This window comes from Streptomyces xiamenensis, from assembly GCF_000993785.3.
Taxonomy (GTDB): Bacteria; Actinomycetota; Actinomycetes; order Streptomycetales; family Streptomycetaceae; genus Streptomyces; species Streptomyces xiamenensis.
This window is the reverse complement of the sequence record NZ_CP009922.3, coordinates 5,496,678-5,554,348: the sequence shown is the minus strand read 5'-3', so window position 1 is coordinate 5,554,348 and position 57,671 is coordinate 5,496,678. Positions and strand designations below refer to the sequence as shown.

Below are 57,671 nucleotides of genomic sequence, written 5' to 3'. Positions count from 1 at the left end.
TGACACCCTCCTCCAGCAGCTGACCGACGACCGTGTCCACGTGCTTGAGGAACAGCGCGTGCGAGGACCAGTCCTTCTCGTCCTCGATCCGCTCGTTGATGCGGCAGCGGGTCTCGGTGATCCGGTTGGGCACCCCGGTGTTCACCTCGCCGACGAACACCGTGCGGCGCTCGTCGAACTCGGCGCAGTTGGGCGCGGGGACGCCACCGCCGCGGGCGACGGTGAAGACGACCTCCCCGGCCTGCGAGGTGTTGCCCGCGGCATCGGTGGCCCGGTAGGAGACGGTGTGCCGTCCGACGCCGTCCACGATCACCGGACGCCCGTACTCCAGGTAGGGACCGCCGTCCAGCGAGTACTCCACCAGTTCGACGCCCGACTCCTCGTCGGTGGCCTCGATCGTCACCTGGGCGTACCCGATGTACGAGCCCGAGGAGTTGATGTTGCCGGACACCGAGGCCGAGACCTCGGGCGCGGTCACGTCCTCCTCCACGACCTCCACGACGGTGAACTCGACACTCTGCTCCTGCGAGACGTTGCCGGCCCGGTCGGTGGCGCGGTAGCGCAGCACGTGGCTGCCGAGGTCGTGGACCATCACCGGCCCGGTGTACTCCTGCCACGCGCCGTCGGCGCCCCGGGCGTACTCGATGGAGTTGACGCCGGAGCCGGCGTCGGAGGCGGTCACCGTGACGGTGGCCATGCCGAGGTAGTCGCCGTCCTCGTTCTGGTCACCGCTCACCGTCGCCGAGGTCTCCGGCGGCTCGGTGTCGTCGGTCGGCGGCTCGACCACGGTGAACTCCACCGTGCCCGGCTCCGACACGTTGCCGGCCACGTCGGTGGCGCGGTAGCGCAGCACGTGGTCACCGACCCGGTCCACCACGACCGGGTCGGCGTACGGCTGCCACTCCCCGTCGGCGCCCTCGGCGAACTCCACGCTCGCCACGCCGGAACCGGCGTCGGTGGCCTCCAGGGTCACGGTGGCCGAGCCGAAGAACGCGCCGTCGTCGTTGCGCACGCCGTCCACCGAGGCGGTGACCTCGGGTGCGGTGACGTCCTCGCCGTCGTCCTCGGTCACCACCAGGGTGCCCTGCATGGCGCCGTGGCCCGGGATCGCGCAGTAGTAGCGGTAGACGCCCGGGGTGAGGACCACCTCGGCGGTGTGCAGACCGCCGTTGTTGTCGGTCGGGTTGGCCAGGATGTTGAGGTCGACGTCGTTGTTGAACTCGGGGTTGCTGGTGTCGAAGGTGAGCGTGTGCGGCATCGCGATGTCGTTGCCGGTGGCCACGCTGTTCTCGAAGACGATGGTCGCCGGCCCGGCCACCGCGGTCTGCGGCGCCGAGGTGAAGGCGTCCATCCCGCCGTCCGCCGTCCAGCGCAGCGTCTGCTCCGCCGCCACCGCCCGCTCCTCCCCCGGTCCGCCGAGGGCGGCGGCCGAGGTGAGCCCCAGCAGCAGGGCCATCGAGGTGAGCAGCGCGGTCCACAGGGTGCGGCTGTCAAGGCGTGTGCGTCGTCTCATCAGTCGCCCTTCCTGACCAGGTCGGAGGCGGCCGGGGTGGGCGCGCCGCCGGAGTAGGTCACCCGCCACAGGGCGGATTCGCTGTCGGAGTTGAAGAAGCCCCGGCCGTAGTCCAGGACGTACAGCGAGCCGTCGGGGGCGAACTTCCAGTCCATCAGGTTGCGGATGCCGCCCTGACCGACCGGGATGATCTCCTTGAGCGGCTCCACATGGCTGGGCGGGGTGCCCCCGCCGATGGTGTCCGGGTCGATCAGGACCGCGTGCCGGGGCTGGACACCGTCGTAGAAGTCACCGATGAACCACTTGCCGTCCCAGTAGCGGGGCCACTTGACGTCGCTGGCACGGTCCTCGTCGTACCGGTAGACGGGTCCTGTCATCGCGGCCTGGCCGCCGCCCTTGGCCCAGGGCAGCCGGTAGAACTCGTCGTCGATGGCGTAGGACGGGATGCCGTCGGCGTTGCGCGGATAGTCGGGGCCGCCGCCGTTGGGGGCGTACCAGATCGACACCGGGGTGACCGGGGGCAGCTTCACGAGGCCGTCGTTGTGCGGGGACTCGTTGCGCGGCGCGTCGCAGTCGTACCAGCCCAGCGGCTGCGAGGGGTCGGGCAGGTTGCGGTCCCGGTAGGGCTGGTTGTTGCCCATGCAGAACGGCCAGCCGAAGTTGCCGGGTGCGGTGATGGCGGTGAAGGACTCGTACTTGGCCGGGCCCCAGGTGGTGCTGGGCTGTGAGGCGTCGGGGCCCACCCAGCCGGCGTAGAGCACGTCGGTCTGCCGGTCGACGAAGATCCGCGAGGGGTTGCGCACGCCCATCGCGTAGATCTCGCCCCTGGTCTTGCCGCCGCCCTCCGCGGTCTCCCTGCCGGTGAACAGGTTGCCCTCGGGGAGGGTGTAGGTGCCGTCCTGTTCGGGGTGGATGCGCAGGATCTTGCCGTTGAGGTTGTTGGTGTTGCCGGAGGTGCGGCGGGCGTCCGCGAAGGAGGTGCCCGCGAACACCGGCTCGGGGTTGTTGCCCGAGTAACCGTTAGTGAATCCGGAGGAGTTGGTGTCACCGGTGGCGATGTAGAGGTTCTCGTGCGAGTCCCACGCCATCCCGCCGCCCGCGTGGCAGCAGCTGTGGATCTGCACCGGCCACGACAGCAGCACCTTCTCCGAGGACAGGTCCAGCCTGCCGGTGGAGCGGTTGACGGTGAAGCGCGAGACACGGCGCTCGGCGGTCCGCTGCTCGCGGTCGATCTCCGAGTGCGGTGTCCAGTGCAGGTAGATCCAGCCGTTGGTGGCGAACCGGGGGTCGAGCTCGATGCCGAGCAGCCCTTCCTCGGTCTTGACCAGTTCGCCGCCGCCGCCCTTGTTGCCGAAGACGGTCAGCGAACCCACCAGGGACGCCTGGCCGGTGCGCGGGTCGTAGACGTGGATCTCGCCCTCGCCCTTGCCGATGTCCGGGTCGTTCCAGTCGGTGATGACGGAGGAGCCGGCCGGGCCGCCGCCGCGTCCGATGTAGAAGATCCGGCCGTCGGGGGCGGGGACCAGGCCGTGCGGCTCACCGATCTGGTCGTGCTCGCCCGGCTGGTTGGGCGGGGTCAGCCGCTCGGCCGTGTAGTTGGCGGTGACGGTGGCCTGGCAGTCGGCACGGGCCACCCGGTTGGTCCAGGTGAGCGCGCCGCGCAGGTGGTCACGGAAGTCGGCCTCGGCCCACGAGGCGACGGTGCCGCCCATGGCGGTGTAGAAGGAACGGCCGCCGGCGTAGTCCTGGCACCAGGAGATGGGATGGTCGGGCCCGTTGGCCGACTCGCCCGGCCGGTAGTCCAGTTCGCGGACCCGGGCGACGGTGTGGACGTCACCGGAGGGATTGGTCTCCCAGTTGAGCCACCGGTCCAGGCGGCTCCACTCCGGCGGCAGACCGGCGGTGGCCGGGTGGACCCGGTCGCCGACCTCGACGGTGGCGCGCTGCGCGGTGGAGCCGCTGTCCCCGGTGGCGCGGGCGCCGATCAGCCCGCCGTACCAGTCGGAGTACGGCTCGGTACGGGCCGCGTCGTGCACGCCGAGGAAGCCGCCGCCCGCCGCGAGGTAGGCCTGGAGGCCCAGTTCCTGCTCGGCGTCCAGGACATCGCCCGCACCGGTGAGGAAGACCACGGAGTTGAAGGCGCCGAGCCGGCGGCCGTCGGTGAACACCGAGGCGTCGGCCGTGGCTTCGACGGAGAATCGCTGGTTGGCGGGCCCGCTGCGCCCGATGGATTCGAGCGCGGCGATGCCGGTGTCCACGGTCGGGGACTCCGTACCGGCGGACGCGTGGAAGATCAGCACACGGACGTCGTCGCCGCCCGGTGGCTGCGGCAGGTTGAGTGCCTGTGCGACGGACTCGGCGGAGGGCTGGGCGCTGGCCGCGGGTACCGCGTACAGCGCGCCGGTCGCCATCACGCCCGACAGCAGGGCCGACGCCCATATCCGTAGGGACCGCGTGCGGCGGGGCCGGCGTTCCGGACCGTCCGCGGGGGATCTGTGCACCTGCTCCGAGTTCCTGGGACTGTGATGCGGTGTTCGCCGCATGTGCCACCCACTCCTCACTGGTGGTTCCGGGTCAGCGAGCAAGGTAGACGCTTGTTCCCACACCGCCAAGGGCTTTGGACCAAACTCGTCGAAACTTTGTCATGATCTGGATAAAGTCCCGTTCGAGAGCTATGTTGTCCGGCGGCTCGTGCTCGAAGTAGCAACAGTTGCAGGGAGTTGTGCCCATGAACGCGGTGACGGGCGGTAACGGAAGCGACGACGGAAGCCGGACCGATGGGTCCGCCGGACCAAGCCGGGGGCCAGGCAGGCGCTCCCTCTTCTGGGGTGCCGCGGCGATGGCCGGCGCCGCCTCACTGACAGCCGCGGCCCCGGCCGCGAACTCCGCGGCCGCGGCCGGGACGGTGACGGCCCCTACCGCCCAGGCACGCAACCAGGTGCGGACCATGAAGCTCTACCTGGAGCGGCTCTCCGACGGCCGCATGGGCTACGGCCTCCAGCCGGGCAAGGCCTCGGTCCCGGGCCCGCTGATCGAGATGGTCGAGGGCGACACGCTGCACATCGAGGTCGAGAACCTCATGGACGTGGACGCCAGCCTGCATGTGCACGGCGTCGACTACGAGATATCCAGCGACGGCACCCGGATGACCCGCTCCCACGTACCGCCCGGCGGAAAGCGGACGTACACCTGGCGCTCGCACGCCCCGGGCCGCCGGGCGGACGGCACCTGGCGCTCGGGCAGCGCGGGCTACTGGCAGTATCACGATCACACCGTGGGCACCGACCACGGCACGGCCGGGGTGCGCAACGGCCTGTACGGTCCGCTGGTGGTGCGGCGCGCGGGCGATGTGCTGCCGGACAAGACGATCACCATCGTCTTCAACGACATGCTGACGAACAATCTGAAGGCCGGGGCCGACTACGAGGTCACGATGGGTGACCGGGTGGAGATCATCTCCATCACCCACGGCGAGCTCTACCACACCTTCCACATCCACGGTCACCGCTGGGCCGAGAACCGCACCGGGCTGCTGGAGGGCCCCGAGGACACCAGCAGGATCGTGGACAACAAGATCACCGGGCCGGGCGACTCCTTCGGCTTCCAGATCATCGCCGGCGAGGGGGTCGGGCCGGGCGCGTGGATGTACCACTGCCACGTGCAGAGCCACTCGGACATGGGCATGGCCGGACTGCTGCTGGTGAAACGACCGGACGGCACGATCCCCGACTACGAGCACCACCACACGGCGGCGGGCACCGCCGACGAGGGCGGCGCGGACACGGCCGGTCACAGCGGCTCGCACGGATCGGCCGCCGACCACAGCGGGCACTAGCTTCCCTGGCGGAAGCCCCGCACACCCCGGTGCCGCCGCACGCCTGTGGCGTGCGGCGGCACCGGGGTGCTGTGCGCCGGTCGTCCCCGGGGGATCAGTAGGCGCTGTTCACGTTGTCCATGGAGCCGTAGCGGTCGGCCGCGTAGTTGCAGGCCGCGACGATGTTGGCCACCGGGTCGTAGATGTCGGTACTGGTCCCCTCCACGTGGTACTGCTCGAAGGTCGGGTCGATGACCTGCAGCAGGCCCTTGGACGGGATGTTCTTGACCGCGTTGCTGTCCCACATGTTGATCGTGTGCGGGTCACCGCTGGACTCACGTATCAGGTTGCTCTTGATGCCGTCGTAGCTGCCGGGGATACCGTGCGCCTTCATGACATCCAGGGCCTCGTTGATCCACTGGTCGATCTGCTCGGCCGAGGCGGGCTGCGGCTTGGGCTGCTCGGCCTTGTCGATCACGACGATGGTGCCGTCGGCGTTGTACTCGGCGCCGCGGCCCTTGTCCGCCGGAGCGGACTCCTCCTGCGCCGCCGCGTCGTCCTGCGCGGCCTGCGTCGCGGTGTCCGCCGCCGCGCCGTCGTCGGTGGTGGTGTCGTCGGTGGCAGCGTCGTCGGTGGCGGTGTCGTCGGTGGTGGTCTCGGCAGCGCTGTCGTCGGCGGCCTCGTCGCCGTTGTCGGCGGCGTCACTGCCGGTGACCGGGGACTTGACGATCACGCTGCTCGCGCTGTCCGGGGAGAACGCGGCCGGAGCACTGGTGCTCATGGCCGTGGGGGCGACGGCGGACGCGTGCGGGTCGGCCACTGCACCGGGGGTGTGCACGAGGGACACCACCGCCGCGCCGGCGGTGACCATCCCGGCCACAGCGGCCGTGCGCATTCGAATACGGGAAGCGCCATGGGTGGCGGTCATACAGACACCTCGATCCTCGGAGGAGCGGGGGAGAGAAGCCGCGGAACGCGACCGATCGCCACCATGCACAACTCGGACCATCAACGGCAAAGACCTCATCTCCGACAAGATTTAGTACATCCCTCACTGTCATTTCATGTCCGCCTTGTCCCACTGGCCCGGAGCACTCCTAAGCCCGTACGGATGTGACGGCCCTCTCATGCCGGGGCTCACAGTCCGGCCCCCGCCGCGTCACCGGGCATCACCGGGGCATCACCCACCGCGCCCGCCTCTGGGGAGGTAGCGACCGCCCATCGAATGCAGGTTAGGCTTACCTAACCGACAGGAAGGGCGTCATGAGCGACATCGTCACGCATCGTGGTCAGGTGCTGCGCACCGAGCGGCTCAGTGCGCATGTGATCAGAGTTGTCCTCGGGGGTGAGGGCCTTCAGGAGTTCGCGGTGGGGCCGTACAGCGACAGCTACGTGAAGCTCGTCTTCGCCCAGCCCGGAGTGGACTACCCCGAGCCGTTCGACGTGGCGGAGATCCGCCGCACGCTGCCGCGCGAGCAGTGGCCCAGCATGCGGACGTACACGGTGCGCGCATGGGACCCACAGGCCCTCGAACTGACCATCGACTTCGTCCACCACGGCGACACCGGCCTGGCCGGGCCCTGGGCCGCCGCCGCGCGCCCCGGGGACCGGATCGCCCTTCTGGGCCCCGGCGGCGCCTACGCGCCCGACCCCACCGCCGACTGGCATCTGCTCGTCGGGGACGAGAGCGCGCTGCCCGCCATCGCCGCCTCCGTCGAGCGGCTCCCGCCGGGAGCGGTCGCGCGGGTCCTCATCGAGATCGACGGACCGGGTGAGGAACTGAAGCTGGAGCCGCCGGCCGGGGACGTCGAGGTGGTCTGGGTCGACCGGCGCGAGGGACGCTTCGGTCCGGCGCTCGTGGACGCCGTCACCTCTCTCACCCTGCCGCCGGGGCGCGGGCACGCCTTCGTGCACGGCGAGGCGAACTGGGTCAAGGAACTGCGGCGCCATCTGCGGCACGAGCGCGCCATGGCGCCCGAGCAGTTGTCCATCTCCGGGTACTGGCGCCGGGGGAACGACGAGGACGGCTGGCAGGCGGCCAAGGCGGAGTTCAATCAGCGGATCCTCCAGGAGCAGGAGAGCCGGGCGTAGCCGGACCGCGCGCCCGCGGAAGCAGCAGGGCACGGGCGACGGCCGGGGTCAACAGGGTCGAGGGCGGCTCGCTGAGGGTCCCCACCCGCACCAGGGCGCGGCGCAGCCGAGGGTCGTGGTGGGCCGCCCGTTCCAGGCGCAGGGCCAGGCTCCGGTGGACACGCGCCGCCCGGCGTGATCCGGAGCCGGTCGCGCCGGGGTGCAGCAGGTCGGTGCCGGACGCCAGGTGCCACGCGCCCGAGACCGCGCGCGCGATGGCGCGCTGGGTGTCGCGGGAGGAGGCGTGCGGGGTGTCGGCCAGGGCACTCACCCCGGCCGCGGTGGCGGTCATGCCGTAGCCGAAGGTGGGGTTGGTGGTGAGCAGAGCGTCACCGACGACCAGGAAGCCCTCGGGCCAGCGGCGCATGCGCTCGTAGTAGCGGCGCCGGTTGCCGGTGTGCCGGTAGCCGCGGATCGGGGCCACGGGTGTGACGGAGGTCAGCAGGTCGGCTATCACCGGGTGCTCCAGGGAGCGGGCGAACGCGAGGAAGCCGTGGTGGTCCAGCGGCGGCTCGGCGCCCCTGGTGCCGGACAGGGAGATCAGCCAGCGGCCGTCCTCGATCGGGAAGACCACCCCGGCCCGGGCGGGGCGGTGCCGGGAGGGACCCGGCTGGATGCCGATGAGGGGGAAGCCGTCCCGGGCGGCGGGCGGCGCCAGCACGGGCACCGAGGCGTAGGCGACGCCGGCGTCGACGGTCCGTTCCCGTACCGGGGGCAGGCCGAGCGCGGTGAGCAGGGCGGGGGTGCGCGAGGCGCGGCCGGTGGCGTCGACGGTGAGTGCGGCCTCGTACCAACGGGTGGTGCCGTCGCGGTGCCGGGCGAGGGCTCCGGTGACACGGTGGCGGCTGCCGGTCAGTTCCCGGACCTGGGCGCCGGTGACGAGGGTGATGCCGTCCATCTCCCGGACGCGTTCGCGCAGGGTCCATTCGAGCAGCGGGCGGCTGCACAGCAGGGCGAGATGTCCGGTCGGTGTTCTGGGCTGCCAGCCCAGATCCCCCAGGCTGACGACGTCGGCGGACATGTCGATGCGGTGGGCGCCCACCGCCAGCAGCCGGCCGAGCGTGCCGGGGAGCAGGGCCTCGATGTACCGGCTGCCGGCGGGCAGCAGCAGATGACCGTGGTGGGCCTGCGGGGTCCCGGCGCGGTGGGCTGCTCCGGTGGGCAGCCGGTCCTGGTCGAGGACGGTGACGGTGGTGTGGTGGCGGCGCAGCACGGTGGCGGTGAGCAGTCCCGCCAGTGAGCCGCCGAGGACCAGGGCGGGTGGGCCGCTCACTGGGGCTGCCACGGGGGGACGTGGGTGGCGCGGGGGTCGGGGAGGCCGAGTTGGTGGAGCCGGTCGAGGGGGGCGAAGGGGTGGATGCCGAGGCCGGCGAGGTTGTAGGTGGCGGTGTAGCGCAGCCGCGGGCTGTGGTGGGTGCGGCGCAGCGCGCGGCGGCCCAGGACCCGGGTGGTGCGGCCGGTGGCGGTGACCAGGCGGGCGGCGTCGTGGCTCATCACGGCGATGTGCCGGATCCAGGGCAGCCGTTCGGCCTCGTAGGCGGCGAGCGCGGTGTCGGTGTCGGGTGCGGTGGCGAGGTGGTGGGCCAGGGTGTGGGCGTCGCAGATGGCGGTGTTCATGCCCTGGGCGGCCAGGGAGTGCACGGCGTGGGCGGCTTCGCCGACCAGGGCGAGGCCGGGGACGGTGAGGGTGGGGGCGGTGCAGCGGCGCAGGGTGAAGGTCTGACGGGTGGCCAGGGATCCGGTGAGGCGTTCGGTGAGGGGGCGCAGGGCGGGGGTGTCGTGGTCGAGCCCGGCGGCCCACCGGGTCATGGCGGCGTGGTCGGCGCCGCGCACCTCGTGGGGGCGGATCTGGACGTAGATCCGGGTGCGGCCGTGCGGCAGGGGGTAGACCAGGCGCAGCCCGCGGGGGGTGCGGTAGGCGGTGACGTCGCCGGGTTCGGGTGGTGCGCCGGGGAGTTCGAAGGACAGCAGCCGGTGCGGGTAGGCGCGGGTGGTCAGGGGGATGCCGGCGGCGCGGCGCAGTCGGGAGGACATGCCGTCGGCAGCGATGACCAGGGGGGCGTGGACGTCCTCGGTAGTGCCGTCGCGGCGCACCCGTACGCCGGTGACGCGGCCGGTGGGATCGTGCAGCAGCGTGGCGGCGAAGGCACCCCGGCGGATCTCGGTGCGCGCCGGGAGGGATTGGGTGAGGGCGGTGAGGATGGCGGTGTGGTCGTGGCTGAGCAGGGTGCGGTACCCGGTGGGGAGGGTGGTGTAGTCGAAGACCATGAGGGGGGTGGCGTCGGGTCCGCGGATGGTGAGCCGGGTGAGCGGGACGGCACCCGCCGCGGTGAGGGCGGCGGTGACGCCCCAGCGGGTGAGGATGCGCAGAGCGGCGGGCTGGAGGACCTCGCCCTTGGCGACGGGGGCGGGCCGGCGCTGTTTGTCGAGGACGAGGGTGCGCAGGCCGAGATCGGCGAGGGCGCGGGCGGTGGCCAGGCCCGCGGCGCCGGCGCCGCAGACGATGGCGTCCCAGGTGGTCATCCGGCGGCTCCCGGCGGGAAGGTGCGGTGGTGGGCCGCCAGGGCGCCCAGAGCGAGGCCCTGGGCGATGAGGTGGCCGGGGTAGGCGAGGTGGTCCTTGATGTACCAGCAGGTGGGGCCGGGTTCCCAGGTGCCGTCGGGGAGCTGGGCGGCCAGCAGCCACGCGGCGCCGCGGGCCGCTGCGGTGCGTGCGGCGGCGTCGTCGTCGGTGAGCGCGGCGAGGCCCTTGACGGCACGGGCGGTCTCGTCGGTGGTGCCGGGACCGGTGGCGGGCGCGGCGCCCCAGGAGCCGTCGGGGAGCTGGGCGGCCAGCAGCCAGGCACGGGCGCGGGTGGCGAGCCGGGTGCGGGTGAGGCCGAGGCGGGCGGTGGTGTGCAGGACGGCGGCGGTGGCGGGGACACCGCCGCGGTGCCACAGGGCCACGTGCGAGCCGTCCGGCCGCTGGCTCGCGGTGAGCCGGCGCAGGGCGCGGCGGACGGCGCGGTCGGTGCCGGGGACACCGGCGGCGGTGAGGATGTCGATGGCCTGGGCGGTGACGTGCGGGCAGGCGCGGTCCGCCGGGCAGCGGGTGTTGCGGGTGAAGACGCTCCAGGCGCCGCCGCGGTCCTGACGGGCCCTCAGCCAGGCGGCGCCCTGGCCGAGGGCCTGGCCGTGGCCCCGGATGGCGGCCAGGCAGGCGAGGGCGGCGACGGAGTCGACGGTGTTGGGCCAGCCCTTCGCCCCGGACCAGGCCCAGCCGCCGGGTGGGCAGTCGTACAGCGGAAACGGTTCGTCCTGCCGGCAGTCGAGCAGCCAGCCGGCGGCGCGCCGTACCCGGGAGTCGGTGCGGTGTCCGGCGTGGCACAGGGCTTCGGTGGTGACGGCGTGGCCGACGAGGTCGACGTCGCGTGGGCCCATTCCCTGCATGAGGACCCATGAGCCGTCGGGCCGGGCGGCGGCGCGCAGATAGCCGACGGCCGCCCGGACGACCTCGGGCGCGGTGCCGGCCCGGTGCAGCGCGGTGACGGCCAGCCCGGTCAGCCACGGGTCGCCGCTGCCGAAGGAGCCGACCCCGCCCTCCTGGTGTTCGCCGGCCCGCAGGATCGCGGTGGCGGCGGCGGTGGTGCGGGCACGCAGGGCCGGGGGCCCTGGCCGCACCTGGTGCTGGAGGAGGGTGAGGGCGGCGAAGGGGGTCTGCAGGAAGGACAGCAGTTTCCGGATCAGTGGGGCGGGCAGCAGCAGGAGTTCGGCGGGGACCCGGGGGGTGCCGGCGGGTTCGCGCGCTTTGGTGAGGGCCAGCAGCAGCCCGGTGAGCTGCCGCACGGTGGGGTCACCCAGCCCCTGGACGCCGCCCCGGCCCTCCAGGAAGCACAGCCCGGCGCGTACTTCCTCGGCGGTGCGTCCGGGGGCCGCGGTGCGCAGGGCGGCGACCGCCATGGTGGTGGAGATGAAGTCGCTGGGGCCCTCGCCGGTGACGGGCCAGCCGCCGTCCTGGTTGCGGGCGCGCAACAGCCAGCCGACGCCGCCGCGTACGAGGGCGGCGGAGGAGTGCGGGTCGGCGGTGTGCAGGGCCAGGACGGCGCCGGCGGTCCCGGTGACGAGGCTGGGACGGGTGTCGTACCAGGTGCCGTCGGGGTCCTGGGCGGTCAGCAGGGTGTGGGCGGCGGTGTCGATGGCGGCGGACAGCCGGGCGTTACGGGCGGGATGCTGGGCCATGGTCACTCCCGGGCGGTCAGCTGGTGCGCCGGCCGAGGTAGTCGATGAGGGCGAGGAGCGGGTCGCGGGCGGTGCCCCCGGTGTCGGCCTCGGCCAGGCAGGCGAGGCCGCGTTCGAGGTGGTGCTGGGATTCACGTTCGGCGAAGCGGCGCCCGCCCGCCTTCTCGATGAGGGCGGCGGCACGGCGCAGTTCCGCCTCGTCGGCGCGGGGGGTGGTGAGGAGGTCGGCGAGTTCGGCGGCGGCGGGCACCGGGGCGGCGAGGGCGGCCAGGACGGGGAGGGTCTTCTTGCCCTCGCGGATGTCGGCGAGGACGGGTTTGCCGGTCTCCTTCGGGTCGCCCCAGATGCCGATGATGTCGTCGACGCACTGGAAGGCGAGCCCGAAGTGGCGGCCGGCGCGGCCGAAGGCGGCGGCGGTACGGTGCGGGGCACCGCCCAGGACGGCGCCGAGTTCGGCGGCGCAGCCGAGCAGGGAGCCGCTCTTGCCGGCGGCCATGGAGCGGTACTCGGGGATGGTGACGGCGCCGGGGCCCTGCCAGGGGCGGCGTACGAAGGCGAGGTCCTGGGTCTGGCCGCTGACGAGTTCGGTCATGGAGCGGGCCAGGACGCGGGTGGCGCGCGGGGCGTGCGGGCTGTCGTGGCGGGCGAGCGTGGTGAAGGCGAGGGTCTGCAGGGCGTCGCCGGCGAGGATGGCGGTCGCGGCGCCGAAGGTCTTCCAGACGGTGGGTCGGCGGCGGCGCAGTTCGTCGCCGTCCATCATGTCGTCGTGGATGAGGGTGAAGTTGTGGACGAGTTCCACGGCGGCGGCGCCGGGCAGGGCTGTGTCCGCGGTGGCGCCGACGGAGGTGGCGGCCAGCAGGGTCAGGGCGGGGCGGATGGCTTTTCCGCCGCCGCCTCGGGTGGGGGTGCCGTCGGGGCGGCACCAGCCGAGGTGGTAGCCGATGGCGCGGCCGAGGTGGGGGTCGAGACCGGCGACGGCGGTGCGCAGTTCGGGTTCGATGAGGGTGCGGGCCTGCTCGGTGACGGCGGTGGGCGGCGAACTGCTGGCGGTCACGGCGTCAACGTCTCCTGGTCGGGGAGAGGGGGTGGTGGTGTGCGGACGGCGCGGGTGAACCAGACGGTGAAGGCGATCAGGGTGGCGGTGCACAGGACCAGCCACGGGGTGTCGGGGCCGGGGTCGCCGGTCAGCAGGTCGGTGAGCAGGGCCACGGTGATGGCGACGGCGGTGATGGGCATGTGCATGGAGGCCCAGAAGGTGACCGCGTTGTTGGCGCCGTGGGTGGCCAGTGCCCCGTGCAGCAGACGGCGGCCGACCCACAGCGGGACCGGGAAGGTGGCCAGGATCGCGAGGCCGGGCAGGACGGGGAGGGCTCCGGTGAGCAGCAGGAGGGCGGTGGCCGCGTAGGTGAGGGACTGTCCGGCGAGATAGAGGCGGATGAGGCCGCGGGCGCCCAGGGCCACGGCGAGGGTGCGTTTGCCGGTGCGCCGGTCGCCGTCGATGTCGGCGAGGTTCATGACGGACATGCGCAGGAACTGGAAGACGAAGACGATGGCGACGTAGGTGAGGGTGGCGGCGGTGGGGTCGCCGCCCTGCAGGCGGTGGGCGAGGAGCGGGCCAAGGCCGTAGAGCACGGCGGCACAGGCGATCTCGCCCAGGGCGCGGTAGTTGAGCCGGGCGGGCGGGGCGGTGTAGAACCAGGCGGCGGCCAGGACGGTGACGGCCATCAGCCGGGACGCGGTGTCGGGCATGACGGCGGTGACGGCGGCGGCGAGGAAGAGCAGGACGAAGGCCGCGCCGAGGCTGACCAGGGGTGGCAGCAGTCCGTCGACGAGGACCCGGCTGCCGCCGGTCCAGGAGGTGGGGCTGTGGTTGGCGCGGTCGGCCTCGAGGTCGAAGTACTCGTTGCAGTAGTGGGTCATCAGGTGGGCGGCCCAGCCGAAGAGCAGGGTGCCCATGTACCAGGCCGGGGAGAATCCGTGGCCCTCATGCTGGGCCGCGGTCACCCCGAGGCCGACCACCATCATGCTCTGGAACAGGAATTTCGGGCGCCCGAGCCGGATGAAGGCCGTCAGCCGGCCCGGAGGGGCGGGAGGTGAGGGGGCGTTGGCCGTCATGGGGCGCTCCTTGGCCAGGGGGTGTCTTCAAAGTGGCGCCGTCCGCCCGAAGGGCGGGCCCCGCGGTGTCTGGTGCTGGGGGCACCTCCCGGCCGAAGGCTGGGGGAGCATCGCAAGGCGGAGGGTCGCCCTCATAGCGGGTTATTCGGGCGATTCGACAACGCAGCGAGGTGCCGTGCCGGACGCCGCGGGGCAGGCGGGACTTTGAAGACACCCCCTGGGCCGGTGGCGGGGCGTGGCCAGGCGACGGTAGAGGGGGATCTCCACGGTGCGGTGCAGCAGCCAGGCGGCGGCGAGCGCGCAGGCGGCGTACAGGGCGGTGACGGCGAGGGCGGTGGGCAGGGGGTGGCCGGGCGCGGTGATCAGCTGGTTGATCGTCAGGATGACCGGCCAGTGCACCAGGTAGAGGGCGAAGGAGCGCTCCCCGAGGTAGACGAGCGCGCGGTGGCGCAGCCAGGTCCTGTGCCCGTCCAGGTCGGCTGCGGCGGCGGCCAGGACGAGCAGGGCGAGCGGGGCCGCGGTGATGGCGGCGGGGATGAACGGGAAGGGCAGCAGGGCCAGTCCGGGGACCAGGCACAGCGCGATGGACGCGGTGGCGGCGGGGACGCCCAGTGGGGGGCGGCGGCCGGCCCGCAGCAGGAGGGCGCACAGGGCGCCGAGGACGAACTCGGGAAGCCGGGCGGCGGGCAGCATGTAGGAGATCCAGAACTGCCACTGGGGGACGTTGTCGGCCTCGGCGATGGGCGGGCCCTGGAACTGCAGGGAGATGAGGGGGACGGTCCAGATGGCGGCGAGGGCCAGTGCGGCGGCGGCCCACAGCCGGTGGGCGGGGACGCGGCGCAGCAGGGGAAGGATGAAGGGGAGCAGGGCGTAGCAGAAGATCTCGGCGGCCAGCGACCAGGTGACGATGTTGACGCCGGCGTTGTAGTCGCGGGTGGGGATCCAGGTGTTGACGAGGAAGAGGTTGGTGAGGGCGGGGAGCACGGGGATGGGGCCCTCGCGGGCTTCGCCGGTGGCGGCGGCGCCGGTGAGGGTGAGGACGGCGAGGGTGACGGCCCACACCACGACGTGGTTGGGGTAGATGCGGGCGGCGCGGCGGCGCCAGAAGCGGGCCGGGGTGTCGCCGGGGCGGGCGGTCCAGGCGAGGACGAAGCCGGAGATGAGGAAGAAGCAGGAGACCCCCGTCATGCCGAGCGGGCCGAGCAGCAGGGCGGCGTCGGCGATGTTCTGATCGGTGAAGATCTCGGTGAACAGCCAGGCGTGGACGAGGAAGACGGCGGCGGCGCAGGGGAAGCGCAGTCCGGTGAGGGAGGGCAGTCGGTTCACAGATTGCCCCGGCGCGCCTGTTCGCGTTCGATGGCCTCGAAGAGGGCCTTGAAGTTGCCCTTGCCGAAGCCCTGCGAGCCGTGGCGTTCGATCATCTCGAAGAAGACGGTCGGCCGGTCCTGGACCGGCTTGGTGAAGATCTGCAGCAGGTAGCCGTCCTCGTCGCGGTCGACGAGGATGCGGTGTTCGCGCAGGGTGGCGACGGGGACGCGGGTGTGACCGGCCCAGTGGCCGAGGGTGTCGTAGTAGGAGTCGGGGGTGTCGAGGAACTCGACGCCGGCGGCGCGCATCGTGCGCACGGCGGTGACGATGTCGTCGGTGGTCAGGGCGATGTGCTGGACGCCGGCGCCGCCGTAGAACTCCAGGTACTCGTCGATCTGGGATTTCTTCTTGCCGAGGGCGGGCTCGTTGATGGGGAATTTCACCTTGAGGGTGCCGTCGGCGACGACTTTCGACATGAGGGCGGAGTACTCGGTGGCGATGTCGTCCCCGATGAACTCCTTCATATTGGTGAATCCCAGGGCGGTGTTGTAGAAGGCCACCCAGTCGTCCATCCTGCCGAGTTCGACATTGCCGACGCAATGGTCGATGGCCTGGAACACGGTGGGTGGGTCGGGGCGGGCGCCGGCCGGAGTGGCGAGGTAGCCGGGGAGGTAGGGGCCGCGGTAACCGGAACGTTCGACCAGGGTGTGCCGGGTCTCGCCGTAGGTGGCGATGGCGGCGTGGGTGACGCGGCCGTGCGCGTCGGCGGACTCCCGGGGCGACTGGAGTCCGATCGCGCCGTGTTCGGTCGCGTAGGCGTAGGCGGCGTGGGCGTCGGGGACTTCGATGGCGAGGTCGATCACGCCGTCGCCGTGCCGGGCGACGTGCCGGGCGAGGAATTCGCCGTACTCGGTCTCGGGGCGGATGACCGAGGTGAGGACGAAGCGCGCGGTGCCGGAGGCCATGACGTAACTGGCCGTCTCGCGGCTTCCGTTCTCGGGCCCGCGGTACGCGATCGGGCGCATGCCGAAGGCGGTGGAATAGTAGTGGGCGGCCTGCTTCGCGTTGCCTACCGCGAACACGACCGCGTCGATTCCCAACACAGGAAAAACATCGGTATCCCGTTGCACACAGACCCCCGCTGTGTCGGATCGCACTGTTGAACTCAGAAAAACGATAGGGAGCCCGGAGCAACAGCGTCAATCAATGTTCGACAATGCGGAAGAAATGCCCATTTCACCGGACTTGCCATATGCATAGTGAGCGAGCAGGCGAAGGGAATTACCGATTTCCGCGGGTGCGGGAGCGGTTGGCGGGGGCCGGCGGACAGGTGGTGGCCCGGGAGGGCTGGGGTATGGTGAGCTTAGGCTTACCTAAGCTCACCCGAGGACATAAGGATCACCGATGCCGTCGAGATTCACCCGTGTGCGCCGCACCTCTGTGGCACTGACCGCCGCCACCGCTGCCGCCGCCCTTGTGCTCAGTGGCTGCGGCTCGTCGGACGACGACGCGGGCAAGGGCTCGTCGGACACGTCCTCCGGCGAGACCGGGGCGTTCCCGGTGACGATCGACAGCGCGCTGGGCCCGGCGGAGATCACCGAGCAGCCCGAGCGGGTCGTCACCCTGGGGCAGGGCTCGGCGGAGACCGCCATCGCGCTGGGCCACACCCCCGTGGGTATCGAGAGCTACGCCTGGGGCAGTGACGACTCCGGCTATCTGCCCTGGATCCACGAGGCGGTGACCGAGGCGGGCGGGGAACTGCCCACCCAGTTCGCCGGGGCCGACGACATCGACTTCGAGACCATCATCGAGCTGGAGCCGGACGTCATCCTGGCGCCGTGGTCGGGCATCACCCAGGAGCAGTTCGACATCCTGTCGGACATCGCGCCGACCGTCGCGTACCCGGATCTGGCCTGGAGCACCAACTGGGACGAGCAGATCGAGATCGTGGCGACCGCGCTCGGACAGCCGGACGAGGCGCGGACGCTGATCGACACGATCGGGGAGCAGCTGGCCGAGGCCGCGGCGACCCGGCCGCAGTACGAGGGCGTGTCCTTCTCCTACATCTACACCACCGGTCCCGGCACTCTCGGGGTGTTCCTGCCCGAGGAGCAGCGGGTGTCCATGGTCTCCCAGCTGGGTCTGACCGTGGACCCGATCGTGAACACCTTCGAGGAGACCGAGGGGACGGACTCGGCGCTGATCGGTCTGGAGAACGCGGACCAGCTCACCGACAGCGACCTGATCTTCACCTTCTACTCCGACGAGGAGACCCGGGAGACCATCGAGGCGCAGCCGCTGTACGCCGCGATCCCGGCGATCGAGCGCGGCTCGATCGTGGCGAGCGACGACAACCCGTTCGTGACGGCGTCCTCGATCATCAACCCGCTGACCGTGCCGTGGGTGATCGACCGTTATCTGCCGCTCATCGACGAGGCCGTCGCCACCCTCGGCGACTGACACGACGGCGGCTCCTCCCCGTGACTTCCGTTGATGTGCACCCCCGCCCGGGCGGTGCCGGCACCGAGCGTGCCGGCACCGCCCGGCGGGTGTTGGTCCTGCTGTCGGCGCTGCTGGTGCTGGCGCTCGCGGTGGCCGCGAGCGTGACCTTCGGCAGCCGGCCGACCTCGTTCGGCGATGTGCTCGACGTGCTGTCGGGCACCGCCGACCCCTTCGTCACCACGGTCGTCGAAAGCCGGTATCCGCGCACGGTGCTGGGCATTCTGGCCGGCCTGTGCCTGGCGGTGGGCGGCACCCTGATGCAGGGGCTGACGCGCAACCCGCTGGCCGATCCCGGGCTCCTGGGCATCAACGCGGGCGCGGCGGCCTCCCTGGTGGCGGCGACCGCGCTGCTGGGCTCCCCGGGGAGCACCGGCACCGTGTGGTGGGCGCTGGCCGGCGCACTGGCGGCCGGGGTGCTGGTGCAGGGCATCGGCTCCGCCGGCGGCGGCTCCGGGGTGGTGCGCCTGGTGCTGGCCGGGGCGGTGGTCTCGGCGGTGCTGTACGCGTTCATCCAGGCGGTGACGCTGAGCCTGCCGGAGGTCTTCGACAGCTACCGCTACTGGGTGGTGGGGGCGCTCGGCGGGCGGGACTTCGAGATCTTCCGCTCCGTACTGCCGTTCGCGGCGGCCGGGTTCGTCCTGGCGCTGCTGCTGGGCCCCGGCCTCAATTCGCTGGCGCTGGGGGACGAGGCGGCGATCTCGCTGGGCGCCAACCCGCTGCTGATCCGCACCGGCGCGCTGATCGCCGCCACCGTGCTGAGCGCCTCGGCGACGGCGGCGGTGGGCCCGATCGCGTTCGTGGGGCTGGCGGTGCCGCACATCGTCCGGGCGCTGGTGGGGATCGACTTCCGGTGGCAGATCGCGATGGCGGCGGTGACCGGCCCGGCGCTGCTGCTGGCCGCCGATGTGGTGGGACGGGTGATCATGCGCCCGCAGGAGCTGATGGTGGGCGTGGTGACGGCGTTCGTGGGGCACCGGTGCTGCTGTACGCGGTGCGCAGGATGAAGGGGAACGCATGACGGGGGTGACGGCCCCGGTGCGGCCGGAGCACGGGCACGGTGCGGCGGCGGGCGCGGCGCCGCGCGGCATGCTGCGGATCGGCCGGGTGGTGGCGCTTCCGGTGCGCGGCCGGTCGGTGCTGATCGCCGTGGCGCTGGTGGCGCTGATCCTGGCGACGGCGGTCGCGACGCTGACGATGGGCCGCCTCGGCATCGCGCCGGGCCGGCTGCCGCAGGCGCTGCTGGGCGGCGCGTCAGGCAAGGAGGCGTTCGTGCTGGAGCGGCTGCGCGGCCCTCGGCTGGTGGTGGGGGTGGGGACCGGTGCGGCGCTGGGGCTGTCGGGGGCGCTGTTCCAGTCGGTGACCCGCAATCCGCTGGGCTCGCCCGATGTGATCGGGCTCGGCGCCGGGGCGGGCGCGGGCGCCGCGGTGGCCGCCCTGTTCTTCCCCGGGGTGCTGCCGGTACCGGTGGGTGCCCTGGCGGGCGCGGCGGCGGCGATGGTGCTGGTGTACGTGTCCACCGGGACCGGGTTCCGCAACCCGGGACGGCTGATCGTGGCCGGCATCGGGGTGGCGGCGATCGCGCTGGCCTTCACCCAGTACGTGGTCTATGTGATGGAGCGGGAGGCGGCCACGGTGCTGGCCGCCTATGTCAACGGTTCGCTGGCGGCCCGGGCCTGGCACCACGCCGGGACGATCTGGCTGGTGCTGGCGGTGGCGGTGCCGCTTTCGGCGCTGATCGCGCGCCGGCTGGACCTCTCCGAGATGGGCGACGAACTCGCGGGCGGTCTGGGGGCGGAGCCGAAGAACACCCGGGTGGCGGCGGTGGTGCTTTCGGTGGTGCTCTCGGCGGGGGCGGTCAGCGTCGCCGGGCCGATCTCCTTCATCGCGCTCACGGCGCCGCAGATCGCCCGGCGGCTGACCAGGGGGACGGGGGCGCATCTGACGCTGTCGGCGCTGATGGGGGCGCTGCTGCTGGCGGTGGCGGATCTGGCGGCGCAGCAGCTGCCGACCGCGGCCAGTCTGCCGGTGGGTATCTACACGATGGCCCTGGGCGGTATCTACCTGGGTTATCTGCTGGTTCGCGAGTGGCAAAGGAAGAGACTGTGAGCAAGCGGGCCGTGGCCGAGCCGGGCCGGAAGGGGCTGAGCGCGCGGGAGGTGACCATCGCCTACGGCGGCGGGGCCCCGGTGGTGCGGGAGCTGAGCCTGGACATTCCGCACGGCGGGCTGACGATGATCATCGGGCCGAACGGCTGCGGCAAGTCGACGCTGCTGAAGGCGCTGGCGCGGGCGGTGAAGCCGGAGCGCGGTCAGGTACTGCTGCACGGCGCGGACATCCACGCGCTGCGCGGCAAGGAGGTGGCCCGTCAGGTGGCGCTGCTGCCCCAGTCCCCGCTGGCGCCGGAGGGGATCAGCGTCCGGGACCTGGTGGCGCGCGGCCGCTATCCGCACCACACGCTGCTGCGTCAGTGGTCCCCCGACGACGAGTCGGCGATCGCGTTCGCGCTGGAGCGCACCGGGCTGAGCGAGCTGGGGCAGGCGCAGGCCGGTGAGCTGTCGGGCGGTCAGCGGCAGCGGGCGTGGATCGCGATGGTGCTGGCGCAGCAGACGGAGCTGCTGCTGCTGGACGAGCCGACGACGTACCTGGACATCGCGCACCAGTACGACCTGCTGGAGCTGTGCGCGGAGTTGCACCGCGAGGGCCGCACGATCGTGGCGGTGCTGCACGATCTCAACCAGGCGGCCCGGTTCGCCTCGCACCTGGTGGTGATGAACGCCGGGCGGGTGGTGGCGCAGGGCCCGCCGGAAGAGGTGATGACGGCGGAGCTCGTCGGCGAGGTGTTCGGGCTGCGGTGCGACATCGTGCCGGATCCGCGCACCGGTACCCCGATGGTGGTGCCGCACGAGCGGACACCGGCCGAGCGGACACCGGCCGAGGGGGCGCGGCGGCAGGCGGAGGATCAGCCGATCTGATCGCCGGTGGCCGCCGCCCCGGCGTGCCGCTCCCCCGCCCCGCGGCGCGCGTCGCGGTGGGCGCGGCGGGTACGGTCCCGGGCGGCGGCGGTGATGTTGCGGGTCATGCCGCCGAAGACCAGGTGGTGGAAGGGGAAGACGCTCCACCAGTAGAGGTGGCCCAGCAGCCCGTGCGGGTGGAAGACGGCGCGCTGGCGGTAGACGGTGCCGCGTTCGTCCTCGGCCACCATCAGCTCCAGCCAGGCCAGACCGGGCAACCGCATCTCGGCCCGCAGCCGCAGCAGGCGGCCGCGCTGGATCTCCTCGACCCGCCAGAAGTCGAGGGTGTCACCGGCCCGCAGCCGGGCCGGGTCGCGGCGGCCCCGGCGCAGCCCGGCGCCGCCGGCCAGCCGGTCCAGCCAGCCCCGGGCCGCCCAGGCCAGCGGAAAGGAGTACCAGCCGCTGTCGCCGCCGATGCTCTCGATGACGTCCCACAGCGCCTGCGGGGTGGCGTCGGTGACGCGTTCACGGCGGTCCGTGTAGAGGCTGCCGCCGGCCCATCCGGGGTCGGTGGGCAGCGGGTTGCTGGGCGCCTTCGGGGTCGCGGCGGAGGTCCAGCGGGTGGCGACGGCGGCCTCGCGCACCCGCTGGAGCGCCAGTGCCAGGGAACGGTCCAGCCCCGTGAGCCCTCCGGGCGGACCGGGAATCCGGCGGACGATGTCGTTCTCCTTGCACACCCCCTCGTACCGCAGGGACTCGGTCAGCGGCCGGGCGATGGCGCCGGGGACCGGGGTGACCAGGCCGACCCAGTGACTGGAGAGCCCGGGGGTGAACACCGGCACGGGCACGATCAGCCGGCGGGGCAGGCCCGCCACCCGTGCGTACCGCTGCATCATCGTGCGATAGGTGACGATGTCGGGCCCGCCGATGTCGAAGCCGCGGTTCACCCCTTCGGGGAGGGCGGCGCAGCCGACGAGATAGTGCAGGACGTCGCGTACGGCGATGGGCTGCACCCGGGTGTCGACCCAGCGGGGGGTGACCATCACCGGCAGGCGTTCGGTGAGATAGCGCAGCATCTCGAAGGACGCGGAGCCGGAGCCCAGGATGACGGCGGCGCGCAGGACGACGGTGGGCACCTCGCTCTCCAGCAGGATGCGGCCGACCTCCGCGCGCGAGCGCAGGTGGGGTGACAGGTCCCGCTCGGGGACGCCCGGGGGGACGGGGCCGCCGAGGTAGATCAGGCGCCGGGTGCCGGCGTTCCCGGCCTCGGTGGCGAACACATGGGCGGCGCGGCGGTCGGTGGCCTCGAAGTCGGAGCCTCCGCTGAGGGCGTGCACCAGGTAGTACGCGATGTCGATGTCGCGCAGGGCGGCGCGGGTGGAGTCCGGGTCCGTGACATCGCCGCGCACGATCTCCACGTCGCCGGCCCAGGGGTGGTCGCGCAGCTTCTCCGGGCTCCTGGCCATGGCTCGCACCCGGTACCCGGCGGCGAGCAGCGCGGGGACCAGCCGGCCGCCGATGTAGCCGCTGGCGCCGGTCACCAGGACCCGGGGGGCGTCACCCGGGCGGTCGGCGCTCACCGGCGCCGCCGGGCGGGGGCCGGGGCGGGCCGGGGTCCGGTCCTGGGGTGGGTGCGCCGTGCCGTGCCGTGCATGGGGTCCCGCTTCCGTGGGGTACGCGTGCCGTGGTGCCACTGTGCCCGACCCGGCGGCATGGAGCCGCGCCGGCGGGGCAGATGGAGCACATGCCGTGCGGCGCCGCTCCCGGCGTGACAGCCGCTTCTTCCCCCAAGGTCAGATGTACTAATTCGACAGACGGATAGTCGGGTTTCGGTGCGGGGTAGGGCCTGCGGGACAACGGACGCGCCCCCGTGCGCGCCGGATGCGTTTTTCACGGAAGGCCAGATCACGGTGACCCAGCCGTTCCAGCTTCCCGATTTCTACACGCCCTATCCCGCCCGGCTCAATCCCCATCTCGAACAGGCCAGAGAGCATTCCCGTCTCTGGGCCCGCGAGCGGGGAATGCTGGAGGGATCGGGTGTGTGGGAACAGCGGGATCTCGACGCCCACGACTACGCACTGCTGTGCGCGTACACCCACCCGGACTGCTCCGCCGAGATGCTGAATCTGGTGACGGACTGGTATGTGTGGGTGTTCTTCTTCGACGACCACTTCCTGGACATGTTCAAACGTCCGCAGGACCGCGAGGGCGGCAAGGCCCATCTGGACCGGCTGCCGGCGTTCATGCCGCTGGACGACGGTGCCGGGATCCCCGAGCCGCTCAACCCGGTGGAGGCGGGCCTGAAGGATCTGTGGCTGCGCACGGTGCCGGATCGCTCGCCGCAGTGGCGGGCGCGCTTCGCGGAGAGCACCGAACATCTGCTCAACGAGTCACTGTGGGAACTGTCGAACATCAACGCGCACCGGATCGCCAATCCGGTGGAGTACATCGAGATGCGCCGCAAGGTCGGCGGCGCGCCCTGGTCCGCCGGGCTGATCGAGCACGCCGCGGGCGCCGAGGTGCCGGCGGCGGTGGCCGGCGCCCGCCCGCTGCTGGTGCTGCGCGACGCCTTCTCCGACGCGGTGCACCTGCGCAACGACCTCTTCTCCTACCAGCGGGAGGTGGAGGAGGAGGGCGAACTGAGCAACGGCGTGCTGGTGCTGGAGACCTTCCTGGGCTGCACCACCCAGGAGGCGGCCGAGGCCGTCAACGACATGCTGACCTCACGGCTGCAGCAGTTCGAGCACACCACCCTCACCGAACTCGCCCCGCTCTTCGCCGAGCACGGGCTGCGGCCCGACGAGTGCGCGGCGGTGCTCGCCTATGTGAAGGGCTTGCAGGACTGGCAGTCCGGCGGCCACGAGTGGCATCTGCGCTCCAGCCGCTACATGAACGAGGGCGCCACCGGGGTGACCGGCTCCGGCGCGCTGTTCGGGCTGAGCGGCCCGGGCACCTCGGCCGTCCTGCCGGGCGGGGTACGGACCACGGCGCGCGCCGAGCGCGGGCGGGCCAGGCGGCACGCGCACCGGCCCTACGAGCGGATCGGTCCGCTGACGCTGCCCGACTTCGTGATGCCGTTCCGCACCACGCTCAGCCCGCACCTGGAGACGGCCAGGCGGCATGTCGTGGAGTGGTCGCGGGCGATGGGGCTGCTGGAGCCGCAGCCCGGGGTGCCCGCCTCCTACATCTGGGACGAACACAAGCTGCGGGCCTTCGACTTCCCGTTGTGTTCGGCCGGGATCCATCCCGACGCCAGCGCCGAGCAGCTGAATCTCACCTCCGACTGGCTGACCTGGGGCACCTACGCGGACGACTACTTCCCGGCGGTCTTCGGGCGTGGCCGTGACCTGGCGGGCGCGCGGGTGTGCGCCGAGCGGCTGAACGCGCTCATGCCGGTGGCCGACACGCCCCCGCCGCCGCCGGCGAACGCGCTGGAGCGGTCGCTGGCCGACCTGTGGCGGCGCACCGCGGGGCCGCTGGACGAGACCGGGCGCACGGCCTTCCGCACCACCGTCTCGGACATGGTGGGCAGTTGGCTGTGGGAGCTGGACAACCAGGCGTTCCACCGGGTGCCCGACCCGGTCGACTACATCGAGATGCGCCGCAAGACCTTCGGCTCCGATCTGACGATGTCGCTGGCCCGGCTGGGGCACGGCAACCTGGTGCCCCCGGAGATCTACCGCAGCGGCCCGATGCGTTCGCTGGAGAACGCCGCCGCCGACTACGCCTGCCTGATGAACGACGTGTTCTCGTACCAGAAGGAGATCGAGTTCGAGGGCGAGGTGCACAACGGCATTCTGGTGGTGCAGAACTTCTTCGACTGCGACCGGGACACCGCCCTGCGGATCGTGGACGATCTGATGAAGGGCCGGATGCGGCAGTTCCAGCATGTGGCGGAGCACGAACTTCCGGTACTGTACGACGATTTCGACCTGTCGGACGAGACCCGGGAGATCCTGGCCGGCTATGTGCGCGAACTGGAGCACTGGCTGGCGGGCATTCTGATCTGGCATCAGGACTGCCACCGTTACGACGAGGACGAGTTGCGCCGGCCGGTGGGCGGGGGCGGGCGGATCCCGGTCGGCCCGCTGGGACTTGGCACCTCGGCCGCCCGGCTGTTCGCCGGCGGTCGCACGGTGGCGCTGCCGGTGGGCTGAGGCGCCGTGCCCGGGCGCGGGTCGCCCCCGGCCGGCCGGTACGGGCCGGCCGGGGAGCGCCCCCCGGATGGTGGATCAGTGGAACTGCTCCTCCTCGGTGGAGCCGCGCAGTGCCGTGGTCTCGGAGGCGGGGTTGAGGGCGGTGGCCACCTGGTCGAAGTAGCCGGTGCCCACTTCGCGCTGGTGGCGCACGGCGGTGAAGCCGCGCCGCTGTGCGGCGAACTCCCGCTCCTGGAGGTCCACATAGGCCGTCATGCCGTGCTCGGCGTAGCGCTGGGCCAGGTCGAACATCGCGTGGTTGAGGGAATGGAAGCCGGCCAGGGTGATGAACTGGAAGCGATAGCCCATCGCGCCCAGTTCGCGCTGGAACTTGGCTATCTGGTCCTCGTCCAGTGTCGCCCGCCAGTTGAAGGAGGGGGAGCAGTTGTAGGCGAGCATCCGGTCGGGGTACCGGGCGTGGACCGCCTCGGCGAACTCCCGGGCCTGGCCGAGGTCGGGGGTGCCGGTCTCCATCCACAGCAGATCGGCGTACGGGGCGTAGGCGAGGCCGCGCGCGATGGCCGACGCCATGCCCGGGCGCACCCGGTGGAAGCCCTCGGGGGTGCGCTCCCCGGTGCAGAACCGGGCGTCGCGCTCATCGGTGTCGCTGGTGATGAGGCTGGCGGCCAGCGCGTCGGTGCGGGCGACCACGAGGGTGGGCACCCCGGCGATGTCGGCGGCGAGGCGGGCGGCGTTGAGGGTGCGGATGTGTGCCGAGGTGGGCACCAGGACCTTGCCGCCGAGGTGGCCGCACTTCTTCTCGCTGGCCAGCTGGTCCTCGTAGTGGATGCCCGCCGCGCCGGCCTCGATGAGCGCCTTGGTGAGTTCGAAGGCGTTGAGCGGTCCGCCGAAGCCGGCCTCGGCGTCGGCGACGATGGGCACCAGCCAGTCGGTGCGGTCCCCCGCGCCCTCGGCGGTGGCGATCTGATCGGCGCGCAGCAGCGCGTTGTTGATCCGGCGCACCACGGCGGGCACCGAGTTGACGGGGTACAGGCTCTGGTCGGGGTAGGTGTGGCCGGCCTGGTTGGCGTCGGCGGCGACCTGCCAGCCCGACAGGTACACCGCCTTGAGCCCGGCCTTGACCATCTGGACGGCCTGTCCGCCGGTGAGGGCACCCAGGGCGTGCAGATAGTCGTGGTCGTGCAGGGCGTGCCACAGCCGGTCCGCGCCGCGCCGGGCGAGGGTGTGCTCCTCGCGGACCGAGCCGGAGAGCCGGATCACGTCCTCGGCGGTGTAGGTGCGTTCGATACCCCGCCAGCGTGGGTCGGTGGCCCAGTGGCGGGCCAGTTCGCGGGCTGTGGTGCCGGTGTGCGGTGGGTGTGTCATGAGGGTCTCCCGGTGTCGCGAAGGGTGTGGACGCGAAGGGGTGTGACCGCGACGCGTCCCGCGCGGGGAAGTGGAGGGTGTGCGGCCCGCCGTGCCGGTGCCGGGGTCGGATCGGCGTGGGTGTGGCCGGCGGTCGGCCGGGCGCTGGGGCCCCGGCGGGCCACAGCACGACCATGGCAGTGGCACTGCGTGCCAACAACCATGGCGACGTGCGAAGTCCTGTGAATCTTCGGCCGCCGTTCGGCCAATGCTGTCAAGGGTGTTACGGGGGGTGGCCCGCCGTGCCATGCTCGCCCTGATACTGGCGGGTAGCTTCGGAGGGGGTCAACGATGACCAAGGTCTACGCCGGTGCGCGACTGCGGCTGCTGCGGCAGGAACGCGGCCTGTCACAGGCCGGACTGGCCCGCGTCCTGTCGATCTCCCCGAGCTATCTCAACCAGATGGAACACGACGCCCGGCCGCTGACCGTCCCGGTACTGCTGCGGCTGACCGAGGCGTTCGGCGTTGACCCCGGCTTCTTCTCGCGGCGCGAGAGCGCCCGGCTGCTCGCGGACCTGACCGAGGCGCTGGCCGAGGAGGTGAGCGCGGGCCGGGTGCGCGCCGCGGACCTGGCCCGCCTCGCACAGGAGCAGCCGGAGCTGGCGGGGACGCTCGTGGAGTACGGGCGGCGCAACGCGGCGCTGACCGAGCGGCTGGCGGAGCTGTCCGGGGGCCGCGCCGGGGTGGCCCCCGCCGGGCCGCGGTCCCCGCACGAGGAGATCCGGGAGTTCTTCTACCGGCGGCAGAACTATCTGCACGATCTGGATGTGGCCGCCGAGCAGTTGGCCCGTTCGCTGGGCATCGGGCCCGGGGAGGCGCTGCCGGCACTGGCGGCGCGCCTGGAGGAGCGGCACGGGGTGCGACTGGCGGACGGCTGCGAGGTGCTGCACCGCTACGATCCCGCCCGGCGCGAACTGCGGCTGTCCGGGCGGCTGCGCCCGGGACAGCGGGCGTTCCGGATGGCGACGCAGGTGGCTCTGCTGGAGTACGCCGAGGAGCTGTCCGCGCTGGCGGCGCAGGATTTCGCGGCGGACACCGACGCCTGGGCACTGGCCAGGATCGGGGTGGCGCACTATGTCGCGGCGGCGCTGCTGCTGCCGTACGGGGTCTTCCACGGCGCGGCGCAGGAGCTGCGGTACGACATCGAGCGGCTGACGGACCGGTTCGGTCTGGGCTACGAGACGGTGTGCCACCGGCTGAGCACCTTGCAGCGGCCGCGCCTGCGGGGTGTGCCGTTCTCCTTCGTGCGGGTGGACCGGGCCGGGAACATGTCCAAGCGCCAGTCGGCCACCGGCTTTCACTTCTCGCGCGCGGGCGGCACCTGCCCGCTGTGGAACGTGTACGAGGCGTTCGCGGCGCCGGGCCGGATCCATGTGCAGATCGCCGCGATGCCGGACGGCCGCCGCTATCTGTGGACGGCCCGCACGGTGACCCGGCACCAGGGCGGCTGGGGAGAGCCGCGCAAGACGTTCGCCATCGGCCTGGGCTGCGAACTGCGCCATGCCGGGCGGCTGGTGTACTCCGACGGTCTCGATCTGTCGCACCGGGCCGCGGCGACCCCGGTGGGCATGGGCTGCCGGATCTGCGAACGGCTGGACTGTCCCCAGCGGGCGGTGCCGCCGCTGGGGCAGCGGCTGGCCTTCGACGAGAACAGCAGCACCTTTGTTCCCTATCCGGTGGCGGAACAGCCCGGGACGTGACGGCCATTCATACAAGCCCATGGATAAACGCATATTCGACAGGCGAATACATACCCCAAAAGGGATCCTCTCAGGGAAATTAAAGAATTCCCTCAGTGGAATCAAAGAGTCCGATGCCTAATGTTTCCCTCACTCCGCTCTCGATTGATCCCGTCGAAATCCGGCAGGGGCCGCGATACGGAAAGGGCAAATGGTGTCGGCGAAAATCTCCGGTAAGAACATCGGACTTTTCAGTAAGGAACGGGGAGTCCACCTGACTCCCGGGGAACCGGCCGTGTACCGGTCGGCTCCCCCCGCACGGGAACGCACCCTGCTCGACGTGCTGCGGGAGTCCGTGACCCGGTGGCCCGAGGCCATCGCCCTCGACGACGGCGGCGAACCGCTCAGCTACCGGGACCTCGACCGCCGCGTGACCGAGGTGGCCCGGCGGCTGCACCGGGCCGGGGTCGGGGCCGGGGACCGGGTGGGGGTACGCATCCCCTCCGGCGGCGCCGACCTGTACATCGGAGTGCTCGGCGTCCTGACCGCCGGCGCCGCCTATGTGCCGGTGGACGCCGAGGATCCGGCGGAACGGGCCGAACTGGTATGGCGCGAGGCCGGGGTGTGCGCCGTGCTCGGCCCGGGCGGGCGGGCGGCCGCCGTGCCCGGCACCCCGCCCGGCGGACTGCCGCGCGCACCCGAACCGGCGGACGACGCCTGGATCATCTTCACCTCGGGCTCCACCGGAAAGCCCAAGGGGGTGGCCATCACCCACCGTTCGGCCGCCGCCTTCGCCGACGCCGAGGCCGCGCTGTTCGTGCCCGACGCCCCCATCGGCCCCGGCGACCGGGTACTGGCCGGGCTCTCGGTCGGCTTCGACGCCTCGTGCGAGGAGATGTGGCTGGCCTGGCGGCACGGCGCCGCCCTGGTGCCCGCCCCCCGCGCACTGGTGCGCACCGGCGCCGAACTCGGCCCCTGGCTGGGCGAGCGGCGGATCACTGTCGTCTCCACGGTGCCCTCCCTGGCGGCCCTGTGGTCGGCCGACATGCTCGCCGGGGTGCGGCTGCTGATCGTCGGCGGAGAGGCGTGCCCGCCCGAGGTGGTGCGCCGCTTCGCCCGCGACGGGCGCGAGGTGTGGAACACCTACGGCCCCACCGAGGCCACCGTGGTGGCCTGCGCCGCCCAGCTGCACGACGGCGAGCCGGTGCGCATCGGACTGCCCCTGAACGGCTGGGAACTGGCGGTCACCGACCGGGACGGCGTTCCCGTGCCCTGCGGGGAGAGCGGCGAACTGGTCATCGGCGGCGTGGGCCTCGGCCGCTACCTCGACACCGACAAGGACGCCGAACGGTTCGCGCCGCTGCCCGCACTGGGCTGGCAGCGCGCCTACCGCAGCGGCGACCTGGTCCGCGCCACCCCCGAGGGCCTGGAGTTCACCGGCCGGGCGGACGACCAGATCAAGATCGGCGGCCGCCGGGTCGAACTCGGCGAGATCGACGCCGCCCTGCTCGCCCTGCCGCAGGTCTCCGCCGCCGCCGCGACGGTGCGCCGCACCCCCGGCGGCCTCGATGTCCTGGTCGGCTATCTGGTGCCCTCCCACGGCGACCCGGGGCGCTTCGACCGCGCGGACGCGCTGCGGCGGCTGCGGGAGACGCTGCCCGCCGCCCTGGTCCCCCGGCTCGCCGTACTGCCCTGCTTCCCGCTCAAGTCCTCGGGCAAGGTGGACCGCGCCGCCCTGCCCTGGCCGCTGCCCGCCGGTGTGCCCGGCCCCGGGCACGAGCCCGGGGCCGGGGCCGGGGCCGGGGCCGGGCACACCGACCCCGTCACCCACCGGCTGCTCGGCCTGTGGAGCGACCTGCTGGGCGTTCAGGCCGGCCCCGAGGACGACTTCTTCGACCAGGGCGGCACCTCCCTGGCCGCCGCCCGGCTGATCTCCGCCCTGCGCGAGCACCACCCCCACATCTCCGTCGCCGACCTCTACCGGCACCCCACCCCCGGCGCACTGCGCACGCTGCTCACCGAGAAACCCCCCGCGCCCCCGGCACCACGGGCACCGCAGCCACCATCCGCCACCGGCCCGGCGCCCGCGGCCGCCCCGCCCCGCACCCCGTGGTGGACCGGCTGCCTCCAACTCGCCGCCCAGCCACTGCTGCACGCCGTGGCCGGGCTGCGCTGGCTGCTGGCGATCGCGCTGGCCGGCACCGCCCTGACGGCCGCCGGCTACCAGGGCTGGCTGCCCACCCTGCCCTGGTGGCTGCTGATCCCGGGCTACGCCCTGCTGTTCACCCTGCCCGGCAAGGTGCTGCTGGCGGCGGGCGGGGTACGGCTGCTGCGCGGCACCCGGCTGACCCCCGGTGAACTGCCGCGCGGCGGCGGCGCCCACCTGCGGCTGTGGGCGGCGGAACGGCTGGTCACCGCGCTGGGCCTGACCACCATCACCGGCACTCCGCTCGTCGTGTGGTACGCGCGGCTGCTGGGCTGCCGGGTCGGGCAGCGGGTGGATCTGCGGGCGCTGCCGCCGGTCACCGGGCTCGGCACCTTCGGCGACGGCTGCGCCGTGGAGCCCGAGGCCGATCTGGCCGGCTGGTGGCTGGACGGTGAGGTGGTACGGATCGGGCCCGTCGCCGTCGGGGCCGGCGCACGGGTGGGCGCCCGCGTCACCCTGCTGCCCGGCGCCGAGGTGGGGGCGGGCGCCGAGGTGCTGCCCGGCGGCAGCCTGGCCGCGCGGGTCCCGGCCGGTGAGTGCTGGGGCGGCTCCCCCGCCGTACGACAGCCGGCCGAGTACACCTGGCCCGCCGCCCGCGGCACCCGCTCACGCGGCTGGGCACTGGGGTACGCGCTCACCCCGGCGCTGCGGGCGCTGCTGCTGTGGGTGGCCTGGGTGCCCTCGCTGGTACTGGCCCACGCGCTGCCGTCCACCGGTGGCACCGCCGAACTGACGCTGCGGCTGCCGGTGCTGGTGGTGCTGGGCATGGTGTGCCACGCGCTGTTCCTCACCCTGGCCGTGCGGCTGGCGGGCCGGTCGCTGCGTCCGGGGGTGCACCGGGTGGACAGCCTGCCGGCGTGGGCCGCCTGGCTGGTGCACGATCTGATGGACACCTCGCGGCGCACGCTGTTCCCGCTGTACGCCTCGCTGTTCACCCCGCTGTGGCTGCGGATGCAGGGAGCGCGGATCGGGCGGTGCGTCGAGGCGTCCACCGTGCTGGCGCTGCCACGGCTGCTGCGGGTGCGGGACGGGGCGTTCCTGGCCGACCAGGTGCTGGCTGCACCGTACGAACTGCGCGGCGGCTGGCTGCGGCTGGGGATCAGCCGGGTGGGTGAGCGGGCCTTCGTCGGCAACTCCGGTCTGGTGGGCCCGGGCCGGCGGGTCGGCGACGGGGCACTGGTCGGGGTGCTGACGGACACTCCGGAGCGGGTACCCGCCGGCTCCTCGTGGCTGGGCAATCCGGCGATGCGGCTGCGCCGGGTGGCCGAGACGCACGATGTGGCGCGCACCTACGCGCCGCCGCCCGCGCTGTACGCGGCGCGGGCCGCCGTCGAACTGTGCCGGGCCGTACCGCTCCTGCTGGCGGGGCTGTTGCGGCTGGCGACGCTGGCGGTGCTGCTGCTGGTGTGGAGCGCGGGCCCCACGTGGCTGCTGCCGGTGGTGTGCGGGCCGCTGCTGTGGGCGGCCGGGCTGGCGGCCGGAGCCCTGACGACCGCCGCCAAGTGGGTGCTGATGGGGCGGTTCCGGCCGGGCCGGCACCCGCTGTGGAGCCCGTTCGTGTGGCGCAACGAGCTGTACGACTGCTTCGTGGAGGTGCTCGCCGTGCCGTGGATGGTGCAGCCCGCGACCGGGACGCCGTTGCTGAACTGGTGGCTGCGCAGCCTGGGGGTGCGGGTGGGACGCGGTGTGTGGTGCGAGTCGCACTGGCTGCCGGAGCCGGACCTGGTGCGGCTGGGCGCCGGGGCGGCCGTGAACCGGGGCTGCGTGCTGCAGACGCACCTGTTCCACGACCGCGTCATGCGTCTGGAGCCGGTGGTGGTGGGCGGGTCCGCGACGGTGGGACCGCACAGCATCACGCTGCCCGGCAGCGAGGTCGGCGCGGGTACCTCGGTGGGCGCCGGGTCGCTGCTGATGGCGGCCGAGCGGCTGCCCGGCGACGGGCGCTGGCAGGGCAACCCGGTACGGCCGGTGCCCGCCGGCTGAGCGCCGTACGATCCGGGGCCCGCGCGGGCACCGCGGGCCCCGGACCTGCGCCACCGCGCGGATGGCGGGGGCGGGTCCCGGTCCCACCGGCCCGGTGGCCCGGCCACCGGATGTAGGGCCTCGTCCCCGGGATATGGGGCCCCGGACCGATGACGGGCCGGTGGACCGGATGACATAACGGTGATCATGAACACCGACTTCCTGGACGCGACCCGCGTCGCCGCCTACCTCGAACGCATCGGTCTGCCCGGTGGCGGCCCGCCCGACGAGGAACGGCTGAACCTCCTGCACCGCGAGCACCAGCGGACCGTGCCCTTCGAGAACCTGAGCATCCACCTCGGCGAGGACATCCGGCTGGACCCCGAGGCGCTGGTGGCCAAGGTGGTGGACCGGCGCCGGGGCGGCTTCTGCTACGAGTTGAACGGCGCCTTCGCCGCGCTGCTCACCGCCCTCGGATACCGGGTGACCCTGCTGGCCGCGCGGATCCACGGAAAGGCGGGGTTCGGGCCGCCGCTGGACCATCTCGCCCTGCGCGTGGACACGGACCGGCCGCTGCTGGTGGATGTCGGCGCCGCCCGGTTCGCCGACTTCCCGCTGAGTCTGGAGGACCGCTCCGAACAGCACGACCCGGGCGGCGTCTTCCAGCTCCGGGAGGCCCAGGACGGCGATCTGGACCTCTACCGGGACGGTGAACCCCACTACCGGCTGGAGCCGAGGCCACGGACGCTGACCGATTTCGAGATGGCCTGCTGGTGGCAGCGCACCTCCCCCGACTCCGACTTCACCCGCGCGCCGATGTGCTCCCTGCGCACGGCGGACGGCCGCGTCACCCTCAGCGGCGACCGGCTGACCCTCACCGACCACCTCGGCAGGCGAACGGAGGAACTGCCCGACGAGGCGGCCGTGCTCGCCGCCTACCGCACGTACTTCGGTGTGGAGCTGACCCACGCCCCGCCGCCCGGCCGCCGGGAACCCGTCGTCAGTGCGCCGGCGCCGCTTCCTCCGGTCCGGCGGTGACCACCGCGGACGGGTCGGGGCGGGTGGGCAGCACCTGGGTGACGTAGTCGGCGGCCGTGGCGTCCATCCCCACGTCACTGTGGGCCCGTTCGGACAGCAGCAGCCGGTGCTCCAGCAGTTCGTGGTAGAGCTGCGCGGTGTCGATGCCGCCGCGCAGCTCCAGGGGAACGGCGCGCACGGCGGGCCGGAAGACATCGCGGACCCAGCGGTGCGCCAGCACCTCGGGCCGGGCACCGAGCGGGTCGCCCGGCGCGTAGTCCTCCTGACCCGCCATCCAGGTCTCCAGGTCGTTCAGCAGACTGCGCGCCTGGTTCTCCTCGGCGTCCAGACCGGTCAGCCGCAGCAGTTGCCGCTGGTGGTGCCCGGCGTCCACGACCTTGGGCAGGAACGCCACCTTGTCCCCGTCCGGCGAGCGCTGGATCTGCATCTCGGCGACGTCGAACCCCAGGTCGTTCAGCCGGCGGATGCGCCGGTCGATGTAGTGCCGCTTGTCGCGCGGGTAGACCGAGGTACGGGTCAGCTCGTGCCACAGCTCGCCGTACCGTTCCACGATGGCCAGGCCGAACGCGACCGGATCGACCGCCGGGTGCAGGCTGCCGCCCGCCTCCAGGTCCATCAGTTCCCCGGCGATGTTCACCTGCGCGACCTCGATGTCGTAACCGCGCTGGCCGTCGGTCAGCCGGGGCTGGATCTGCCCGGTCTCGGCGTCCACCAGATAGGCGGCGTAGGCGCCGGCGTCGCGGCGGAAGAGAGTGTTGGACAGCGAGCAGTCGCCCCAGGCGAAGCCGCTCAGATGCAGCCGCACCAGCAGGACGGCCAGCGCGTCCAGCAGCCGCTTGATGGTGTCGGGGCGCATGGTCGTCTCGAACATGGAGCGGTAGGGCAGGGACCCCTTCAGCTGCCGGGTGATGAGCACCGGCTCCAGCGGTTCTCCCTGGGCACCGGTTCGGCCGGTGACCACGGCGAGCGGGTCGACGGCCGGCACGGCGAGCCGGTCCAGGTCGCGCAGCAGCGCGTACTCGCGCACCGCCGCCCACTCCCCCACCTCCTTGACCGCGACCACCTCGTCGCCCGCCCGGGCGAAGCGCACCACGTGCCGGGAGATGCCGCGCGGCAGCGCCACCAGGTGCTTGTCGGGCCACCGCTCCAGCGGGACGTCCCACGGCAGGTCGAGCAGCGTGGCCGGGTGCGAGGGGTCGGTGGCGGTGATCTGCAGGTCCATGGCCCCAGTGTGCGGCAGCGGACCGCACCCGCGGCACGGGGGCACCGGATCGTGGACACACGCGTGCGAAGGTGCGGCGGCCTGGTTGCATGGGTCAGGACCACGACCCCCTACCGGCGGGAGATGACGCGATGACGGGGCAGGCTCAGATCGGTGTGACGGGACTTGCGGTGATGGGGCGCAATCTGGCGCGCAACCTCGCCCGGCACGGCCATGTGGTGGCCGTCCACAACCGGACCGCCGCCAGGACCCGGCAACTGGTGGAGGAGTTCGGCCACGAGGGTGAGTTCGTGCCGGCCGAGTCGGCGGCCGACTTCGTCGCGGCGCTGCAGCGGCCGCGCAAGCTGGTGATCATGGTGAAGGCGGGTGAGGCCACGGACGCGGTGATCGACGAGTTCGCACCGCTGCTGGAGCCGGGTGATGTGATCGTGGACGGCGGCAACGCGCACTTCGCGGACACCCGGCGGCGCGAGGCGGCGCTGCGCGAGCGCGGGCTGCACTTCGTGGGCTGCGGGATCTCCGGCGGCGAGGAGGGCGCGCTGCACGGCCCGTCCATCATGCCGGGCGGCTCCGCCGCCTCCTACGCGTCGCTCGGCCCGCTGCTGGAGTCGATCGCCGCGCGGGTGGACGGCGAGCCGTGCTGCACGCACATCGGCCCGGACGGCGCAGGACACTTCGTCAAGATGGTGCACAACGGCATCGAGTACGCCGACATGCAGCTGATCGCCGAGGCGTACGACCTGCTGCGCCGGGTCGCGGGGTACCAGCCGGGGCAGATCGCCGAGGTGTTCCGCACCTGGAACGAGGGCCGGCTGGACTCGTACCTGATCGAGATCACCGCCGAGGTGCTGGCGCACACCGACGCGGCCACCGGCCGGCCGTTCGTGGACGTGGTGGCCGACCAGGCGGAGCAGAAGGGCACGGGCCGCTGGACCGTGCAGATCGCCCTGGATCTGGGGGTGCCGGTGTCCGGCATCGCGGAGGCGGTGTTCGCCCGCTCGCTGTCCGGGCACGGCGCGCTGCGCGAGGCCGCGCAGCTGCTGCCCGGCCCCAAGCGGCCCGAGCTGCACCCCGACGACGCGGCGCAGTTCGCCGACCATGTGGAGGCGGCGCTGTACGCGTCGAAGATCGTGGCGTACGCGCAGGGCTGGCACCAGATCCAGGCGGGCAGCCAGGAGTACGGCTGGGACATCGACCCCGGCGCGGTGGCGGCGATCTGGCGCGGCGGCTGCATCATCCGGGCCCGGTTCCTGGACGAGATCCGCGCGGCGTACGCGGGCGGCGAGCCGCCGGTGACGCTGCTGGCGGACGGCACCTTCCGGGACGCGCTGGAGCGGGCCCAGAACGCCTGGCGGCACGTGGTCGCCACGGCGGCCCAGCTGGGTGTGCCGGCGCCGGGCTTCTCGGCGGCGCTGGCGTACTACGACGCGCTGCGCGCCCAGCGGCTCCCGGCGGCGCTGGTGCAGGGCCAGCGGGACTACTTCGGGGCCCACACCTACCGGCGCACCGACCGGGAGGGGGCCTTCCACACGCTGTGGGGCGGGGACCGCTCCGAGGTCGGGGCCTGAGCGGCACGCGGCGTGGGCGGGCGACACCGCCCGCGCCGCGCCGCGGGCGTCAGCGGGCGCGGCGGTAGGTCGCGCCGTCGCGGGTGCGGGTGAGCAGGCCGGACTCCACCAGATAGCGGCGCAGGGCCGGAGCATCGTGGTGGACGGTGTGCAGGGCCTCGTTGATCTCCCGCTCGTGGTAAGCGCGCTCGCGCTCGAAGAGGGTGTCCGCGAGATGACGGAGCAGTTGCTCGCGCCGGGCGGCGCGGCGCGGGATGGCGATCAACCGGCCCCGGGCGAACAGGGCCGATATGTCGTGGGCGGTGCCGGTGGGGTCCTCGGTCATGGCCGGAAGGGTGGCAGCGGGCCGCCGCGTGGGCAACCTGTTTTGCGCCCGCCCGCGCCACCGGTGTACTGGGGGCATGCCCGAGGAGGACGTACCACTGTGGGTGCCGCCGATGCTGGCGGTGGAGGGCGAGCCGCCCACCGGGGCCTGGGGGTACGAGTACAAGTGGGACGGCTACCGGTGCTGTCTGCGGATCGGAGCCGGCGGGTCGGTGCGCGCCACCAGCCGGGCGGGCAACGACTTCACCGGGCGCTACCCGGAGCTGGCGGAGATCGAGGCCGGGCCGGTCGTGCTGGACGGGGAGATCGTGGCGCTGGACGCGGCGGGCCGGCCCGACTTCGGACTGCTGCAGCGGCGCGCGCAGCCGCCGTACACGCCGGTGGTGTTCTTCGCCTTCGACGTACTGTGGCACGAGGGGCGCGGGCTGCTGGAGGAGCCGTACGAGCGGCGGCGGGCCGTCCTCGCCTCGCTGGCCCCGCCGCCGGAGTCACGGCTGGCGGTGCCGCCGTTCTACGCCGGGCCCCGGGCGCGGCCCGACGAGCTGCTGGAGGTGGCACGGGCGAACGGCCTGGAAGGGCTGGTCGCCAAGCGGCTCGACTCCCGCTACCGGCCCGGGCGGCGGTCGCCGCTGTGGGTGAAGAAGCCGCTGGTGCGGACCCAGGAGGTGGTGATCGGCGGCTGGCAGCCGGGGGCGGGGCAGCGCGGCGGGTCGATCGGTTCGCTGCTGGTGGGCGCGTACGACGAGGGGGGCGGGCTGCGCTATCTGGGCCGGGTGGGTTCGGGGTTCACCCGGGGGATGCTGGCCGAACTGCTGGCGTTGCTGGGGCCGCTGGCCCGGGCGGATCCGCCGTTCGCCGACCCGGTGCCGCGCGAGCACGGGCGCCGGGCCCACTGGGTGGACCCGGCGCTGGTGGGTGAGGCCGCCTACCGGGCCTGGACCCGCGACGGCCGGCTGCGGCAGCCGTCCTGGCGCGGGCTGCGTCCGGACAAGACCCCCGGGGAGGTGGTCCGGCCCGGGGGGGCCGCCTGACGGATCCCCGCCCAGCGGCCCCCGGGGAGCGCTCACTCCTTGACGGAACCGGCGTTGGCGCCCCGGATGAAGTAGCGCTGGAAGCAGAAGAACAGGATGGCCACCGGGATGGTGGACAGCGCCGCCGCCGCCAGCTTCAGCGGGAACTGCCCGCCGCTGCCCAGGCCGCCGGAGACCAGCCGGGCCAGGCCCGTGGTGAGCGTCTCGTACTCGGCCGACTGGGTGGAGACCAGGAAGTGGGTGAACTCGTTCCACGATCCCTGGAAGGACAGGATGGTGAGGGTGATCAGCGCGGGCCTGGCCATGGGCAGCACCACCGACCAGTAGATGCGGAACACCCCGGCGCCGTCGATCCGCGCGGCCTCCTCGACCTCCCTGGGCACCGACTCGAAGAACTGCTTCATGATGAAGATCCCGGCCGCGTCCACCAGCAGCGGGATCACCATGCCCGCGTAGGTGTCGAACATCCCGAAGGTCGACAGGACCAGGAACTTGGGGATCAGCAGCACGATGCCGGGCACCGCCATCACGGCGAGCAGGAAGAGGAACAGCAGCCGACGGCCGGGGAACTTCAGCCGGGCCAGGGCGTAGCCGGCCATCGAGTCGAACAGCACCCGTCCCGCGGTCACCAGGACGGTGACGAAGGCGGAGTTGCCCAGCCAGCGCAGGAAGGGCACGGTCTCGTGGGACTCGCTCAGCCCGAACAGCCGCTGGTAGGCGGCGGTGGTCGGGGTGGCGGGCCACAGCGACAGCGGGTTGGCCGCGGCGTCCGGGTTGGTCTTGAAGCTCGTGGCCAGCTGGATGACGAACGGCATGACGTACAGCGAGGCCAGGCCGATGACGAGGGCGTAGCCCAGCACCCGCCAGATGACGGGTGAGCGGCCGAGGACCGGCTGCTCGGTGCTGCGGACCCGGCGGGCGCGGCGGGGACGCCGCGGGGCCGGGGCGGGCGGTCCCGCCGTGGTGGTCGTGGTCATCGCCGCCTCCCTTGGCGTGGGCCGCGTTCGCGCAGCAGCCAGCGTTGGGCGCCGGTGAGCACGAGGATGATCGCGAAGAGGATGAAGGCGATGGCCGCGCCCTGACCGTAGTCGGCGTTCTTGAACGCCGACTGGTAGGACATGAACGCCGGGGTGAGGGTGGTGTTGCCCGGGGCGCCCTGCCCCATCACGTACACCATGTCGAAGACCTGCCAGCTGCCGATCAGGGCGAGGGTGAGCACCAGGAACAGCACCGGGCGCAGCGCGGGCAGGGTGACGTGGCGCAGCAGCTGGCGGCGGTTGACGCCGTCCAGGGCGGCCGCTTCCTCCAGTTCGCGGGGGATGTCCTGGAGCGCGGCCAGGAAGATCAGCATGAAGGTGCCCGAGGTGGTCCAGGTGGCGAGCAGGATCATCGTGGACATCGCCACCGAGGGTCCAGAAAGCCACTCGAACCAGGACAGGCCCATGAAGCTGTGGTCGGCGAGCAGCCCGGAGGGTTGCTCGGGGTCGACCAGGCCGAGGTTGCCCAGGGTCACCCACACCACGCCGCGCGGGTCGGCGAACCAGTTGGGGCCCTTGATCCCGATCCAGGAGAGCAGGCTGTTGACGGCGCCGCTGCCCTGGAAGAGGAAGAGGAAGATCGTGGAGACCGCGATGGTGCTGGTCACCGAGGGGAAGTAGAAGGTGGTGCGCAGCAGGGAACGGCCGCGCAGCATCCGCTGGTTGACAATCATGGCCAGGGTGAGACCCAGACCGGTCGACAGCGGGACGAACAGCAGGACGTAGTAGGCGTTGTTGCGCAGCGATGTGGCGAACAGCGTGCGGTCCAGGCCGTCCTGGGTGAGCAGATCGCGGTAGTTGTCCAGGCCGACGAAGGTGGCCTGTCCCCCGGTGAAGGGGTTGGACTGGCCGTTCCAGTCCAGCAGGCTGACCCACAGCGCCATCACGATGGGCAGCGCGAGGAACAGGCCGAGGACGAGGACCGCGGGGCTGACGAACAGCCAGCCCCACGGCCCCTGCCGACCGCGCAGTGCGGGCTTGTGCATCAGTTGCCCGCTCCCAGGGCCGCCTCACCGTAGCTCTGCAGATCCGCGAGGATCTTGGCCGGGTCGGCGGTCCGCAGGGATTCCAGGTCGGTGTTGAACTGGGACAGGACGCGGTCGAAGCCGCCCACGGTCACGGGGCCCTGGACGTGGTCCCCGGTGGCGCCCCAGGCGTCGATGCCGGGGTGGGCGTCCAGGTAGTCGGCGGCGGCGGACTCGCGGGAGGGCACGGCGCCGAAGGCGTCACCCATGGCGATCTGCTGCTCGGGCTGGGTGAGGAACTCGACCAGCTCGACGGCGGCGTCCCGGTGGGCGCTCTTCTCGGCGACGCCCCAGCAGTTGGTGAAGGCGAGGGTGCCCGCGCCGGCCGGGCCCTCGGGCAGCGGCAGGACGGTGTACTCGATGTCGGGGAAGTCGTTCTCCATCGCGCCGGCCAGCCAGCTGCCCTCGATGGTCATGGCGGCGTCGCCCTTGCCGAATGCCTCGCCGGCCCAGCCCGCGTCGACGTCCTGGTGGAACTTCCAGGTGCCGTCCTTGAGCATGTCCTGGACGAAGGTGAGGGCCTGGAGGTTCTCGGGGCTGTCGGCGGTCATCTCGCCCTGGGCGGGGTCGGTGATCCAGCCGCCGGCCTGCTTCATGAAGGCGCCGAGCCGCTGGTACTCGTTGCTGGTGACCAGGCCGGTGACGGATCCGGTGGTCAGCTCGCCGGCGACGCGCTCCAGGTCCTCCCAGTCGCGCGGGTAGTCGTCCTCGGTGAGGCCGGCGGCGGCCCACAGGTCGTCGTTGACGATCAGGCCGAGCGAGGAGGTGTCCTTGGGGACGCACACCAGCTGGTCCTCGTAGGTGAAGGACTGGCGCAGGGAGGCGGAGAAGTCCTCGACGTCACTGATCCGGTCGCCGTAGGCGTACAGCGAACCGCCGGAGGCGTAGTTGGCGAACTGGTGCGTCTCGACGTAGAAGACATCCGGCGGGTTGTTCCCGGCGAAGGCCTGACCGAGCTGCTGGTTGAGGTCCTGGGCGACCTGGACGTCGACCGTGTTCCCGGAGGCCGCCTCGTAGGCGGTGGCGGCGGCCTTGACGGCGGCCGTCTCGGCGTCGCCCGAGGTGCCGATGAGGACGGTCAGCTCCTGCTTGCCACCGGTCTTCTGCTCGGTCTCGCCGTCCCCGCCGAAGCTGGAGGAGCAGCCCGCGGTGGCGAGCAGGGCTATGCCCGAGGTGAGGGCGAGCCAGGTGGTGCGTCGTGTGGCCATGGGTCTCTCCATTGAGGGTGCAGCTCGATCGTATGAAACGTCAGATGAGTCGGATTTGGTCAGAATGCGGCGAAAGGTATCGGATATGTCACATGGGTGACCGGGGTGGGGCGGTGGACTCGCGAATCACCAGCTCGGGTTCGAGCAGGATGTGCTCGGGCTCCCGGTCGGGGTCGGCGATCCGGGCCAGCAGCAGACGGACGCACTCGGCGCCGACCACGTCCATCGGCTGGGTCAGGGAGGTCAGCCCGGGGGCCACGTGGGCGGCGGCCGGGGAGTCGTCGAAGCCGGTCACCGAGACCTCGTCGCCGGGGGTCAGGCCGCGGTCGCGCAGCGCCCGGTAGCAGCCCAGGGCCAGGGTGTCGGAGACGGCGACGATGGCGCTCACACCCGTGTCCAGCAGCCGCAGGGCGACGGTCCTGGCGGCGTCCACGTCGTCGATGCTCTCGGCGCGCAGCCCGCGCACCGGCAGCCGGTGCCGGCTCATCGCGGCCTTCCAGCCGGCGGCGCGGTCATCGCCGGCGCCCGAGCCGCGCGGCCAGCCCAGGAAGGCGATCTTGCGGTGGCCCAGCTCCGCCAGGTGGTCCACGGCCCGCTCGACGCCTGTGGTGCCGTCGACGTCCACCCAGTCGCCGATCTGCCGCTCGGACCACATCCGCCCGAACGCGGCGAAGGGGATGTCGTGCTTCTCCAGCCAGGCCTGACGGCGGTCGCCCCGGGTGGTGTCACTGAGCACGAAGCCGTCGACGCTGTAGTCGTCCACCAGCTCCTGGTACGGGGTCAGCAGCCGGGATCCGGCCGGCACCGCGAACAGCAGGATCCGGTGGCCGGCCGCCTCGGCGGTCTGGGTCAGCGCGTGCAGGAAGCGGTCCATGACCGGGGTGGAACGGTCCACCTCCACCGACTGCACGCCGTAACCGATCAGCCGGCTGGAGCGGGTGCGCAGCGTCTGGGCCGCGCGGTGCGGGCGGTAGCCCATGACGTCGATGGCCTGCCGTACCCGCTCCAGTGTCTCGGGCCGCAGCAGTTCGGGGGCGTTGATCGCGTTGGACACGGTCTGCGGGGAAACTCCGGCCCGGCGGGCGACCATGGCGAGCGTCACACCTCCCGCCTTGCCTGCCGTCCGGCTGGGCGTACGCGCCATCGCTGCCTCCTGATCACCGAGCCTGTGGGATTGGAGCGATCCAGACGGATTGCCGCAGCGGTGAACTGCATCTACATTTCTTGGAACGCTCCAATGACTCAGAAGATTGGTATCCGCGCTCATGAGTGTCAAGTCCTCGGCGATAACGAACGAGCCGCAGGCCGATCCAGCGGCGGCGGCGGGCATGCAGCCCTTCCTGCACGACGCCTGCGTCACGCTGTACGCGCCGAGCTTCGCCGTCTCCCGCCCCGACGGACAACTGCGGCGCGGGGTGGACGGCTTCTACCACAGCGACCGCCGCGCGCTGGCCCGCCTGGAGGTCGCCGTCCAGGGGGTGCCGCTGGCCCCGGTCGGCGGTGGCCCCGAGGGCGCGGACACCGCGCGGTTCCGGTCCGTGCTGCGCGGCGTGGCCCAGTCCACGGCCGACCCGGCGGTCACCCTGGAACGGCTGCGCTCCCTGGCCCCCGGTGAGCTGACCGAGGCCTTCGAGATCGCCAACCACGGCTCCCGGCCCGCCCTGGTGCGGGTGCTGATCACCACGGGCACCGACCTGGCCCCGATGGACCGGGTCAAGTCCGGCGACGTGACCACCCCCGTACCGCCCCGCGTCGAGGGCCGGTCCCTGGTGTGGGAGGAGGACACGCTGACCGTGACCCTCACCGCCTCGCCCGCGCCGGACGCGATCTCCGCCGAGGGCGTGCTGCGCTACGAGGTGGCGCTGGCCCCCGGCGAACGCTGGGACGCCGAGCTGGTGTGCCGGGCCTCGGACACCACCCCGCAGCCGTTCACGGCACCGGCCCCGGGCACCGCGCCGTGGGCGGCCCCCCAGGTGCGCAGCGCGGACCGGGCACTGGACGCGTGGGTGACCCAGTCGCACGCGGATCTCCAGCGGCTGCTGCTGAGCGATCCGCAGGCACCGGAGGATGTGTTCCTGGCCGCGGGCGCGCCCTGGTTCGCCACCCTCTTCGGGCGGGACTCGCTGCTGTCGGCGCGGATGCTGCTGCCGCTGGGCACCGAGCTGGCCGCCGGTACGCTGCGGACGCTGGCCCGCCGGCAGGGCACCGCCACCGTCGCCTCCTCGCAGGAGCAGCCGGGCAAGATCCTGCACGAGGTGCGGCGCGAGGCGCTCACCATCCCCCACGAGGGCGTGGTGCTGCCGCCGCTCTACTACGGCACGGTGGACGCCACCCCGCTGTGGGTGACGGTGCTGCACGACGCCTGGCGCTGGGGCCTGGCCGAAGAAGAGGTGGCGGCGCTGCTGCCGCACGCCGAGTCGGCGCTGGCCTGGATGAGCGACCACGGCGACGCGGACGGCGACGGCTTCCTGGAGTACATCGACGAGACCGGACAGGGCCTGGCCAACCAGGGCTGGAAGGACTCCGGGGACTCCATCCGCTTCCGCGACGGGCGGCAGGCGAAGGCGCCGATCGCGCTCAGCGAGGTGCAGGCGTACGCGTACGAGGCGGCCATCGGCGGCGCGGCGCTGCTGCGCGCCTTCGGCCGGCCGGGAGCGGACCGCTGGGAGGAGTGGGCGGAGCGGCTGAAGACACGCTTCCGGGAGCGGTTCTGGGTGCGGGACGCGCGGGGCGCCTACCCGGCGATCGCCCTGGACGGGGAGAAGCGGCCGGTGGACTCGGTGACCTCGCAGTTCGGGCATCTGCTGGGCACCGGCCTGCTGGACCGGGAGGAGAGCGCGCTGCTGGCGGCCCGGCTGGGCGGCGCCGAGCTGGACTCCGGGTTCGGGCTGCGGACCTACAGCTCGCGGATGGGCGGCTTCAACCCGCTGGGTTATCACGTGGGTTCGGTGTGGCCGCACGACACGGCGATCGCCGTGCACGGGCTGACCCGGGCCGGCTTCCCCGAGCAGGCCGGGGCGCTGGCGGCCGGTCTGGTGCGGGCGGCGGACGCCTTCGACGGTCGGCTTCCGGAGCTGTTCGCGGGCTGGGGCAGCGAGGTGAGCGCGCGTCCACTCCCCTACCCCGCGTCCTGCCGGCCGCAGGCGTGGGCGGCGGCCTCCTCCGTCCAGGTGCTGTCCTCGGTGCTCGGCCTGACGGCGGACGTACCGGGCGGCACGCTGACGGTGGCGCCGCGGGTCGGTGAGCGGTTCCGGCCGCTGCGGGCGGCCGGGCTGCGGGTCGCGGGCGAACCTCTGGAGATCTCGGTGGCCGCCGACGGCACGACCGAGGTGCGGGCACCGGGCGGCATCCGGGTACGGCGCGGCTGAGTCGGCCGGGTACGGGCCGGGCCCGTGCCGTGGGTGCGCCCACGGCACGGGCCCGGGGCCTCCCGGGGTGCGGGCTCCGGCTCAGTGCGCGGTGTCGCTGTGCCAGACGGTCTCGCCCTCCGCCGTCCTGATGGAGACATCGCCGTCCACGCCGACGACCAGGGTGGCGCCCGGATGGCCGCCGGTGCCCAGACTCCACACGACTTCGCCCCGGGGACCGTTGAGCACCAGGTCACCGTCCTCGGTGAAGGTGCCGCCGGCCACCGCCGGGTTGGTGTTGTCCGAGGTCCACAGCCGGTCCTCGTTCTCGTCGCGGATGACGTAGTTGTTGCCCTCCAGCCGGAAGCGGGCCTTGTAGGCGCTGATCACCTCCAGGCGGCGCAGTGCGGTGTCGCCGGGCACCACCTGGTCGCTGGGCGGGTCGCCGCCGACCGGGACCCGGCCCTCCGCCAGTTCGCGCAGCGCGGTCAGCGAGGGGGTGAAGGCGTACACGGCGCCCTCGGTGCGCACGAACCGCTCGAAGCGCAACGGGCAGGTCGTCGTGGTGTCCGAACTCGCCGGGAAGGAGACATCGGTGTCCCGGCCGATGAGCGGGTCGCGGCCCACCGCGTCACGGCGCTCGGGGAAGTTGTCGGCATTCACCCAGGTCGACTGGACGAACTCGAACTGGGCCGCGATGTCCGACTGGTAGCAGATGAAGACCAGGCCGCGCGGGGCGTCCGCGCGCTGGCCGGGGGTGCCCTGCGGGTCGTAGGGACGACCGTAGGGGATGCTGCGGCGCATCAGCCGGCGCCCGTCCAGCATGCCGTCCTCCTCCACGACGGTCGGCGAGTCGCGGCGCGGCAGCAGTCCGTCGCGCGGGTTGGTCTTGCGCAGGTGGGAGAAGAGCGGGGTGGTGCGCCCGTCCAGGTCGTCCGCGAAGCTGATGTCGTTGTCGCTGTCCGCGCACGGCGGGGCGGCGACATCCGCGTCGGGGCACTTGGCGACGGGCGCCCCCGAGGGCCAGCGGCCCACCAGGCGGGCGGCGACCCACTCCTTGGTGGCCTCCTCCGGGGCCGCGCCCGCTTCCTGGAGGACTTTCAGGTTCTCCTCGATCTGCCCCCACCAGCCGGGCACGTCCTGGGCGAGGCGGCGCACCACCTGGAAGGATCCGTTGCGCATCCAGCGGGGCAGCCCCGCCGGGTAGCGGTGGTCCGGGGCCATCCCGACAACGAACTCACCGGGGGTGATCAGGCGGGTGCCCGGCTTGGTGCGGTGGTAGTCGGGGCGTCCGGGGTCCTCCTCGTCGAAGTCCCGTACGCCGGGCTGGCTGATGCCGTCCTTGAAGCCGAAGTGCTCGTGGCCGCGCAGCCCCTCCTTGAGGGTGTTGCCCTCCTGCTCGAAGACGATGGCCACGTGCTGGGCCGCCATCCAGGCCCGCTCCTCCTCCAGGGCGGCCTGGAGGTCGGTGTGCCGGTCGGCGGCGAGGGTGAGCACGAGGTGGATGGCGTGCTGCTCCTCGCCACCGAACAGCCACTGCGCCGGGTCGCTGTCCTCGATGTCGCCGATGATCTCCTTGCGCCGGGCCGGTCCCTGGGCGAACGCCTCCTGGGTGCTGCCCTTCGGGATGTCCGTCAGCGGGGCACCGTCGAGCAGTTCGGTGAGCCCCTGGTAGGTGAAGGCCACGCCGCGCCACACGGCGGCGAGGTCCACCGGGTCCTCTCCGGCCGCGTACCGCCGGGCCCGGCTGAAGGAGGTGTTGAACGCGGCGACGTCCTTGGTGGTGGCGACGCGCCCGCTGAGTCTGCGCAGCCAGGTCCTGGCGCGCCGCCGGTCCTTGAACTTGGCGAAGATCAGCTGGACATGGTCCTTCTTGAAGCCGGCGATCACATCGCCCTGGATCTCGGTGGACTGCCGCAGCGGCAGCTGGGGCTGCTCGGAGGTGCTCTGTTCGGGGATGTCCGCCGTGCCGGGGCGGCCGGCGGGGCGGGTGGACGAGTGGACCATCGGCTCTCCGGTGGTGGACGGGTGCGACGCGTCGGAGGGGGTTCCGGGGGTGCGCCAGCGAACCTATCCATCGGGTGCCACTTATGAGTGGCTTTGCGCCTTGTGTCCACTCGTCCGTGGGAATGACGCGTCAGACGGCCCCGGTGAGGGCGGCCACCACCGCCGGGTACCAGCGGTCGGCGATCTTGCGGGTGCCGGAGTCGTTGGGGTGGACGCCGTCGGTGGTGTCGGTGGCGGTGGAGAAGCCGGTCCACTGGTCGACCACGGTGACGGGGGACGCGGCGGTGGACAGTCCGGCGGCCCAGCCGGGGATGGCGTCGTTCAGCTCGGTGACCCGGGAGCCGCAGTCCGCGCAGTTGGCCGGGGCCATCGGCAGGATCTGGGCGACCAGGACGCGCATGCCGGGGTTGGACTCGCGCATCTGACGGACCAGGGTGGTGTAGGCGTCGAGGATGACGGGGGTCGGGCGGGCGCTCCACACGTCATTGGTCCCCAGGTGCATCAGGACGACGTCGGGGGTGGTGGCGGCGAGCCAGCCGGGCAGCAGATTCTGGTCGGCGATGCCGGTGGCGAGATAGCCGCCGTGCCCCTCGTGTTCGCCGTCGTGCGGGAAGCCGCAGCCCTGCGGGGCCTGGGTGCCGACGAAGTCGATGTCGCTGTGGCCGCCGTCCACCAGATCACGCCACAGCAGGGCGCGCCAGCAGCCGGGGGAACCGGTGATGGAGTCGCCCAGCGGCATGATCCGGGTGGCGGCGGCCGAGGGGGTGACGCCCTGGCCCGTGGCGGCCCGGGCGGTGCCGGTCTGGGCCAGGGTGAGGCCCAGCAGGGCGAGGGCGACGGCGAGGATCAGAGCGTATCGGGGTGCGGTACGTGCGGTCAGGGGGTTCATGGGTGCGGCTCCCGGTGTGTCGGGTCGGCCGGGCATACGGCGGTGCTGCCGCGTGGCCCGGTGCAGCCCCCACCGGACGAACTCTCACATGGTGCCCCAGGGCGGTGGGTTGGGGAAGGCGGCGGGCGCGGTCACCGGGTGAGGGTGTTGGGTGGCGCCGTCCGGCCGGTGGGCGGCGACGGCGCCATCCGGGATCCGGCGGCGCAGGGCGACGGGGCGCCCCGGCCCCTGACCGGGCTGGGGTCAGACGGCCTGCCGGTGGCGTTTTCCGCCGATCCGGAAAGCGTGAATGGCGTAGCCCTGTGCGACGGCGGTGCGGCTGGCCTCGTCCCAGGTGAGCGCGCGCGGCCCGGCGGCGAACAGCGGGCCGGCTGTGCGCCCCCCGATCAGGGCCGTGAGGAGGGTGAGCGCGCGGTCGGACAGCGGAACACCGCCGTCCGGGAGGGCGGCCGCACGGGAGGCGGCCTCGGGTCTGATGCTGCGCTCGCCGAGGTCGATGTCGGGCACTTCGAGCGACAGCAGATCCATCACCCGCACCTCGCTCTCCCACAGCAGCTGCCACAGCGCGCGGTGCACGATGTCAATGGACTCATCGTCGAGGAGGGCCGTCAGCCGGTCGGGGGTGACGGATTCTGCACTGGTGGTCATGGCCACGCAGTATCCACCCTTTGGCCATGGCCCGTACAGAAGTGCGATCGGTTTGTGACGGGGATGATCCACTTTCTCGGCCCGGGCGTGTCCATTACCCCCGCATTGCCCTGTCTTTACCGGACTCCACTAGGGTGCGATCACCGGGGGTATCGCTACACCCCTCAGGGTGAGAAAGACGAGGTGACCCCATGGGCCAGATCGGACCCACGCATCTGCTGGTCGTCGCTCTGGTGGTACTGGTCGTCTTCGGGTCGAAGCGGCTGCCGGACACGGCACGGGCGCTCGGCAAGTCGCTGCGGATCCTCAAGAGCGAGGCCGCCGCGCTGAAGACGGAGGAGCCTCAGCCCCACCAGCCGCAGCAGCAGGCCCAGCCCGTCCAGCCGGTCCCACAGCTCCAGCATCCGCAGCAGGCTCCAGAGCCCGTGCACCAGCCGCCCGTGAGTTCATGAAGCCTTCGTAACCCCGCGCCCCGCGTGCCGCCCGACGGTCCGCGGGGCGCGTTGCGTGTGCGGCCCCCTCCCCGGGCCGGGCGGCGTCAGCGGCCGGCGGCGGAGGCGCGTCCCGGCTTGCGGGCCTCGATCAGGAATCTGCTGCTGTGGGCGAGGAACGGGCCCTCGGCGCGGATCCGCTCGTGCAGGCGGCGCAGCGCGGGGCGGTGCGCCGCGACGGTGAATCCGGGCACGATCCAGATGACCTTGCGCAGGAACCAGACGACGGCGCCGATGTCGTGGAAGACCATGCGCAGCGAGGCGGTGCGCAGGTCCACCACGCGCAGCCCGGCGGCCTCGGCCGCCGCGCGGGCGGTCGCCGGCTCCCGGCCGTCCGGCCCCGGCTGCGGCCCCAGGAAGTGCTCGGTCAGCTCGGCGGCGCTGCGCGGGCCGACCTCCTGGGCCAAGAACGCGCCGCCGGGGCGCAGCAGCCGGGCGATGAGCGGCCAGTCGGTGCGCACCGGGTGCCGGGCGGTCACCAGGTCGAAGGAGCCATCGGCGAACGGCAGCCGGCCGTCGGCCCGCGGGGTCACCACCCGTACCCCGCGCGGGCCGAGCCGGGCGGTGGCGAGGGCGACGTTGGGCGGCCAGGACTCGGTGACGGTCATCCGCGGGGGCAGGACGGGCGCCTCGTCGATGACCTCGCCGCCGCCGGTGTCCAGGTCCAGGGCCGTTTCCACGGTGGCGAGCCGGGCGGCCAGCAGCCGGGCGTATCCCCACGGGGGCCGTTCCTCCTCGGCCCGGCCCGCCAGCCAGGAGAAGTCCCAGCCGTCGACGGAGGCGGCCTCCGCCTCCGTCAGGAGGTCCTCGAAGTCCCGCACGGTGCTCGCCATCCGCCCAGGCTGCCACCGGGTCGCGGCCCGCCGCCACCGGATATCGCCGGGCGGCGTCCGGACGCACCGGCATGCGGTCGGCGCGGGTGGTGGGATATCCGCCGCGGCTGCGCGAGGCTGCGGAGGCGAGCACGGCCGACCGAGGGCAGGAGCGAGATGCCGGGCACCGGAACCGATCAGAGCGTCGACGCGCTGCCGCGCCGCAGGCGGATGCTGGTGCTGGCGATCTGCTGCATGTCGCTGCTGATCGTCAGTCTGGACATCACGGCGCTGAATGTGGCGCTGCCCTCGCTGGGGCGGGACCTGAACGCCGATGTGTCGGGGCTGCAGTGGACGGTGGACGCGTACACCCTCGTGCTGGCCTCGTTCCTGATGCTGTCGGGGTCGATGGCGGACCGGCTGGGGCGGCGGCGGGTGTTCACGACGGGGCTGGTGATCTTCACGACGGGCTCGCTGCTGTGCGCGCTGGCGCCGGGGCTCGGCTGGCTGGTCGGTTTCCGGATGCTCCAGGCGCTGGGCGGCTCGATGCTCAACCCGGTGGCCATGTCGATCATCAGGAACACCTTCCACGACCCGAAGGAGTTGGCGCGGGCCATCGGGTTGTGGGGCGGGGTGGTGGGGATCTCCATGGCGGCGGGGCCGATCGTCGGCGGCGCGCTGGTGCAGGCGTTCGACTGGCGGGCGGTGTTCTGGATCAACATCCCGGTGGGGATCACCGCACTCGTCCTCACTCGGCGTTTCGTCCCGGAGTCGCGGGCACCCCGGGCACGCCGGATCGATCCGGTGGGCCAGTTGCTGGTGATCCTGCTGCTGGGTTCGCTGACCTTCGGCATCATCGAGGGCGGGCGCGGGGAGTGGACCAGCGCGCCGATCGTCGGCTGCTTCCTGGTCGCCGCGCTCTCGCTGCCGGCGCTGGTGTGGTACGAGTCGCGGCGCTTCGAACCGCTGCTGGATCCGCGGTTCTTCCGCAGCGCACCGTTCAGCGGGGCCAGCGCGATCGCGGTGAGCGCGTTCGCCGCGCTGAGCGGTTTTCTGTTCCTGAACACGCTGTATCTCCAGGACCAGCGCCAGTTGTCGGCGCTGGAGGCGGGGACGTATCTGCTGCCCATGGCGGGGGTGACGCTGGTGCTGGCACCGGTCTCGGGGTGGCTGATCAACCGGGTCGGGGCCCGGCTGCCGCTGCTGCTGGCGGGGAGCGCGCTCACCGCTTCCGGGCTGATGTTCGCGGGCTGGCAGGCGGAGAGCGACAACGCGCGGCTGTTCACGGCCTATGTGCTCTTCGGCATCGGTTTCGGTCTGGTGAACGCGCCGATCACCAACACGGCGGTGACCGGGATGCCGCGGGCCCAGGCGGGGGTCGCGGCGGGCATCGCCTCGACCAGCAGGCAGGTGGGTTCGGCGCTGGGGGTGGCGATGGTGGGGACAGCGCTGGCCGCCGGTTCGATGCGGACCGGGTGGTGGATCATCACTGTCTGCGCGGTGTCGGTGCTGGTCATCGGGCTGCTCACCAGCGGGCCGTGGGCGCAGGCTTCCGCCGGGCGGGCGGCCGAACGGCTGGCGGCCTCGGGGCAGCGTCCGGGAAACCACTGAGGCAACCCCTTTTCGACAACTCCCCCGCCGGCCCGAAACATTGGGGTCATCATTTCAAGCTATTATCCATTTCCATCATGGCCACGCATCCGGCAATGAAGGGAGCACGGAGATAGCGCTTCGCATTTGGCTCAGCAGCGCGGGGACCGCCAGCACTCAGGTGATGCGCATGTTGCGCGAAAACCCCGACGCCGCCGCCGTACGGATCCACGGCACCAATATCAGCCCGACCGCGCCCGCACTGGCCGCCTGTGATGTGAGCGAGGTCGAACCCTATCGGGTCAACAATCACGTTTACGCCGAATTCGCCCTGGACTTCTGCCAACGGCACGGCATCGATGTCCTGATACCCCCGCGGCGACTCGACGCGCTGGCGGGACGGGCCGAGGACTTCGCGCGGATCGGAACCCGGCTGATGTGCTCACCGCCGTCCGCGGTGGACATCCTCACCAGCAAGAGCCGCACGTACGAGGCCGCCCGCGCGGCCGGCATCCCGGTGCCCGAGTGGCGGGTGGTGCGCGACGCCGACCAGCTGCGGACGGCGGTGGAGGAGCTGGGCCGGGAGGGCGAGACCCTGTGCATCAAACCGGCGGGTGAGTTCTCGGCCTTCGGATTCCGGATCTTCGACGACGCGCCCCTGCGGCTGCGCGATCTTCTGGAGGCGCCCCGGCCACTGGTTTCGGTGACCGCGGTGGCCGACGCGCTCAAAAGGGCGGCGGACGAAGAGGAGAAAGTACCCTCATTCATCGTCATGCCCTATCTGGACGGACCCGAGGTGAGTGTCGACACCCTGTCGGCACCGGGTGGGCGGATGGTGACCGCCATTCCCCGGGCCAAGGACGGGCGTTACCGGATGCTGCTGGACGATCCGGAACCCGCTCGTATCGCCGGAGCGCTGGTGGAGCATTTCCGGCTCTCCTATCTCGCCAATGTGCAACTGCGCCGGCTGCGGGGCAGGCCGGTGCTGCTGGAGGCGAATCCCCGTCCCTCGGCCGGCATCTACCAGACGGCCTTCACCGGGGTGAATCTGCCCTGGGCCGCCGTCCAGCTGCTGCTGCACGGCCATCCGGGCGACCTGCCGGTTCCCCGGCTCGGCGGCCGGATCGCGGTCACCGAGACCGCGGCCGAGGTCGAAAGCCCAGCGGCCGTACCCGCCCGGCACTGATCGCGGCGATCGACCGCCAAGCTCGGCAGCGGGCTTGGCGGCCTTCTCAGGGGAATGACGGGCCGGAAACGGGTAGAGCAGAGATGTCATGCACATGACTCTCCCTCACATGGAGGCACACCGATGTCCTTCCGGTCCTTCCGCACCACGGCACGCGCCCTCGTCACCGGGCTGGTCTCCGCCCTCGTCCTGACCACGGGAGTGGCCACCGCCGCCCCCGCCGCCCCGGCGGAGGAACCCACCGCCGCCGCCCGCGTCCTCACCTATGACGCCAGCGGCTCGGCCGAGTTCGCCAGTGCCGTGACCGCGGGAGTCGCGGTGTGGAACGAGAGCGTCGCCAACGTACGCCTCACCCCGGCCGCCGCCGGCCAGAGCGCCAACATCCGCATCATCGCCGACAACGGCTGGCCGCGCGCCCTGCGCACCAGCCTGGGCAACGGCATCGTCTACATGGGCCGCGAGGCCGTCGGCTACAACACCACCCGGATCGCCGCTCACGAACTCGGCCACATCCTGGGCCTGCCCGACATCAAGCCCGGCCCCTGCTCCAGCCTGATGTCCGGCTCCACCGCGGGCACCTCGTGCACCAACCCCTACCCGAACGCGGCGGAGAAGGCCGCCGTCGAGAACTACTTCGCCGGCAGCCTGGCCGCCACCGGGCAGCTGCCGGGACGTCAGCTGTTCACGGACTGATCCCCTGGCACCGGTGCGGTGGTCCCCCTCGGCGTGAAGCGCGCGGCGGGGGACCACCGCTCGCCCACCGGCCGGCCCTCGATCAGCTCCAGCACCGAGTCGGCCACCAGCGTCCCGAAGAGGTGCACGTCCACCGTCATGGTGGTGAACGGTGGCGAGGTGAGCCGGCACATCGCCGAGTCGTCCCAGGCCACCAGCGACAGTTCGGCGGGCACCGCGACGCCCGCCGCCCGGGCCGCGCCGAGCCCGGCGATCGCCATCACGTCGTTGTCGTAGAGGATCGCGGTCGGCCGTCGCGGCCCGCTCAGCAGGGCGGCGGTCAGCCGCTCCCCCGCCTGGGGCGAGTAGTCCCCCTCGACCAGCTGCGGCTCGATACCGGCCGCCGCGCACTCGGCGCGCATGGTGTCGCTGCGCACCCGGGTGTGCAGCAGGCCGGCCGGCCCGGTCACCCGGGCGATCCGCCGGTGCCCGAGGACCAGCAGCCGCTCCAGCGCTTCCCGCATCGCCCCCGCCGCGTCCGTGGACACGGCGGGGATGCCCGGCTCGTCCCGCAGCCCGCCGGCGATCACGGCCGGCATGCCCAGCTCGCGCAGCACTGCGGGGCGGCGGTCGGAGGTGGTGACGTTGACCAGCACGACCGCCGCCACCAAAGAACGCTCGGCCCAGCGCCGGTGGGTGGCGATCTCCTCGTCCTGGTGCTGCACGATGTGCAGCAGGAGGGAGTGGCCGCGCTCGGACAGCGTTTCCTCGATCCCGGCGATGAACTCCATGAAGAAGGGTTCGGTGCCGAGCAGTCGGGCCGGCCGGGCGAGCACCAGACCGATGGCTTCATTCGCGCGCACTCAGCCCCGCACCGCCGCCCCGTGCAGGGAGTTGACCGAGGAGAGCACCTCGGGGTCGGTGAACAGGTCCGGGTCCACATCCGCCCCGGTGCGCACGGTGAAGGTGTGGCTCTCCCCCGCCAGCAGCGTCACCAGCTGATCGTCCACCTCGGCGTCCGGTGCCACCCGGTCGGCCAGCACGCTGACGTCCCGGGCGAAGGAAGCGGCCGTCACGGTCACCCGGTAGCCGCCGGGCACCGCGCCCGCGTCGGCGCTCAGCGCGGCCGGGTCGTAGCCCAGGCCGCGATCGGGCCCGAAGGTGTGCACCGTGCGCACCTCGTCCGCCGCCGCCACCAGCACCTCCCGCTCCGCATCGACGGGCGCCGTCAGGGCGGCGTCCAGTTCCACGGTGGAGGCCGAACGTGCCGCCACCGACAGGGAGATCGTATCCGTGACCAGGACCTCACCGCTGAACGAGCGCCGCTCCAGGCGCAGCCGCGCCCGCCACGGTTCGCCGGTGTCGTTGACGGCGACCAGCGCGGTGCCCCCGTCGCGGGGCTGCACGGTCAGCAGCCGGGGCGCGAAGGCGTGGCGCAGCGCGTACCACAAGGGCTTGCGGCGTTCCTCGGAGTCGACGGCGGCCCAGGAGACCACCGGCCAGCAGTCGTTGAGCTGCCACACCAGGGTTCCCGCGGTGCGCGGCCACCACGAGCGGAAGTGCTCGATGCCGAAGGCGACGGCGCGGGCCTGGTTGAGCTGGGTGGCCCAGTGCCAGTCGGGGAAGCGTTCGGGGTGCGGCAGATGGGGGGCCAGGCCGCGCTCCAGCTTGCCGTTGCCGTCCTCGGCCTTCTGGTGCAGCAGCAGCGCGGGGGAGGTGGGGGTGAGCGGCCGCTCGTCGTGGATCCAGGTGGTGAGGGTGGGCCAGTTGGGCGGGCCCTGGAAGCCGAACTCGGAGCAGAAACGCGGGATGTGGTCACGGTAGGTGGTGTAGTCCTTGCGGTTCCACACCTCCCACTCGTGGCGGGTGCCGTGGTCGGCCTCGTTCGGGTGCACGAGGTCCACGTGGGCGTCGGGGGTGTAAGGACTGCCGTCCGCGTACGGGCGGGTGGGGTCGAGTTCGGCGAGCAGGGCGGGGAAGAGCTCGGTGTAGTACCGCAGTCCCCAGGTGCGGCCGGCCAGCCGTTCCTGCCAGCCCCAGTCGCGCCAGCCCCACAGGTTCTCGTTGCCGCCGTTCCACAGGACGAGGGAGGGGTGCGGGGCGAGGCGGGTGATGTTCTCCCTGGCCTCGGCCTCGAACTCGCTCCACAGCGGTTCTTCCTCGGGGTAGGCGGCGCAGGCGAGCAGGAAGTCCTGCCACACCAGGACGCCGGTCTCGTCGCAGATCTCGTAGAAGTCGTCGGTCTCGTAGATACCGCCGCCCCACACCCGCAGCATGTTCATGTGGGCGTCCAGAGCCTGTTGGACGCGGCGCCGGAGGCGGGGGCGGTCGATCCGGGTGAGGAAGTGGTCGTCGGGGATCCAGTTTGCGCCCTTGGCGAAGATCCGGGTGCCGTTGACCACGAAGGTGAAGGGGGTGCCGGTGGCGTCGGGGGCGGTGTCGAGGACCAGGGTGCGGAAGCCGATCCGCTTGGCGTAGGCGTCGAGTGCGCCGCTGTCGGTGCCGGCCGGCGCGAGGGTGACGTCCAGGTCGTACAGCGGCTGGTCGCCGTAGCCGGCCGGCCACCACAGGGCGGGGTCCGGGACCTCCACGGTGACGGTGGCGGTGTCGGTGCCGGCCGGGACGACGGTACGGGCGTGGTGGCCGGCGACGGTGGCGGTGAGGACCAGGTCACCGGCGGCCTCCAGGCCGGAGCGTTCGATGACGGCGTGCACCTCGGCGCGGCCGGTGCCGTCCTCGGTGACGGTGATCAGCGGGCGCACCTGGGCCAGCCGGGCGGTGTGCCAGCGCTCCAGGCGGACCGGCTTCCAGATGCCGGCGGTCTGGAGGTCCGGACCCCAGTCCCAGCCGAAGCTGCAGGCCATCTTCCGCACCATGTTGTAGGGGTGGAAGTTCGTGTGCGGGCGCGGTTCGAGCCGGCCGGCGATCTCTCGCGCGTACTCCAGGGCGGAGCGGAAGGTGACGGTGAGGGGCTGCGGTTCGCCGGTGGTGAGCAGGTCGCGGACGCCGAAGCGGTGGGTGCGGTGCATGTTGGCTGTCTCGCCCAGGCGGTGGGCGCCGAGTTCGACGGTGGCGACGGTGTCCAGGCCCTCGAAGACGAGGTCGACCCGCTCGGTGGGGGCGGCGGGCTCGGCGTGCACGGTGGTGGTGTAGCGCCAGTGGGCGCGGTGGGCCCAGGCCAGTTCCTCCTCGGCGCGGTCGAGGTAGGGGTCGGGGATGAGTCCGGCGGCGAGCAGGTCGAGGTGGGCGCTGCCGGGCACCTGGGCGGGGACGGTGCGTCCGGCGATGGTCTCGGGTACGGGGCCGCCGGCCGCCGTGAGCTGCCAGCCGTCGTGCAGTGGGTGGCGGGACATCGGGTGCACCATGCGAACACTCCCCAGTGAGTGAGGTGGCCTGACCGGGCTCTTGATTGTTTCTCAGCCGAATTAAGTAAGTCAACAGGAGAAGAAGAAGCCCGCGGCGCGCGGGAAGCCGCCGCGGGCCGTCGTACGCCGGCTCAGCCGAAGTGCTGCCACTCGCCGGTGTGATGGTCGTACGCCCGGTGCAGATCCTCCGGGGCGACCCGCCCCGGGTCGCCGCTCAGCGACCGGCCGCGCGCCTCCGGATCGGGGGCGGCCCCGGCCAGCAGCCGGGTGTAGGTGTGGCGCGGAGAGAGGATCACCTCGTCGGCCGGGCCGCGTTCGACGATCCTGCCCCGGTGCATGACCAGGATCTCGTCGCTGAAGTGCCGTGCGGTGGCCAGATCGTGGGTGATGTAGAGCACCGCGAGCCGGTCCTCGCGCTGGAGCCGCGCCAGCAGATTCAGCACCCCGAGCCGGATGGAGACGTCCAGCATGGAGACCGGTTCGTCGGCGATGACCACCTGGGCGCCGGGGGCCAGCGCGCGGGCGATGGCCACCCGCTGGCGCTGACCGCCGGACAGCTCGTGCGGCCGGCGCGGCGCGTACGCCGCGGCGGGGCGCAGATTGACCCGATCCAGCAGGGCGTACGCCGCCTGTCTGGTCTGCGCCCGGCCCCGCGCGCGGCCGTGCAGCTTCAGCGGCCGGGCGAGATGGTGCTCGATGGTGTGGAAGGGGTTCAGCGAGGCGAAGGGATCCTGGAAGACCATCTGCACGTGGTCGCGGTAGGCCCGCTCGGGCACACGGACGCCGTCCGGCCCGGTGGCGGTGATCTGGCCGCCGGTGGGCCGCTCCAGACGGGCGATCAGCTTGGCCACGGTGGACTTGCCGGACCCGGAGGCGCCGACCAGGGCCACCGTACGGCCGGGGCGCAGGGTGAAGGAGACATGGTCGACGGCGCGCAGCGTCGAGTGCCGCAGCCCGGCCCGCACCGGATAGTCCTTGACCAGGTCCGCGACCTCGAGGGTGGTCATCGCGGCGCTCCTTCGGGGTCGGTGCCGCCGCCGCGCACGAAGGCGCCGCGCTCGGAGGTGAGGGAGGGGAAGGAATCCAGCAGCTGCCGGGTGTAGGGGTGGGCGGGAGCGTGGTACATCCGCTCGGCCGGGGCGTACTCGATGATCTCCCCGTCCCGCATCACGGCGATGTGGTCGCTCAGCTCCAGCAGCAGCGGCAGGTCGTGGGTGATGAAGACGACGGCGAAGCCGAGTTCGTCGCGCAGCCGGATGATCTCGCGCAGGATGCCGCGCTGGACGACCACGTCCAGCGCGGTGGTCGGCTCGTCCATGATCATCACCTGCGGGTCCAGCAGCATGGCCATGGCGATCATGACCCGCTGGCGCATTCCGCCGGAGAGTTCGTGCGGGAAGGAGTCCAGGCGGGCCGGGTCGACCCCGACCAGGGTGAGGACCTCGGCACAGCGCTCGCGGCGGGCGGCGGCCGTCATGCCGGGGCGGTGGGTGGTGAGGACGTCCTCCAGTTGCTCGTGGACGGAGATCACCGGGTTGAGGGAGTTCATGGCGCCCTGGAAGACCATGGAGAGCTTGTCCCAGCGGAAGGCCCGCAGCTCCTCCTTCTCCAGGGCGAGCAGGTCGATGTCGGTGCCGGACCGGTCGTGGAAGACCACCGAGCCGGCCGAGACCTCGGCGGGCGGCCGGTGCAGGCGCCCCACGGCGTAGGCGAGGGTGGTCTTGCCACAGCCCGACTCCCCCGCCAGGCCGAGGATTTCGCCGCGCCGCAGGGTGAGCGAGACGTTCCGTACGGCGTGCACGGGTTCGGCCGTGCGGTAGACGACGTCCAGGTCCCGGACGGTGAGCACCGCGTCCGGGTCGGCCGCGGGGGCGGGGCCCGCGGCGGCGCGGTCGGCGACGCGGCCGGTCTCTCGTCCCGCGGCCTTGGGCAGGCGCAGCTTTGGGTTGATGATCTCGTCGATGCTGAAGTTGATGAGGGACAGGCCGCAGCCGAAGAGCGCGATGACCAGGCCGGGTGGCACGAACCACCACCAGGCCTCGTACTGGAGCGCGAACCCGTTCTGGGCGAAGTAGAGCATCGAGCCCAGCGTGTGGGTGTTGGGCGCGCCCAGGCCCAGGAAGGCCAAGCCCGCCTCGGCGAGGATCGCGGCGATGACCGCGAAGACGAACTGGGAGGCGATCAGCGGCAGCAGGTTGGGCAGGATCTCGACGGTGACGATCCGCCAGTGCCGCTCGCCGGCCACCCGGGCG

42 protein-coding genes and 1 pseudogene (2 of these 43 cut by a window edge) are annotated in these 57,671 nt (G+C 72.5%); 17 read left to right on the top strand and 26 right to left on the bottom strand.

Annotated features, from left to right (window positions below; translation table 11 throughout):
• Nucleotides 1-1,513, bottom strand: the 5' portion of a protein-coding gene (locus SXIM_RS25440; RefSeq protein ID WP_030731823.1) for an OmpL47-type beta-barrel domain-containing protein. Its footprint begins 704 nt before the window's first position; the window shows 1,513 of its 2,217 coding nt (coding positions 1-1,513); the start codon lies at nt 1,511-1,513; its stop codon lies beyond the left edge, outside the window.
• A complete protein-coding gene (locus SXIM_RS25435; protein ID WP_046725208.1) occupies nt 1,513-3,924 on the bottom strand; it encodes a ThuA domain-containing protein in 2,412 nt (803 codons plus the stop codon). Before SXIM_RS25435 ends, SXIM_RS25440 begins: the two co-directional genes overlap by 1 nt.
• Before the next feature lie 428 nt (nt 3,925-4,352).
• Here SXIM_RS25435 and SXIM_RS25430 point away from each other — a divergent pair, with 428 nt between their 5' ends.
• The gene (locus SXIM_RS25430) at nt 4,353-5,348 is read left to right on the top strand and encodes a multicopper oxidase domain-containing protein (RefSeq protein WP_046725207.1); all 996 of its coding nucleotides are present in this window, start codon (nt 4,353-4,355) and stop codon (nt 5,346-5,348) included.
• Between the two features lie 94 nt (nt 5,349-5,442).
• Here the strand turns inward: SXIM_RS25430 and SXIM_RS25425 are convergent, their stop codons facing one another.
• Nucleotides 5,443-6,222, bottom strand: coding sequence for a transglycosylase SLT domain-containing protein (locus SXIM_RS25425; RefSeq protein WP_246156938.1), 780 nt, complete (start codon nt 6,220-6,222; stop codon nt 5,443-5,445).
• Nucleotides 6,223-6,590: 368 nt separating this feature from the next.
• Between SXIM_RS25425 and SXIM_RS25420 the strand changes: the two genes are divergently transcribed.
• On the top strand, nt 6,591-7,418 hold the full coding sequence (locus tag SXIM_RS25420; protein WP_030731811.1) for a siderophore-interacting protein: 828 nt from the start codon (nt 6,591-6,593) through the stop codon (nt 7,416-7,418).
• On the opposite strand, the gene SXIM_RS25415 is transcribed toward SXIM_RS25420, so the two are convergent.
• The 7 genes from SXIM_RS25415 to hppD form a co-directional block, all read right to left on the bottom strand.
• Nucleotides 7,378-8,730: an FAD-dependent oxidoreductase gene (locus tag SXIM_RS25415; RefSeq protein ID WP_053116301.1), complete on the bottom strand. Its 1,353-nt coding sequence runs from the start codon at nt 8,728-8,730 to the stop codon at nt 7,378-7,380. The two genes, SXIM_RS25420 and SXIM_RS25415, sit on opposite strands and share 41 nt — an antisense overlap.
• Nucleotides 8,727-9,980: an FAD-dependent oxidoreductase gene (locus tag SXIM_RS25410; RefSeq protein WP_046725205.1), complete on the bottom strand. Its 1,254-nt coding sequence runs from the start codon at nt 9,978-9,980 to the stop codon at nt 8,727-8,729. The genes SXIM_RS25415 and SXIM_RS25410 overlap by 4 nt, the downstream gene beginning before the upstream one ends.
• On the bottom strand, nt 9,977-11,674 hold the full coding sequence (locus SXIM_RS25405) for a prenyltransferase/squalene oxidase repeat-containing protein (protein ID WP_053116300.1): 1,698 nt from the start codon (nt 11,672-11,674) through the stop codon (nt 9,977-9,979). Before SXIM_RS25405 ends, SXIM_RS25410 begins: the two co-directional genes overlap by 4 nt.
• A gap of 16 nt (nt 11,675-11,690) precedes the next feature.
• Complete coding sequence (locus tag SXIM_RS25400) at nt 11,691-12,728, bottom strand: polyprenyl synthetase family protein (protein WP_030731800.1); 1,038 nt, start codon at nt 12,726-12,728, stop codon at nt 11,691-11,693.
• Nucleotides 12,725-13,789: a prenyltransferase gene (locus SXIM_RS25395; RefSeq protein WP_046725204.1), complete on the bottom strand. Its 1,065-nt coding sequence runs from the start codon at nt 13,787-13,789 to the stop codon at nt 12,725-12,727. The genes SXIM_RS25400 and SXIM_RS25395 overlap by 4 nt, the downstream gene beginning before the upstream one ends.
• Nucleotides 13,790-13,930: 141 nt before the next feature.
• Complete coding sequence (locus SXIM_RS25390; protein WP_052385217.1) at nt 13,931-15,115, bottom strand: acyltransferase family protein; 1,185 nt, start codon at nt 15,113-15,115, stop codon at nt 13,931-13,933.
• A complete protein-coding gene (gene hppD / locus SXIM_RS25385; RefSeq protein ID WP_107046997.1) occupies nt 15,112-16,254 on the bottom strand; it encodes a 4-hydroxyphenylpyruvate dioxygenase in 1,143 nt (380 codons plus the stop codon). Before hppD ends, SXIM_RS25390 begins: the two co-directional genes overlap by 4 nt.
• Before the next feature lie 247 nt (nt 16,255-16,501).
• On the opposite strand from hppD, the gene SXIM_RS25380 reads away from it, so the two are divergent.
• From SXIM_RS25380 to SXIM_RS25365, 4 genes and pseudogenes are all read left to right on the top strand, one after another.
• Complete coding sequence (locus SXIM_RS25380; protein ID WP_030731786.1) at nt 16,502-17,557, top strand: iron-siderophore ABC transporter substrate-binding protein; 1,056 nt, start codon at nt 16,502-16,504, stop codon at nt 17,555-17,557.
• A gap of 20 nt (nt 17,558-17,577) precedes the next feature.
• Nucleotides 17,578-18,617 (top strand): annotated as a pseudogene (locus SXIM_RS25375) (FecCD family ABC transporter permease).
• A complete protein-coding gene (locus SXIM_RS25370; RefSeq protein WP_046725203.1) occupies nt 18,614-19,705 on the top strand; it encodes a FecCD family ABC transporter permease in 1,092 nt (363 codons plus the stop codon). The pseudogene SXIM_RS25375 and the gene SXIM_RS25370 overlap by 4 nt, the downstream one beginning before the upstream one ends.
• Nucleotides 19,702-20,571, top strand: a complete 870-nt coding sequence (locus tag SXIM_RS25365; RefSeq protein WP_046725202.1) for an ABC transporter ATP-binding protein — start codon at nt 19,702-19,704, stop codon at nt 20,569-20,571. The genes SXIM_RS25370 and SXIM_RS25365 overlap by 4 nt, the downstream gene beginning before the upstream one ends.
• On the opposite strand, the gene SXIM_RS25360 is transcribed toward SXIM_RS25365, so the two are convergent.
• A complete protein-coding gene (locus SXIM_RS25360) occupies nt 20,559-22,130 on the bottom strand; it encodes an SDR family oxidoreductase (protein WP_046725201.1) in 1,572 nt (523 codons plus the stop codon). The genes SXIM_RS25365 and SXIM_RS25360 overlap by 13 nt on opposite strands.
• Before the next feature lie 330 nt (nt 22,131-22,460).
• On the opposite strand from SXIM_RS25360, the gene SXIM_RS25355 reads away from it, so the two are divergent.
• A complete protein-coding gene (locus tag SXIM_RS25355; protein ID WP_030731770.1) occupies nt 22,461-24,707 on the top strand; it encodes a terpene synthase family protein in 2,247 nt (748 codons plus the stop codon).
• A gap of 75 nt (nt 24,708-24,782) precedes the next feature.
• On the opposite strand, the gene aceA is transcribed toward SXIM_RS25355, so the two are convergent.
• Nucleotides 24,783-26,072, bottom strand: coding sequence for an isocitrate lyase (gene aceA, locus SXIM_RS25350; RefSeq protein WP_046725200.1), 1,290 nt, complete (start codon nt 26,070-26,072; stop codon nt 24,783-24,785).
• A gap of 330 nt (nt 26,073-26,402) precedes the next feature.
• On the opposite strand from aceA, the gene SXIM_RS25345 reads away from it, so the two are divergent.
• The 3 genes from SXIM_RS25345 (at nt 26,403) to SXIM_RS25335 (ending at nt 32,997) form a co-directional block, all read left to right on the top strand.
• Complete coding sequence (locus SXIM_RS25345) at nt 26,403-27,812, top strand: short-chain fatty acyl-CoA regulator family protein (protein WP_030731763.1); 1,410 nt, start codon at nt 26,403-26,405, stop codon at nt 27,810-27,812.
• 190 nt (nt 27,813-28,002) lie between these two features.
• The gene (locus SXIM_RS25340; RefSeq protein ID WP_168222795.1) at nt 28,003-31,980 is read left to right on the top strand and encodes a Pls/PosA family non-ribosomal peptide synthetase; all 3,978 of its coding nucleotides are present in this window, start codon (nt 28,003-28,005) and stop codon (nt 31,978-31,980) included.
• Between the two features lie 186 nt (nt 31,981-32,166).
• Nucleotides 32,167-32,997 carry an arylamine N-acetyltransferase family protein gene (locus SXIM_RS25335; RefSeq protein ID WP_046725922.1) on the top strand — a complete coding sequence of 277 codons (831 nt, stop codon included), beginning with the start codon at nt 32,167-32,169 and terminating at the stop codon, nt 32,995-32,997.
• Here the strand turns inward: SXIM_RS25335 and SXIM_RS25330 are convergent.
• Nucleotides 32,960-34,219: a DUF4032 domain-containing protein gene (locus SXIM_RS25330; protein WP_046725199.1), complete on the bottom strand. Its 1,260-nt coding sequence runs from the start codon at nt 34,217-34,219 to the stop codon at nt 32,960-32,962. The genes SXIM_RS25335 and SXIM_RS25330 overlap by 38 nt on opposite strands.
• Before the next feature lie 131 nt (nt 34,220-34,350).
• Here SXIM_RS25330 and gndA point away from each other — a divergent pair, with 131 nt between their 5' ends.
• Entirely contained in the window at nt 34,351-35,787 is a 1,437-nt protein-coding gene (gndA, locus tag SXIM_RS25325; RefSeq protein WP_030731752.1) for an NADP-dependent phosphogluconate dehydrogenase, read from the top strand.
• 49 nt (nt 35,788-35,836) lie between these two features.
• Here the strand turns inward: gndA and SXIM_RS25320 are convergent, their stop codons facing one another.
• Nucleotides 35,837-36,112, bottom strand: coding sequence for a DUF2087 domain-containing protein (locus SXIM_RS25320; protein WP_030731749.1), 276 nt, complete (start codon nt 36,110-36,112; stop codon nt 35,837-35,839).
• A gap of 76 nt (nt 36,113-36,188) precedes the next feature.
• Between SXIM_RS25320 and ligD the strand changes: the two genes are divergently transcribed.
• Nucleotides 36,189-37,142 carry a non-homologous end-joining DNA ligase gene (gene ligD / locus SXIM_RS25315; RefSeq protein WP_046725198.1) on the top strand — a complete coding sequence of 318 codons (954 nt, stop codon included), beginning with the start codon at nt 36,189-36,191 and terminating at the stop codon, nt 37,140-37,142.
• A 32-nt stretch (nt 37,143-37,174) separates the two neighbouring features.
• Here the strand turns inward: ligD and SXIM_RS25310 are convergent, their stop codons facing one another.
• The 4 genes from SXIM_RS25310 to SXIM_RS25295 all read right to left on the bottom strand — a co-directional run bounded on the left by SXIM_RS25310 (nt 37,175) and on the right by SXIM_RS25295 (nt 41,556).
• Entirely contained in the window at nt 37,175-38,119 is a 945-nt protein-coding gene (locus tag SXIM_RS25310; RefSeq protein ID WP_046725197.1) for a carbohydrate ABC transporter permease, read from the bottom strand.
• Nucleotides 38,116-39,165 carry a carbohydrate ABC transporter permease gene (locus SXIM_RS25305; RefSeq protein WP_043177282.1) on the bottom strand — a complete coding sequence of 350 codons (1,050 nt, stop codon included), beginning with the start codon at nt 39,163-39,165 and terminating at the stop codon, nt 38,116-38,118. The genes SXIM_RS25310 and SXIM_RS25305 overlap by 4 nt, the downstream gene beginning before the upstream one ends.
• A complete protein-coding gene (locus tag SXIM_RS25300) occupies nt 39,165-40,412 on the bottom strand; it encodes a sugar ABC transporter substrate-binding protein (RefSeq protein WP_030731739.1) in 1,248 nt (415 codons plus the stop codon). The genes SXIM_RS25305 and SXIM_RS25300 overlap by 1 nt, the downstream gene beginning before the upstream one ends.
• A gap of 88 nt (nt 40,413-40,500) precedes the next feature.
• Nucleotides 40,501-41,556: a LacI family DNA-binding transcriptional regulator gene (locus SXIM_RS25295; RefSeq protein WP_030731736.1), complete on the bottom strand. Its 1,056-nt coding sequence runs from the start codon at nt 41,554-41,556 to the stop codon at nt 40,501-40,503.
• A 121-nt stretch (nt 41,557-41,677) separates the two neighbouring features.
• Here SXIM_RS25295 and SXIM_RS25290 point away from each other — a divergent pair, with 121 nt between their 5' ends.
• The gene (locus tag SXIM_RS25290) at nt 41,678-43,780 is read left to right on the top strand and encodes an amylo-alpha-1,6-glucosidase (RefSeq protein WP_046725196.1); all 2,103 of its coding nucleotides are present in this window, start codon (nt 41,678-41,680) and stop codon (nt 43,778-43,780) included.
• An 81-nt stretch (nt 43,781-43,861) separates the two neighbouring features.
• Here the strand turns inward: SXIM_RS25290 and SXIM_RS25285 are convergent, their stop codons facing one another.
• The 3 genes from SXIM_RS25285 to SXIM_RS25275 all read right to left on the bottom strand — a co-directional run bounded on the left by SXIM_RS25285 (nt 43,862) and on the right by SXIM_RS25275 (nt 47,303).
• On the bottom strand, nt 43,862-45,766 hold the full coding sequence (locus SXIM_RS25285; protein WP_053116298.1) for a Dyp-type peroxidase: 1,905 nt from the start codon (nt 45,764-45,766) through the stop codon (nt 43,862-43,864).
• 130 nt (nt 45,767-45,896) lie between these two features.
• Entirely contained in the window at nt 45,897-46,655 is a 759-nt protein-coding gene (locus tag SXIM_RS25280; RefSeq protein WP_030731727.1) for an SGNH/GDSL hydrolase family protein, read from the bottom strand.
• 243 nt (nt 46,656-46,898) lie between these two features.
• The gene (locus tag SXIM_RS25275; RefSeq protein ID WP_030731723.1) at nt 46,899-47,303 is read right to left on the bottom strand and encodes a site-specific integrase; all 405 of its coding nucleotides are present in this window, start codon (nt 47,301-47,303) and stop codon (nt 46,899-46,901) included.
• Between the two features lie 191 nt (nt 47,304-47,494).
• On the opposite strand from SXIM_RS25275, the gene tatA reads away from it, so the two are divergent.
• A complete protein-coding gene (gene tatA / locus SXIM_RS25270) occupies nt 47,495-47,755 on the top strand; it encodes a Sec-independent protein translocase subunit TatA (protein ID WP_078635416.1) in 261 nt (86 codons plus the stop codon).
• An 86-nt stretch (nt 47,756-47,841) separates the two neighbouring features.
• On the opposite strand, the gene SXIM_RS25265 is transcribed toward tatA, so the two are convergent.
• Nucleotides 47,842-48,627, bottom strand: a complete 786-nt coding sequence (locus SXIM_RS25265) for a class I SAM-dependent methyltransferase (RefSeq protein ID WP_030731719.1) — start codon at nt 48,625-48,627, stop codon at nt 47,842-47,844.
• Nucleotides 48,628-48,783: 156 nt separating this feature from the next.
• Between SXIM_RS25265 and SXIM_RS25260 the strand changes: the two genes are divergently transcribed.
• From SXIM_RS25260 to SXIM_RS25250, 3 genes are all read left to right on the top strand, one after another.
• The gene (locus SXIM_RS25260) at nt 48,784-50,217 is read left to right on the top strand and encodes an MFS transporter (RefSeq protein WP_030731717.1); all 1,434 of its coding nucleotides are present in this window, start codon (nt 48,784-48,786) and stop codon (nt 50,215-50,217) included.
• Between the two features lie 40 nt (nt 50,218-50,257).
• Entirely contained in the window at nt 50,258-51,382 is a 1,125-nt protein-coding gene (locus SXIM_RS25255; RefSeq protein WP_324604819.1) for an ATP-grasp domain-containing protein, read from the top strand.
• 123 nt (nt 51,383-51,505) lie between these two features.
• Complete coding sequence (locus tag SXIM_RS25250) at nt 51,506-52,075, top strand: snapalysin family zinc-dependent metalloprotease (RefSeq protein ID WP_030731711.1); 570 nt, start codon at nt 51,506-51,508, stop codon at nt 52,073-52,075.
• Here the strand turns inward: SXIM_RS25250 and SXIM_RS25245 are convergent.
• The 4 genes from SXIM_RS25245 to SXIM_RS25230 all read right to left on the bottom strand — a co-directional run.
• Nucleotides 52,057-52,917 carry a LacI family DNA-binding transcriptional regulator gene (locus SXIM_RS25245; protein WP_046725194.1) on the bottom strand — a complete coding sequence of 287 codons (861 nt, stop codon included), beginning with the start codon at nt 52,915-52,917 and terminating at the stop codon, nt 52,057-52,059. The genes SXIM_RS25250 and SXIM_RS25245 overlap by 19 nt on opposite strands.
• Nucleotides 52,918-55,407: a glycoside hydrolase family 2 protein gene (locus SXIM_RS25240; protein ID WP_046725919.1), complete on the bottom strand. Its 2,490-nt coding sequence runs from the start codon at nt 55,405-55,407 to the stop codon at nt 52,918-52,920.
• 143 nt (nt 55,408-55,550) lie between these two features.
• A complete protein-coding gene (locus SXIM_RS25235; protein WP_046725193.1) occupies nt 55,551-56,426 on the bottom strand; it encodes an ABC transporter ATP-binding protein in 876 nt (291 codons plus the stop codon).
• On the bottom strand, nt 56,423-57,671 hold the 3' portion of the coding sequence (locus SXIM_RS25230) for a dipeptide/oligopeptide/nickel ABC transporter permease/ATP-binding protein (protein WP_046725192.1). Its footprint extends 560 nt past the window's final position; only the last 1,249 of its 1,809 coding nucleotides appear in the window; the start codon falls outside the window, past its right edge — the gene reads right to left on this strand; the stop codon is at nt 56,423-56,425. The genes SXIM_RS25235 and SXIM_RS25230 overlap by 4 nt, the downstream gene beginning before the upstream one ends.

Coding starts and splice junctions, on each gene's coding strand:
- SXIM_RS25435 (WP_046725208.1), bottom strand. CDS start 3,924: ATGGCGACCGGCGCGCTGTACGCGGTACCCGCGGCCAGCGCCCAGCCC.
- SXIM_RS25430 (WP_046725207.1), top strand. CDS start 4,353: ATGGCCGGCGCCGCCTCACTGACAGCCGCGGCCCCGGCCGCGAACTCC.
- SXIM_RS25425 (WP_246156938.1), bottom strand. CDS start 6,222: ATGCGCACGGCCGCTGTGGCCGGGATGGTCACCGCCGGCGCGGCGGTG.
- SXIM_RS25420 (WP_030731811.1), top strand. CDS start 6,591: ATGAGCGACATCGTCACGCATCGTGGTCAGGTGCTGCGCACCGAGCGG.
- SXIM_RS25410 (WP_046725205.1), bottom strand. CDS start 9,980: ATGACCACCTGGGACGCCATCGTCTGCGGCGCCGGCGCCGCGGGCCTG.
- SXIM_RS25405 (WP_053116300.1), bottom strand. CDS start 11,674: ATGGCCCAGCATCCCGCCCGTAACGCCCGGCTGTCCGCCGCCATCGAC.
- SXIM_RS25395 (WP_046725204.1), bottom strand. CDS start 13,789: ATGACGGCCAACGCCCCCTCACCTCCCGCCCCTCCGGGCCGGCTGACG.
- SXIM_RS25380 (WP_030731786.1), top strand. CDS start 16,502: ATGCCGTCGAGATTCACCCGTGTGCGCCGCACCTCTGTGGCACTGACC.
- SXIM_RS25370 (WP_046725203.1), top strand. CDS start 18,614: ATGACGGGGGTGACGGCCCCGGTGCGGCCGGAGCACGGGCACGGTGCG.
- aceA (WP_046725200.1), bottom strand. CDS start 26,072: ATGACACACCCACCGCACACCGGCACCACAGCCCGCGAACTGGCCCGC.
- SXIM_RS25345 (WP_030731763.1), top strand. CDS start 26,403: ATGACCAAGGTCTACGCCGGTGCGCGACTGCGGCTGCTGCGGCAGGAA.
- SXIM_RS25340 (WP_168222795.1), top strand. CDS start 28,003: ATGGTGTCGGCGAAAATCTCCGGTAAGAACATCGGACTTTTCAGTAAG.
- SXIM_RS25335 (WP_046725922.1), top strand. CDS start 32,167: ATGAACACCGACTTCCTGGACGCGACCCGCGTCGCCGCCTACCTCGAA.
- SXIM_RS25330 (WP_046725199.1), bottom strand. CDS start 34,219: ATGGACCTGCAGATCACCGCCACCGACCCCTCGCACCCGGCCACGCTG.
- gndA (WP_030731752.1), top strand. CDS start 34,351: ATGACGGGGCAGGCTCAGATCGGTGTGACGGGACTTGCGGTGATGGGG.
- SXIM_RS25320 (WP_030731749.1), bottom strand. CDS start 36,112: ATGACCGAGGACCCCACCGGCACCGCCCACGACATATCGGCCCTGTTC.
- ligD (WP_046725198.1), top strand. CDS start 36,189: ATGCCCGAGGAGGACGTACCACTGTGGGTGCCGCCGATGCTGGCGGTG.
- SXIM_RS25310 (WP_046725197.1), bottom strand. CDS start 38,119: ATGACCACGACCACCACGGCGGGACCGCCCGCCCCGGCCCCGCGGCGT.
- SXIM_RS25305 (WP_043177282.1), bottom strand. CDS start 39,165: ATGCACAAGCCCGCACTGCGCGGTCGGCAGGGGCCGTGGGGCTGGCTG.
- SXIM_RS25300 (WP_030731739.1), bottom strand. CDS start 40,412: ATGGCCACACGACGCACCACCTGGCTCGCCCTCACCTCGGGCATAGCC.
- SXIM_RS25295 (WP_030731736.1), bottom strand. CDS start 41,556: ATGGCGCGTACGCCCAGCCGGACGGCAGGCAAGGCGGGAGGTGTGACG.
- SXIM_RS25290 (WP_046725196.1), top strand. CDS start 41,678: ATGAGTGTCAAGTCCTCGGCGATAACGAACGAGCCGCAGGCCGATCCA.
- SXIM_RS25285 (WP_053116298.1), bottom strand. CDS start 45,766: ATGGTCCACTCGTCCACCCGCCCCGCCGGCCGCCCCGGCACGGCGGAC.
- SXIM_RS25280 (WP_030731727.1), bottom strand. CDS start 46,655: ATGAACCCCCTGACCGCACGTACCGCACCCCGATACGCTCTGATCCTC.
- SXIM_RS25275 (WP_030731723.1), bottom strand. CDS start 47,303: ATGACCACCAGTGCAGAATCCGTCACCCCCGACCGGCTGACGGCCCTC.
- tatA (WP_078635416.1), top strand. CDS start 47,495: ATGGGCCAGATCGGACCCACGCATCTGCTGGTCGTCGCTCTGGTGGTA.
- SXIM_RS25265 (WP_030731719.1), bottom strand. CDS start 48,627: ATGGCGAGCACCGTGCGGGACTTCGAGGACCTCCTGACGGAGGCGGAG.
- SXIM_RS25260 (WP_030731717.1), top strand. CDS start 48,784: ATGCCGGGCACCGGAACCGATCAGAGCGTCGACGCGCTGCCGCGCCGC.
- SXIM_RS25250 (WP_030731711.1), top strand. CDS start 51,506: ATGTCCTTCCGGTCCTTCCGCACCACGGCACGCGCCCTCGTCACCGGG.
- SXIM_RS25240 (WP_046725919.1), bottom strand. CDS start 55,407: ATGTCCCGCCACCCACTGCACGACGGCTGGCAGCTCACGGCGGCCGGC.
- SXIM_RS25235 (WP_046725193.1), bottom strand. CDS start 56,426: ATGACCACCCTCGAGGTCGCGGACCTGGTCAAGGACTATCCGGTGCGG.